This is a genomic window from Paenibacillus sp. FSL H7-0918, from assembly GCF_038007025.1.
Taxonomy (GTDB): domain Bacteria; phylum Bacillota; class Bacilli; order Paenibacillales; family Paenibacillaceae; genus Paenibacillus_AQ; species Paenibacillus_AQ odorifer.
Window position 1 is genome coordinate 1956424 of sequence record NZ_JBBOWJ010000001.1, and the last position, 57671, is coordinate 2014094.

51 protein-coding genes and 2 riboswitches (2 of these 53 only partly in view) are annotated in these 57671 nt (G+C 45.8%); of the genes, 14 read left to right on the forward strand and 37 right to left on the reverse strand.

Annotated features, from left to right (window positions below):
• On the reverse strand, window positions 1–1021 hold the 5' portion of the coding sequence (gene pdxR / locus MHI15_RS08885) for a MocR-like pyridoxine biosynthesis transcription factor PdxR (RefSeq protein WP_341164345.1). 485 nt of this gene lie to the left of the window's left edge; only the first 1021 of its 1506 coding nucleotides appear in the window; the start codon lies at window positions 1019–1021; its stop codon lies beyond the left edge, outside the window.
• Between the two features lie 143 nt (window positions 1022–1164).
• Between pdxR and MHI15_RS08890 the strand changes: the two genes are divergently transcribed.
• The 3 genes from MHI15_RS08890 to MHI15_RS08900 all read left to right on the forward strand — a co-directional run bounded on the left by MHI15_RS08890 (window position 1165) and on the right by MHI15_RS08900 (window position 3465).
• On the forward strand, window positions 1165–1782 hold the full coding sequence (locus MHI15_RS08890) for a pyridoxamine 5'-phosphate oxidase family protein (RefSeq protein WP_341164346.1): 618 nt from the start codon (window positions 1165–1167) through the stop codon (window positions 1780–1782).
• 111 nt (window positions 1783–1893) lie between these two features.
• Window positions 1894–3195 carry an aminotransferase class I/II-fold pyridoxal phosphate-dependent enzyme gene (locus MHI15_RS08895; protein ID WP_036679816.1) on the forward strand — a complete coding sequence of 434 codons (1302 nt, stop codon included), beginning with the start codon at window positions 1894–1896 and terminating at the stop codon, window positions 3193–3195.
• A gap of 150 nt (window positions 3196–3345) precedes the next feature.
• On the forward strand, window positions 3346–3465 hold the full coding sequence (locus tag MHI15_RS08900) for a YjcZ family sporulation protein (protein ID WP_212592220.1): 120 nt from the start codon (window positions 3346–3348) through the stop codon (window positions 3463–3465).
• A 529-nt stretch (window positions 3466–3994) separates the two neighbouring features.
• Here the strand turns inward: MHI15_RS08900 and MHI15_RS08905 are convergent.
• The 6 genes from MHI15_RS08905 to MHI15_RS08930 all read right to left on the reverse strand — a co-directional run bounded on the left by MHI15_RS08905 (window position 3995) and on the right by MHI15_RS08930 (window position 16932).
• Window positions 3995–11956 carry a glycoside hydrolase family 3 N-terminal domain-containing protein gene (locus tag MHI15_RS08905; protein WP_341164347.1) on the reverse strand — a complete coding sequence of 2654 codons (7962 nt, stop codon included), beginning with the start codon at window positions 11954–11956 and terminating at the stop codon, window positions 3995–3997.
• Between the two features lie 144 nt (window positions 11957–12100).
• The gene (locus MHI15_RS08910) at window positions 12101–13321 is read right to left on the reverse strand and encodes an ABC transporter permease (RefSeq protein WP_076141980.1); all 1221 of its coding nucleotides are present in this window, start codon (window positions 13319–13321) and stop codon (window positions 12101–12103) included.
• Between the two features lies 1 nt (window position 13322).
• Window positions 13323–14069, reverse strand: a complete 747-nt coding sequence (locus MHI15_RS08915) for an ABC transporter ATP-binding protein (protein WP_036679788.1) — start codon at window positions 14067–14069, stop codon at window positions 13323–13325.
• Window positions 14066–15574: a DEAD/DEAH box helicase gene (locus MHI15_RS08920; protein WP_076127920.1), complete on the reverse strand. Its 1509-nt coding sequence runs from the start codon at window positions 15572–15574 to the stop codon at window positions 14066–14068. The genes MHI15_RS08915 and MHI15_RS08920 overlap by 4 nt, the downstream gene beginning before the upstream one ends.
• Window positions 15575–15671: 97 nt before the next feature.
• Entirely contained in the window at window positions 15672–16448 is a 777-nt protein-coding gene (locus MHI15_RS08925; RefSeq protein WP_076127922.1) for an SDR family NAD(P)-dependent oxidoreductase, read from the reverse strand.
• 28 nt (window positions 16449–16476) lie between these two features.
• Entirely contained in the window at window positions 16477–16932 is a 456-nt protein-coding gene (locus MHI15_RS08930; protein WP_036679793.1) for a chemotaxis protein CheX, read from the reverse strand.
• A 254-nt stretch (window positions 16933–17186) separates the two neighbouring features.
• On the opposite strand from MHI15_RS08930, the gene MHI15_RS08935 reads away from it, so the two are divergent.
• Entirely contained in the window at window positions 17187–18089 is a 903-nt protein-coding gene (locus MHI15_RS08935; RefSeq protein ID WP_038573173.1) for a LysR family transcriptional regulator, read from the forward strand.
• Between the two features lie 71 nt (window positions 18090–18160).
• A complete protein-coding gene (locus tag MHI15_RS08940) occupies window positions 18161–18970 on the forward strand; it encodes a histidinol-phosphatase (RefSeq protein WP_076193295.1) in 810 nt (269 codons plus the stop codon).
• A gap of 143 nt (window positions 18971–19113) precedes the next feature.
• On the opposite strand, the gene MHI15_RS08945 is transcribed toward MHI15_RS08940, so the two are convergent.
• From MHI15_RS08945 to MHI15_RS08975, 7 genes are all read right to left on the reverse strand, one after another.
• A complete protein-coding gene (locus MHI15_RS08945; protein ID WP_254847707.1) occupies window positions 19114–19845 on the reverse strand; it encodes an NADPH-dependent oxidoreductase in 732 nt (243 codons plus the stop codon).
• A 210-nt stretch (window positions 19846–20055) separates the two neighbouring features.
• The gene (locus MHI15_RS08950) at window positions 20056–20598 is read right to left on the reverse strand and encodes a GNAT family N-acetyltransferase (protein WP_076184756.1); all 543 of its coding nucleotides are present in this window, start codon (window positions 20596–20598) and stop codon (window positions 20056–20058) included.
• Between the two features lie 38 nt (window positions 20599–20636).
• Window positions 20637–21566, reverse strand: a complete 930-nt coding sequence (locus MHI15_RS08955) for a metallophosphoesterase (RefSeq protein WP_341164348.1) — start codon at window positions 21564–21566, stop codon at window positions 20637–20639.
• Window positions 21567–21623: 57 nt separating this feature from the next.
• Entirely contained in the window at window positions 21624–22415 is a 792-nt protein-coding gene (locus tag MHI15_RS08960; RefSeq protein ID WP_076127959.1) for a DUF3891 family protein, read from the reverse strand.
• A 211-nt stretch (window positions 22416–22626) separates the two neighbouring features.
• Window positions 22627–23391 (reverse strand): succinate dehydrogenase iron-sulfur subunit, encoded by a 765-nt coding sequence (gene sdhB, locus MHI15_RS08965; protein WP_341164349.1) that lies wholly within the window; start codon window positions 23389–23391, stop codon window positions 22627–22629.
• A gap of 75 nt (window positions 23392–23466) precedes the next feature.
• On the reverse strand, window positions 23467–25209 hold the full coding sequence (gene sdhA / locus MHI15_RS08970; protein ID WP_076127961.1) for a succinate dehydrogenase flavoprotein subunit: 1743 nt from the start codon (window positions 25207–25209) through the stop codon (window positions 23467–23469).
• Between the two features lie 45 nt (window positions 25210–25254).
• Entirely contained in the window at window positions 25255–25920 is a 666-nt protein-coding gene (locus tag MHI15_RS08975; RefSeq protein WP_036679804.1) for a succinate dehydrogenase cytochrome b558 subunit, read from the reverse strand.
• Window positions 25921–26323: 403 nt separating this feature from the next.
• Here MHI15_RS08975 and MHI15_RS08980 point away from each other — a divergent pair, with 403 nt between their 5' ends.
• Window positions 26324–27226, forward strand: coding sequence for a LysR family transcriptional regulator (locus MHI15_RS08980; protein ID WP_036679806.1), 903 nt, complete (start codon window positions 26324–26326; stop codon window positions 27224–27226).
• Window positions 27227–27763: 537 nt separating this feature from the next.
• On the opposite strand, the gene MHI15_RS08985 is transcribed toward MHI15_RS08980, so the two are convergent.
• Both MHI15_RS08985 and MHI15_RS08990 read right to left on the reverse strand, forming a co-directional pair.
• Entirely contained in the window at window positions 27764–28435 is a 672-nt protein-coding gene (locus tag MHI15_RS08985) for a potassium channel family protein (protein WP_036679808.1), read from the reverse strand.
• 13 nt (window positions 28436–28448) lie between these two features.
• On the reverse strand, window positions 28449–29807 hold the full coding sequence (locus MHI15_RS08990; protein WP_249267754.1) for a TrkH family potassium uptake protein: 1359 nt from the start codon (window positions 29805–29807) through the stop codon (window positions 28449–28451).
• A 62-nt stretch (window positions 29808–29869) separates the two neighbouring features.
• Window positions 29870–30047: riboswitch (cyclic di-AMP (ydaO/yuaA leader) on the reverse strand.
• A 322-nt stretch (window positions 30048–30369) separates the two neighbouring features.
• Between MHI15_RS08990 and MHI15_RS08995 the strand changes: the two genes are divergently transcribed.
• A complete protein-coding gene (locus tag MHI15_RS08995) occupies window positions 30370–32046 on the forward strand; it encodes a CPBP family intramembrane glutamic endopeptidase (protein WP_076127962.1) in 1677 nt (558 codons plus the stop codon).
• A gap of 88 nt (window positions 32047–32134) precedes the next feature.
• Here the strand turns inward: MHI15_RS08995 and uvrC are convergent, their stop codons facing one another.
• Window positions 32135–34087, reverse strand: coding sequence for an excinuclease ABC subunit UvrC (gene uvrC, locus MHI15_RS09000; RefSeq protein WP_282580007.1), 1953 nt, complete (start codon window positions 34085–34087; stop codon window positions 32135–32137).
• A 121-nt stretch (window positions 34088–34208) separates the two neighbouring features.
• A complete protein-coding gene (trxA, locus tag MHI15_RS09005) occupies window positions 34209–34526 on the reverse strand; it encodes a thioredoxin (RefSeq protein WP_036679814.1) in 318 nt (105 codons plus the stop codon).
• Window positions 34527–34879: 353 nt separating this feature from the next.
• On the opposite strand from trxA, the gene MHI15_RS09010 reads away from it, so the two are divergent.
• A complete protein-coding gene (locus MHI15_RS09010) occupies window positions 34880–35038 on the forward strand; it encodes a YqzM family protein (RefSeq protein ID WP_094902239.1) in 159 nt (52 codons plus the stop codon).
• A gap of 424 nt (window positions 35039–35462) precedes the next feature.
• On the opposite strand, the gene dnaI is transcribed toward MHI15_RS09010, so the two are convergent.
• The 3 genes from dnaI to MHI15_RS09025 all read right to left on the reverse strand — a co-directional run bounded on the left by dnaI (window position 35463) and on the right by MHI15_RS09025 (window position 38513).
• Window positions 35463–36419 (reverse strand): primosomal protein DnaI, encoded by a 957-nt coding sequence (gene dnaI / locus MHI15_RS09015; protein WP_076134190.1) that lies wholly within the window; start codon window positions 36417–36419, stop codon window positions 35463–35465.
• 18 nt (window positions 36420–36437) lie between these two features.
• Window positions 36438–37976: a helicase DnaB gene (locus tag MHI15_RS09020; protein ID WP_341164350.1), complete on the reverse strand. Its 1539-nt coding sequence runs from the start codon at window positions 37974–37976 to the stop codon at window positions 36438–36440.
• 240 nt (window positions 37977–38216) lie between these two features.
• Window positions 38217–38513 carry a YuiB family protein gene (locus MHI15_RS09025; RefSeq protein WP_036685224.1) on the reverse strand — a complete coding sequence of 99 codons (297 nt, stop codon included), beginning with the start codon at window positions 38511–38513 and terminating at the stop codon, window positions 38217–38219.
• Window positions 38514–38819: 306 nt separating this feature from the next.
• Between MHI15_RS09025 and hemQ the strand changes: the two genes are divergently transcribed.
• Window positions 38820–39578: a hydrogen peroxide-dependent heme synthase gene (hemQ, locus tag MHI15_RS09030; protein WP_036685226.1), complete on the forward strand. Its 759-nt coding sequence runs from the start codon at window positions 38820–38822 to the stop codon at window positions 39576–39578.
• Between the two features lie 67 nt (window positions 39579–39645).
• Here the strand turns inward: hemQ and MHI15_RS09035 are convergent, their stop codons facing one another.
• Window positions 39646–39924 carry a hypothetical protein gene (locus MHI15_RS09035; RefSeq protein ID WP_036685228.1) on the reverse strand — a complete coding sequence of 93 codons (279 nt, stop codon included), beginning with the start codon at window positions 39922–39924 and terminating at the stop codon, window positions 39646–39648.
• A gap of 1 nt (window position 39925) precedes the next feature.
• A complete protein-coding gene (locus MHI15_RS09040; protein ID WP_036685230.1) occupies window positions 39926–41119 on the reverse strand; it encodes an NAD(P)/FAD-dependent oxidoreductase in 1194 nt (397 codons plus the stop codon).
• Window positions 41120–41450: 331 nt separating this feature from the next.
• On the opposite strand from MHI15_RS09040, the gene MHI15_RS09045 reads away from it, so the two are divergent.
• A complete protein-coding gene (locus MHI15_RS09045) occupies window positions 41451–42425 on the forward strand; it encodes an NAD(P)/FAD-dependent oxidoreductase (protein ID WP_076128050.1) in 975 nt (324 codons plus the stop codon).
• 133 nt (window positions 42426–42558) lie between these two features.
• Here MHI15_RS09045 and MHI15_RS09050 read toward each other — a convergent pair whose 3' ends face one another.
• Entirely contained in the window at window positions 42559–42702 is a 144-nt protein-coding gene (locus tag MHI15_RS09050) for a sporulation histidine kinase inhibitor Sda (RefSeq protein ID WP_036685584.1), read from the reverse strand.
• Window positions 42703–43017: 315 nt separating this feature from the next.
• Window positions 43018–43680: a YheC/YheD family protein gene (locus MHI15_RS09055; protein WP_076127972.1), complete on the reverse strand. Its 663-nt coding sequence runs from the start codon at window positions 43678–43680 to the stop codon at window positions 43018–43020.
• A 333-nt stretch (window positions 43681–44013) separates the two neighbouring features.
• Here MHI15_RS09055 and MHI15_RS09060 point away from each other — a divergent pair, with 333 nt between their 5' ends.
• On the forward strand, window positions 44014–44223 hold the full coding sequence (locus MHI15_RS09060; RefSeq protein ID WP_036685233.1) for a hypothetical protein: 210 nt from the start codon (window positions 44014–44016) through the stop codon (window positions 44221–44223).
• Window positions 44224–44674: 451 nt separating this feature from the next.
• Here MHI15_RS09060 and MHI15_RS09065 read toward each other — a convergent pair whose 3' ends face one another.
• Window positions 44675–45127: a GNAT family N-acetyltransferase gene (locus MHI15_RS09065; protein WP_076128052.1), complete on the reverse strand. Its 453-nt coding sequence runs from the start codon at window positions 45125–45127 to the stop codon at window positions 44675–44677.
• Between the two features lie 106 nt (window positions 45128–45233).
• Entirely contained in the window at window positions 45234–45593 is a 360-nt protein-coding gene (locus MHI15_RS09070) for a HesB/IscA family protein (RefSeq protein ID WP_076184761.1), read from the reverse strand.
• Between the two features lie 458 nt (window positions 45594–46051).
• Here MHI15_RS09070 and mqnE point away from each other — a divergent pair, with 458 nt between their 5' ends.
• Both mqnE and MHI15_RS09080 read left to right on the forward strand, forming a co-directional pair.
• Entirely contained in the window at window positions 46052–47158 is a 1107-nt protein-coding gene (mqnE, locus tag MHI15_RS09075) for an aminofutalosine synthase MqnE (protein ID WP_036685236.1), read from the forward strand.
• A gap of 51 nt (window positions 47159–47209) precedes the next feature.
• A complete protein-coding gene (locus MHI15_RS09080) occupies window positions 47210–48271 on the forward strand; it encodes an NAD(P)/FAD-dependent oxidoreductase (RefSeq protein ID WP_076306975.1) in 1062 nt (353 codons plus the stop codon).
• A 410-nt stretch (window positions 48272–48681) separates the two neighbouring features.
• On the opposite strand, the gene MHI15_RS09085 is transcribed toward MHI15_RS09080, so the two are convergent.
• Window positions 48682–48936, reverse strand: coding sequence for a YuzB family protein (locus MHI15_RS09085; RefSeq protein ID WP_036685247.1), 255 nt, complete (start codon window positions 48934–48936; stop codon window positions 48682–48684).
• Window positions 48937–49017: 81 nt separating this feature from the next.
• Between MHI15_RS09085 and MHI15_RS09090 the strand changes: the two genes are divergently transcribed.
• Window positions 49018–49266: a NifU family protein gene (locus MHI15_RS09090; protein WP_036685249.1), complete on the forward strand. Its 249-nt coding sequence runs from the start codon at window positions 49018–49020 to the stop codon at window positions 49264–49266.
• Window positions 49267–49424: 158 nt separating this feature from the next.
• Here MHI15_RS09090 and MHI15_RS09095 read toward each other — a convergent pair whose 3' ends face one another.
• From MHI15_RS09095 to MHI15_RS09135, 9 genes are all read right to left on the reverse strand, one after another.
• On the reverse strand, window positions 49425–50291 hold the full coding sequence (locus MHI15_RS09095; RefSeq protein ID WP_036685252.1) for a MetQ/NlpA family ABC transporter substrate-binding protein: 867 nt from the start codon (window positions 50289–50291) through the stop codon (window positions 49425–49427).
• 57 nt (window positions 50292–50348) lie between these two features.
• Window positions 50349–50978, reverse strand: a complete 630-nt coding sequence (locus MHI15_RS09100) for a methionine ABC transporter permease (protein WP_370510697.1) — start codon at window positions 50976–50978, stop codon at window positions 50349–50351.
• 29 nt (window positions 50979–51007) lie between these two features.
• Complete coding sequence (locus tag MHI15_RS09105; RefSeq protein ID WP_076178961.1) at window positions 51008–52024, reverse strand: methionine ABC transporter ATP-binding protein; 1017 nt, start codon at window positions 52022–52024, stop codon at window positions 51008–51010.
• Between the two features lie 102 nt (window positions 52025–52126).
• Window positions 52127–52262, reverse strand: a riboswitch (SAM riboswitch).
• Window positions 52263–52364: 102 nt separating this feature from the next.
• On the reverse strand, window positions 52365–53099 hold the full coding sequence (locus MHI15_RS09110) for a Cthe_2314 family HEPN domain-containing protein (protein ID WP_076178960.1): 735 nt from the start codon (window positions 53097–53099) through the stop codon (window positions 52365–52367).
• Between the two features lie 155 nt (window positions 53100–53254).
• Window positions 53255–54223 (reverse strand): COX15/CtaA family protein, encoded by a 969-nt coding sequence (locus tag MHI15_RS09115; protein WP_445667999.1) that lies wholly within the window; start codon window positions 54221–54223, stop codon window positions 53255–53257.
• Window positions 54224–54340: 117 nt separating this feature from the next.
• The gene (locus MHI15_RS09120; RefSeq protein WP_076127982.1) at window positions 54341–54685 is read right to left on the reverse strand and encodes a thioredoxin family protein; all 345 of its coding nucleotides are present in this window, start codon (window positions 54683–54685) and stop codon (window positions 54341–54343) included.
• 78 nt (window positions 54686–54763) lie between these two features.
• The gene (locus MHI15_RS09125) at window positions 54764–56389 is read right to left on the reverse strand and encodes a putative polysaccharide biosynthesis protein (protein ID WP_076277561.1); all 1626 of its coding nucleotides are present in this window, start codon (window positions 56387–56389) and stop codon (window positions 54764–54766) included.
• Window positions 56390–56415: 26 nt separating this feature from the next.
• Entirely contained in the window at window positions 56416–56901 is a 486-nt protein-coding gene (locus MHI15_RS09130; protein ID WP_038573189.1) for a DUF456 domain-containing protein, read from the reverse strand.
• Window positions 56902–56959: 58 nt separating this feature from the next.
• Window positions 56960–57671: the 3' portion of a Cof-type HAD-IIB family hydrolase gene (locus tag MHI15_RS09135; protein WP_076302418.1), read on the reverse strand. 56 nt of this gene lie beyond the right edge of the window; 712 of the gene's 768 nt are visible here — the last part of the coding sequence; its start codon lies off the right edge, out of view; it ends in the stop codon at window positions 56960–56962.

Consider the following 57671-nt stretch of genomic DNA (forward strand, 5'->3'; position numbering starts at 1 on the left):
TGTTTGAAAAGGAGCCCACATATACGACCCGCTCTTCACGATCCAGTGCTTTTAAGGGCTCGATAGGACGCCCAGCCCAACGGAACTCACTGTCATAATCATCTTCAATGATTACTGCATGATGCCGCTGCGCCCATTCCAACAAGGTTCGGCGTCGTTCCAAAGGCAGTACCACACCCGTAGGAAATTGACGGCTCGGCGTAACAAACAACAGCCGGGCATCCCAATCCTCCGGAATAAGACCGTTGCCATCCAGCTCCCCTGCCAGCAATCGGCCTCCGGTGATCTCTACGGCTCGGCGAATCCCGTGAAAGCCCGGGTTCTCAACGACCGCTGAGCCTTCTGCATCCAGCAGCAGCTGCGTCAAAATAACGATGCCTTGCATCGAGCCGCTGAACAATACGATATGCTCTGCATCCGCGCGAATCCCGCGGGTAATCCGCAGATGTGCAGCGATAGCTTTCCGAAGTCCTTCATCGCCTTGAGGTGGACAAGTGCTTTGCAGCAATCCACCTTCCTTCCCTCCGGCATAAGAGAGCGCACTACGCCATTCGGAGTAAGGAAAATGTTCCATCCGCATACCACTACTCTGGAAGCTCACTACTTTCTTGTTACTCTTTCCATAGAAGGGTATCGGGCGCGCAAGCAGCCGCTTTCCCCATGCCGAGATTGGAATCGTAGTCTCGCTTGCACAATCTCCTCCAGCAGCATCTGCGTCTTCACCCAAAGCCCGGTTCTCACCGTCACTGCGACTGGCAGCTGAAGCAAAGCTATCTTCCGATACGAATGTCCCCCGCCCCGTTTCAGTCCTTACATAACCATCAGCGAGCAACATTTCATACACCTGCGAGACCGATCCGCGCGACAGCTCATAGTGCTTAGCAAGACTTCGTGTAGACGGCAGCGGAGTGCCTCCCGGAAGTGTTCCTTCCAATATTCCTGCGCGGAGCGCGTGATATAACGCTAAATATTTGTAGCGGTGTATCGCCAGATATTGATCGTATGCCAGCGTGATATTCATCGTTATCCTCCTTGACCAGCAAGTGGTCCATTAAAAACTATCTTAATTGGTCCTTTTTAATTGTCAACCACTCTACTATTCTTTAAAGAACATTTACATTGGAGCAGACGCTCTAGACTAAAAAGAAAGAGGACGTGATCCCTATGCGCAGAAAAGAATTTAAAGTAGATCAGGAGGAAGAATTGGTCTCTTTTCTAAACGGAATGAGTTTTGGTTTTCTCGGAACAAGCGATGAGCAGGGGCAACCGCGGGTGACACCGTTGAATTTTGTATATACAGATGGTTGTTTCTATTTCCATGGCAGTCATGCTGGTGGCAAAATGAAGTCGATCCGCAATCAGCAGAAGGTCTGCTTTACGGTAGCGGATGAGTATGCCCTTATCCCGTCTTATTTTAGCGATCCCGAGCTGGCCTGCCCAGCAACCGCCTATTTTAAAAGTGTGACCGCCTACGGCACAGCCGAACCTGTTGAAGACATTAGTGAAAAAGCCAGTGTACTCTCCTTATTTATGAAAAAGCTCCAGCCCGAGGGGGGTTATGATTCCATCGATGCAGAGGACCCTAAATATCGTCCCCGTCTAAAGGGAGTTGCCGTTGTGCGCATTACCCCCGAGGAGATCACTGCGAAGTTTAAGTTTGGGCAAAACCTAAAAGAAGAAGAGCGCTCCGGCATCATTTCCGGCCTGTCTGAAAGAAATAATCCGCGTGATGAAGAAACGATAGAAATGATGAAAAAATACTGCCCTTTCCACGCTGAATGATATTTTTTAAAAATCGTATCTTTCCAAGTGACGGTTGCAATTGGCGGTGATATAATGTTAGGCAATGTTAACAGTATGTTATCCCCAAAGAACCCTGGAAGGATGAAACTGATGAATCCACTAGCTGGACAATTAAACGAAAGTATCAAAGCAGGAAATGAACATGTGTATGATATGCTCTCTACGCTTGGCAAAGAGATTTACTTCCCAAAAGAGGGCATCCTTAGCCAATCCGCTGAAGCAGGAGCTCACGCCAAGAAATACAACGCAACCATCGGTATTGCTACTGAAGGTGGCGTACCTATGCACCTCGGCGTCATTCAGGATAAACTCTCCGCTTACAGTCCTAAGGATCTTTATAGTTACGCCCCTCCGGCAGGTAAACCAGAGCTGCGTACTGTATGGCGTGAAAAGATGCTGCGCGAAAATCCATCGCTAGAAGGTAAAACCATCAGCAATCCCGTTGTAACCAATGCCCTGACTCACGGGCTTAGTATTGTCGCTGACCTCTTCGCAGAGCCAGGTGACGCGATTATCTACCCGGACAAGAACTGGGAGAACTACGAATTAACCTTCGGAATCCGCCGCCATGGGGAGACCGTTAACTATCCGCTGTTCACAGAAGAAATGACGTTTAACAGTGCAGGTCTGGAAGACGCGCTGCTTGCTCAAAAAGAACGCGGCAAAGCGATTGTGCTGCTGAACTTCCCTAACAATCCTACCGGATATACTCCAGGGATTAAGGAAGGCGATGAGATCGTTGCAGCTATCCTTCGTGCGGCTGAGGAAGGCATCAACGTTGTTGTTGTAAGTGATGATGCATACTTCGGGTTATTCTTTGAGGATTCACTTAAAGAATCGCTGTTTGGCAAACTGGCTCATCTGCATCCTCGTGTGCTTCCAATCAAGATTGACGGTGCGACCAAAGAAGAATTTGTCTGGGGCTTCCGTGTGGGTTTCATCACTTATGCCTCGGAGGACAAAGACCTGCTGGCAGCATTGGAGCAAAAAACACTAGGCATCATCCGTGCCACCATTTCCAGCGGTGCGCATCCTTCGCAGACCTTCGTACTAGACGCCTTGAAATCTCCGGAATTCGAAGCACAGAAGGAAGAGAAGTTCCAGATCATGAAAGGCCGTGCGAATAAAGTAAAAGCACTGCTGGATAGCGGCAAATACGGCGAGGATGTGTGGACGTATTATCCTTTTAACTCCGGTTACTTTATGTGTCTGAAGCTGCACACAGTTGCGGCTGAAGATCTCCGGCTTCACCTGATTCATAATTACGGACTAGGCACTATTGCTTTGGGTGAAACTGACCTACGTATTGCTTTCTCATGTATCGAAGAGGAACAGCTCGAAGATCTTTTCGATCTTGTATACGCAGGTGTTCGCGATTTAGAAAAAGCCTAACTGAACTTTATATAGCTTACAATCAGCTCCGTTTTCACGGAGCTGATTTTTTTTGTACACGAATCCGACATTGGCCTATACACGCCCCACTCTCCGCACATACAATACGATGTACTCAAGTACAACACACACACCGAAAGGGGAATGAACATGAGCGAAGAAGTTAGAGGCGGATATGGATGTTGTGGAGGTGGCCCATTCACTAGCACTGGCGCCATCCTGGTTCTCTTTATCTTGCTGGTTATCATCAGCCGTTCACTTTTTGTCTAACCATTAATGACAGTCTCGGGAGAGAGCTCTAAGCTCTTTCCTATTTTCAATCCCTTTTTTTCACAATAGACGTGGGTGTCCAGTAGGTCATGATAATGGCTGCTGTGACGTCTGCGTCTTTTTTTAAAAATTCCACCTTGTTCTTAGCACCAACCGCACCAACCTTTGTTACCTCAGATCACATTTGCCCGCACAAAAGCAGCTATCGGACACCGCAGACCCTAAAGGCAGTATAATCCCATATTTTACTCACTTACGGACCCCAAAGCCGTTATTGGCATGCCAAACCCCAAATATGAACCTCTTCATAGGGAATAACGCCACTGGTGTCCGAACTTCCCCGATAAAGGTTGTAGATTTGCAAATAACGTCAACTGGGTCCGTAAGCCTCAGGGGATAATTATGATCGGCGGCGGAGGTGCGGGCTTAATGTAGATCCAACAACCACACCTAAAAAAGGCTGTCGCAAACGTAGAAAATCTACGGCTGCGACAGCCCAAAAGCTTAAAGTATCTTTACAACTGATGTATTACAGATTGTACAAGTTGTAGATCAAAACCGCTGCCTCTGCACGGGTGGTAACACCTTGTGGATGAATCCGCAAGCCGTCTCCCTTGATCAGGCCAGCACGTATTAGTGCTGCCACACTGTCACGTGCAAACGCTGATACTTGCTGGCTATCCGTGAAACGGGTCATTGAAGCTCCGTTGCCGGCTGGAAGCTGTCTGCCGGCTGCTGCAATCGCTTTTGCAGCCAATGTCATCATTTCCTGCCGCGTAACAGAAGCGTTAGGATCAAAGCTTCCATCTGGACGACCAGTGGCGATCCCCAACTGCTTCGCTATAGCCAACGCTTCATATCTGTAATCGCCAGGCTGCACATCTGTGAAGCTTTCTGCACTAACGCCTTCCAAGCCAAGCGCTTTTATAAGCAGGAGCACAAAATCTCCCCGCTTCACTTCCGCTTGAGGCACAAATTGATCCTCTGTCATTCCGTTGATGATGCCTTTGGAGCCAAGCACCTCAATCGCATTGCGGGCCCACTCAAATTTACCGATATCCCGGAATGTCTTCTCCGTAAAGGTGATACTGTACGTACCAGAGAGAATTCCTGTAAAGGAAACCATCCCTGTAGCAGCGATATATCTGCCACTTGGAACAACCGTTGGAATCCCCAACGGATTCAGACTATGAATCGTTATATGTCCTTCTTTACCACGTTCTTCTGATCGTGGAATATACGGTAGGGACACCTTAACCCGCATGTCAGGACTGTTCCATACGGCTTCCTGGCCATTGATAGTTACGCTCAGTTTAAATTCTGGACGAGAATCTGAATCCACCTTGGTTATCGTAATTACCCAAGGGGTTCCTGCCTCTTTTGCCGCTTGTTTCAGCAGACTACCTGGCAGCTCCAGCACACCAAATTCAGTATGAACGACCAATGAAGTCTTATCATCTGCAAAGATTATACCGTTTGGCAATTGCAGCTCATAACCCTTAGCTTTAGCTACTGCCGGTATATCAACAGTAACGGCTGAAGTTGCTCCACTTAAGCCTGCTGTAGCAGCCTTTTTCAAGCTCTCCAGGTCTACACTTGCTCTCGCCGCACCGGTATTACTGTTCAGCACAGGTGTTGCTGTAAGGATCTTGCTGCCGGTTACACTGCCTGCATTTCCGCTTGAATTCCCCCCTGTTGTTCCGCTGTTGCCACCCCCTATGGTACCCCCGCTTCCGGAAGTTGGTGCTGTCGTTGGCTGAGAAGTCGGTTCAGTGGTTGGACTTGGGGTTGGTTCAGGCGTTGCTGTTGGTGTTGGTGTTGGATCAGGTTTATCCGCAGAAACAATATATTCAAAACTGGAAATATCACTTGGCTTCCAGCCCTCTTTTATAGCAATCGCCTTAATCGTCTTGCTCTTGCCTACATAAATCACTCCACTATACAGTTCGCTGGCTGCTGTAGGTACAGTGCCATCCAACGTGTAGTGAATAGACGCTCCAGCTGTAGCTGTAGTTAACTTCACGGCAACCTGCCCTGTATAAGTTCCCCCGGCAGGATCAGCCTGCGGTGCAGACACCGTTTTCATATCAACCACTCCGCTGATCACATACGTGAATGGAGCTACAAAACTGTTCTCCATGCCCTCTTTTACCGCTATCGTACGAAGAACTGTGACTCCTGCTGCGTCAATAGTTCCGGTAAAAAGTGGACTGTCTGCTGTAGGCAATGACCCATCGGTTGTGTAATGAATCTCTGCTCCTGATGTCGCTGTAGTAAGGCTGATCGTTTGTAATCCGCTGTAAGCTCCCGGCTTCAAAGAAGAAACGGGTAAGGAAACCTTTGAATGAATCGGCTGCTCTCCTTCTTCCGTCCGTTCCAGCGTAAACCAATCTAGATTGGCACCGTCATTATTGAAGCTCATCCGTACTACCTGTTTTCCTTGCGCAAGTTGTACGACACCACTCGCCAGCGTGTAATTCGACCATCCACCTGTAGTAGGCATAGGCACTGTTGAGAGTTTTGTACCCTTTACAGATAACGTAGTGCTTACCCCGCCTTGTGCTGTAGCATACCGATATACGATTTTATAAAATCCGGCTTCAGTAATATCAAGGACATAATCCATGGAACCCCCTGCAACGGTAAACCCTACATTTCTAAAGTCCAGCACACCGCCAGTCATGGTACTCTGAATTCCATTGGGTGTAGCATCGTAATAATTCTCGGCTTCCACCTTTAAAGAACCAGCGCCATCCATGATTTCTTCAGTATAAGGTTCTATTTGAATACCACTGAGCTCGTATCCTGCTGATCCAGCTTGCAGGCGCAGCTTCTGTTCACCCGCCTTCAATTGAAGAACGGTGCGTATGCCAACGGTTTGCGAGTAAAGATTCGGCACATCAACGGTTCTTAATGTCTTCCCATCCTCCGTTTTATAAATAATGCCCTTAGGAGCACCATTCGCGGAAGTCGCGGTAAGCGTAAAAGCATAGTTTCCATCCTGCGGCACATTTACCCAGTAATCGATGCTGTCTCCAGCATCAATGCCGGTCAGCTTCGCTCCGCTGCCTTGACCGCTGACTGTGATCCCTTGCAGCTGGTAGAATTGATCCAGTGCGTTCAAGCTTGTGACTTCTATAGGTGCTGTAGCACTAGTTGTTCCTAAGAGCTTAACCTCCGCACGCAGCACGCCGCCACCACTTGAATCGGCATAAGCATTTGCTGGCACATTTACGGTAAGCTGCAAATCACTATAATACGGGGTATGATCATTCCATGCCAGCGTCAGCTTCACATGGGTAGGGTCAAGTAAGGCAGCTGCCCCAATACTTACATGCCCCTGATCCTTACCTGGGCCCGAGACAGAAATGCTCTGAATGGCATCAGGATTAAATGTCCCTCCTGAAAGGCTGACTACCAATTCATTCCCGTTCACTTGATAAGGCAGAGTACTCGGAGAAAGACTGATGCTCTCTTCGTCGTTGATTGCTGTAACTATAAGAGGCAATTTCAGAACACGTACGCTGCCAAAAGACTGATTTGATTCTGTCTGATACACATCAGCGGTAACCGTAAGAATACGATCCGTGTCGAAATCAATAATTCGCGTACCCGCTAATACGACCTTCGCTGTATAATCATCCACCCGGTATACGCTATCGACAACTGTACCTTCGTAACCTTCAATAGACCAATAAGCGGTGTCCAGTTCAGGTGCATATTTGTCATTTACTAGCTTGACGATAACTTCTGCACCCTCCTCATTTCCTTCTACCAGAGCAGTCTCCGATTGAAGCGCGGGGCCGATCGTAAGCGACTGCAGATGAAATCCTGCTCCATTTACTTTCATGGTCAGCGTCTGCTCCCCGGCAGGCAAGGTTACCGTTCCATTAGCTATTTGCCAATTGGACCATCCCCCCGTCTTCGTCAAAGCATAAGTAGCTGCCGTTACCGTTACTCCATCCTCTCCCGTCAGCAGTTCCAGCTCTGCATCATCCTGATTAGTAGCATAGGAGATCAGGAGTGGGTAGGTACCGCTGGCAGGTACATTAATCTTGTACTTCACCCAATCGCCGGGGTCAGTATAACCCACTGCACCACCCGTTACTAATACACCTGAAGCTGTCGTGTAGTCTTGCCCTTGAAGCACAGCAGGAAGCTCATGTGATCCGGAAGGCGCTTGGCGTAAAGCTAATGAACGGATATTATAACCGTTCCCGTTCGTCTTCAAGGTGAGCTTGTGAATGCCCTTGTTCAGAGAGATCACGGATTGATAATCTGCAAAATCGGTCAGACTCTCCGTCTGCTGCACAATTGGAAGCGTAGCAATGACCTTACCATCTTCACTAATCTCCACCGATTTTCCGGCGCCATCGCTGAATTGAGCGGCATGCTTAAATTGAAGTGAATATTCACCGCTCTCTTTAACATCAATCACATAGTCGAAGGTGGACGATGCGTCTGGCGAGAACCCGCCAATATAACCCTGCTCATTCACAGTGTAAACCCCTTGCGCTTCTTCAAAATCAACAGCATTCACTACACCCGGCACCGCCTGTATACCATTCAGACGTTCCCAGCTATAAGTGCCCACTGATTTCGCCGGCAGCACAGCACTAATTTGCGCACCGTCCACTAGCAATTTAAACGGCTGTGGATCCGACGTCTGGTTGATTACTACCGTCACAATCTCTTTTCCATCTGGACTAGCAAAAGCTACGTTCGTTACAGTACTGCTTAAGCCGTAGTCACTATCAATCCGCACGTACCCCGGTTTAACGAATTTTGTATATTGGCCCATCAGATAATATTCTGGCAGCAGCCAGTAATGGTTACGGTCTCCCGAATCCTGCACAATCGGGGTTGGGTCTGGCGTTCCGGTCCACTGATGGGAGGCAATATCACTGTCCAGCATCGCTACCCAGGAGTTATAGCTGCGGGCCCAATTACGGAAATATTGAGCAATGCGGTCTGCGCCTGAGGTACCCCAGACTGCGCGTTCGGTCAAATATACATTTTTGTCAGGATAGAGATTATGGAGTTGGGTCATCAGACCAAGGTCACCGCCATAATCATGAAAAGCAGTTCCGTCCACCGCATCGTAGGCACCTAATTCAGGATTGCCTAGGATTTGTGCTGGATAGGCCATCGTGTCACCAGGATTATGATCAAATGTCCACAGCTTCACGTCTTTGAAACCATGTTCATCTAATTCCTTCCGCAGCAGTTTAGCCAGCTGGGCTTCTTGCTCCCACGGCATTTTGGTGCTTGGATATTCAATTTCCAGCAAAGGTTCATTCTGCAAGGTCAGACCTTCAAAGGTAATTCCCAGCTTCTCGTACTCCTGTACGAATTTAAGATAATATTTGGCCAGTACAGGCAGATATTCATCCTTCACTTGGCCTTTGATCATACTGTCTGTAGTCTTCATCCAACCGGGCGGGCTCCAAGGTGAGGCGAAAAACTTAATATCCGGATTGATGTTTTGAATTTTTTTAACCGTGCTGATGATATGGTAGTCAATGTCCTTTTGGATGGAGAAATTCTCCAAATTAATGTCAGTTTGTCCTGGAGGCATATCATCGTAGGTATAAAATTGTTTATCTGTAAAGTCAGCCGTCCCAATCGTCAACCTGAGCATACTCATTCCGATCCCCGATACAGGATCAATCATTTTCCGCAGCAATTCCTCCTGCTTCGCCGCAGACATCTTCGCCAGATTATTAACCGTCGATTCCTCCATAGAGGTACCGATCCCTAGAATAGATTGATATTTCCGGTCAGGATCAATATGGATCTCTGTACCTGCCTTCACGTCGGGAACCACAATATCCAGCTTCGCCTGCTCTTCCAGCTTCAAATCACCCTCTTGATAACGGTCAGCATAATACCACTTCCGATCGGAAGGATCTCGCTCACTCGATACCCAAGAGCTAACTACATCTGACTTAATAACATGTTTAGTGCTTTCCCCGCCATCTCCGGGATTCGATGGATCTACAGGCACATCACCTGTTCGAGTGAAGCTTACCCAGTTCAGGTTGATATCCCCACCGGTAAATTCCAGACGGATCTTTTGCAACCCTGCCTTCTTAAACACAACATTTTCTACAGCTTTCGTCTGCCAATTCTGCCAGCCACCTGTTGAGGTCACGCTTAATGTTCCTAGCTTAGTTCCCTCTGCTGATTTGATGTTGACGCCTGTAGTGCCACTATTAACGGAATAGCGGAAATCGGCTTGATACGTACCTGCTTGCGCCACATTCACGTTATATTCGAGCCACTGGCCAGCCGAGGTATAGCCGACATTGAGACCGCCACCTATATCCTGCGTATTTTCAGTCTGCAGTCCTGCGCTTTTGTTCAAAAAATCCTCTGCTTCAATTTTGCCGGGAATCGGCAGAGAAGGAATCTCTGGAGCTTCCGGATCGACAGGAGCGGTTGGAAGCTTTGGTGTTTTCTCATTTTTGGTCAAGCCATATCCCGTTTTGAATAACACATTTGTACTGTTATTGTCTGCCGGATAATTGTTCAAAGTGAATGGCCAACGAATCGGATTTTTGCCTACAAAATCCTTAGTACCAAATAACACATCAGCTACTCCAGCACCCTCTGTGCCTGGTAGCCAGGCTGCCACAAGCCCATCCCAATCTTCCAATTGGCTGGCTATCGTCATTGGACGTCCAGACACCAGTACAACGATAAGCGGAATATTAGGATCAGCAGCACGTATATTCGCAAGTGTCGCCAGATCCTGCTCATCCAGATTCAAGCTGGTCCGGTCGCCATCGGTCTCGGCGTAAGGTGTCTCACCGATAACAGCGATCGCCGCATCATAACCCGCAGCCCCACGCCCATTAAGGTTATATGTGACCGTTGTAGAAGCAGGAACAGCCTCCTTTATCCCTTCGAGGATCGTCGTGCCTTCAGTTATATTGCCCGACTTCCCTTGCCAAGTGATCGACCAACCACCGGCTTGGTTACCGATATTATTAGCGTTTTTACCCGCTACGAATATTTTATCCATCCCGCTTAATTGCGATAGAATTGGACTTCCATTTACCTCATCGTTCTTCAAAAGAACAAGCGACTCCGCCACAGCTTGGCGGGCTAATTTGCGGCTTTCTGCTGAGCCAAAAGCACTCAACAGCTCCGGTTCGCTTTTGGGATGCTCGAACAATCCTGAAGCGATTTTGACCTGCAGGATACGTTCTGCCGCATCATCTATGCGCTCAGTAGAGATTTTACCTTCGCCTACAAGTTCTGTGATGTACTTAATCGTATCCTTCCAAACGGTCGGCATCATGAACATATCGACTCCGGCGTTTACGGACACATTCAGCTGGTTCTTCAACCCGCTAACAGCTTTGCCCTCGCTATCCACTGTGATTTGCTGCACAGCGTTATAATCCGAGATAACGAAACCGGTAAAGCCAAGTCCGCCATTTTTCTTGTCACCCTTCAAAACATCGGTCAGCAAATGTTTATGGGCATGCATTTTAAGACCTTGGATGCTGTGATAGGAGGCCATAACCGTCTGCACCCCTGCGTCTACAGCTGCTTTATAAATTTTCAAATCCTTATCCATGATCTCTTGCTCGGTATATTTAGTGATGTTGCCTTGATTTACACCATTATCCGTATAACCTTCACCTAGATAATGTTTTGCAGTTGCCGTGATTGTATCTGTCCCTGCCAATGCAGCAGCAGTCCGTCCTTGCAGACCAAACACATAAGCCGCACCTAGTTCTGCTGAAATATCCTGATTATCACTAAAACCTTCATAGGTTCTACCCCATCTTGCATTATGAGGGGAGGCTATCGTTGGGGCAAACGTCCAGTTCGCTCCTGTTGCGGCTACTTCCTTAGCAGCAGCTGCACCAATAAGCTCAGTCAATGCGGGATCATTAGCAGCCCCTAGGCCAATATTATGCGGAAAAAGCGTCGCGCCTTTGACATTGTTATGTCCATGCACCGCATCCACCCCATAGAGCAGCGGAATGCCTAATCTGGTAGACAATGCACCATCCTGATAGCTATCAATCAAACTTCTCCAGTTATCGCGAGTGCTGTCACTTTCTTTTCCGTTAGGGAATGAGCCTCCCCCGCTGAGTACAGAGCCAAGAGCATATTTCTGTACCTCCTCAGGTGTGACGGCAGCTCTTTCTGCTTGAACCATCTGCCCAATCTTCTCTTCCAGCGTCATTCGGGATAATAGATCCGCAGTGCGCTCCTCCACACTTTTTGTGGGATCATAGTACACTGGAACTCCTGAGGCATCCGCTGCGGCCCGAGGTATACCCGCCTCAAGCACATTCAAGAATAAGGATGATAGTAAAAGCGCCACCATGAATATTGATAATCTTCTTTTCACGCCTGAATCCTCCCCCAATACTGTTTTGTTGGTACGGATGACTACGCCTATAAATGGAAGCGTATACATGATGTAAGATACAGGCTTATTATGCTGGAGCCATCTGGTAAAAGACATACAGCATTTTTTAAATACTCTGTTCCGTTTTTGCAAATTTAAGGACTTGCCCGCTCAAATTATGCTTCCAGCAAAAAAAGGCTCTCTCATTCGTAGAATTTCTCTACTGTGAGACAGCCTTTTTATTGTGAATATGAAATTGCCTTACAGATCGTCGTCATCCAATCGTGCCGCTTTGCGGGACAAGTATCCTTTAAACAGAAAGACTACCACAATACCTGCCGCTAAGGTAAAGATCACTGGCATCAGACGGTCACCTATGGAAGCTAAGAAAGGTAATCCAAGAACCAATGCCACAACCAGATGCGCACGGAATACAAATTGTGTTGTGTTGTCCGCCTTACTGCCTTCAGGAAAAGGATACACTGTCAGCCAAAAAGACTCGCTATGCAATTTGCGGAGTGCCGACAATTGAACACCAATGATAAACAGGAAGAACAAATAAATTCCGGTGCCAAAGTAACTATCACGGTTCCACCAATTCAGCAGCAGAGCCAGCACCGATATCCGCATAATGATTCCAAAGATATCGCCCCGGGCAAAGCTTTTGGTCAGCAGATACCGATAAGCAGTATCCTTGCGCCAAGGCAGCTTAGCGCCCCATTTGGAAAGATAACGGCGGGAATACACCCGTTGCTCACGGCCCGGCACATCCACGAACCAGCCCAGAACCATCAGCGCACGTGCACCTTGATTGTTTTCCATGGCGATCAGTCTTTCCCATGGCACAGCGTGACGTCCGGGCACAGACAGTGCAGCAAGATAGGCTGCTGCCAATAACACCATAAATATCAGGCTCGGGCCGGCAGGCTGCCACAACCAAGCGGCAATAATCAAACCTCCAACTGCCCAGCGCAAGAAAGCATACACACCTGCCATCGGACGTGACAGCATAGCTATCTCTTTCCATAATCCATAACTCGCGATCAGCTTCACAGCAATCAGGATCAACACTGTAAATAAAAGTCGCTTGGGAGAATCATCTGTACGTATGTACAACGGCCAAAGGGTGATCAGTACAAATAACAAGCGAATGATCTTCCACACGTTTCCACTGACCCAGGATGGTGCAAAATATTCCTTCATGCGGTGACCCTGAGGCAGCAGAAAGATCGTATCCGGGGTCTGCAAATAGGTTCGGAAGCCGCTATGCACTGTCGCAGGCAACAGTAATGCTAACATAATCCAGCGAATGGGAATGCCTTCAGGTACATTTTGTAGCAGCGATGTATACCAAGCAGAGAAGACAATCAACACGAACAGGAAGACCATGGCTACGCCGCTTTGAATGATATATCCCACATAAGGAAGCATACTTCCCATGAATCTACCGCGCCGCGTGCGCCGCAGCTCTTTCAAATCCATATTATTTCCCTCCCTGAACCAGCTCGTAGAACAGCTGCTCCAAAGTCAGCCCCTGATGCCCGGCAGTTGCCGCTATTTCCGCCAACGTGCCCTGTGCAATCACCTTACCTTTATGCAATACAATAAAACGGTCGCAATAATTCTCTATTGTGGAAAGAATATGAGAGCTTAACAGAATCGACGATCCAGAGTTCTTCAGATCCATCATGAAATCAAGCAAGGAGCGGATCCCTAGCGGATCCAATCCTAAAAAGGGCTCGTCGATGACATATAAAGCAGGTCGTGCAACGAAAGCGCACATGATCATAACCTTCTGTTTCATCCCTTTGGATAGATGGGTCGACAGGGTGTCCATCTTATCCTCCATATGGAACAGCTTGGCAAGATGCGAGGTGCGGGATTCATAATCCTTTTGATCTACCCCATAAGCTCTGGCAGTAAATTCAACATGCTCACGAACCGTCATTTCGTCATACAGCAGCGGCGATTCCGGTACAAAAGACAACGCATTATTGTATCCAACGGGATCTTCAGCACGCGTCTTGCCCTGTACGGTGATATCGCCCTTATGGGGCGACATCAATCCTAGAATATGCTTCATCGTCGTACTTTTTCCTGCTCCGTTTAAACCAATCAATCCAACCATTTCGCCAGGCTGCACCTGAAGTGCAATATCATGCAGCACTGGCTTATTCAGGCTGTACCCACCACTGAGACCCGTAATTTGCAATACGGGAGCATTATTCATTGACCGTCACCTCTCGGAGTTTTGTCTTTCAACCACTTTGGAGCTCCTTTATTTTTACGGTTCTTCTCACGTTCCGCATTGCTGCTGCGTTTGCTCCGTGCAGGAGTCGCATCTCCGCGTGCTCCCGCAGAAGGATTCGCGCTGCGCTGTGAATCGCGTTGTTGTTCTCCGCTTGTTGTTTCACTTGTGTTAATCGTAGCCATTCTTTTGGCAGGCGGTGTACCTGCTCCAACGGATGGCGACTGAACATTGGAGGCTCCAGATGTGCTAACAGGCGGCTTGCCGCTGCGTGGAGCGGATCCATCACGGCGTTGCCCACTGCCTTCATTACTCCGTCCCCGTCCATTGTGCAAAGCGCTGCGTGCTTCATCTGCTGCAAGCACCTTACCACCGACCATCTCCCGCTCCTCAAGCGCAATATCCAATTCGCGGGCGAATTTCCGCATGATAAAGGTCTGTTGCTCTGTAACTATTGTTACAGATAAGCCGCGGCGTCCCATCCGTCCGGTACGGCCTGCACGGTGTACATAATGTTCAGAATCAAAAGCCGGATCGTAGCTAACTACCAAAGAAAGATTCTCAATATCCAGTCCTCTGGCAGCTACGTCACTGGCAACAAGCACACGAAATTTGCCTTCCCGGAAACCTTTTAATACATTGCTGCGCGTTACCTTATCGGCATCTCCGTAAAGTGCTGCCGCAGTAAGCCCAAGATGATTCAGCTTAGCCTCAACCTCGGCAATATCATCTGTAGCATTCACGAACACAATCGCTTTATCGGGATTGTAATGGCGAATCACCCGGCGCAGCATGTCCATTTTGTTACGCTCTTCAGCAACAACATAATGATGCTCCAAGCTTTCAGCAGTCATTACACCTGGAGCAATCCCGACCTCTGCCGGGTTCTTCATTTCACGATTAGCCAGCGCTTTCGTCTCTGGTCCGATCGTTGCCGACAGCATAACAAGCTGGCGTGAACGCAGCGCACTGCTAACAATTTTTGTGACTTCGCCGGCTCCGCTAAGCTGGAACATTTGGTCCGCCTCATCCAGAACAATAGTACTGACTTCATGCATCTTCAATTTACGAAGTCCAATCAGCTCGCGGATCCGCCCAGGTGTTCCCACAACTAGCTGTGGATGCTCACGCAGCTTGTCAATCTGGCGTTTGATTGCGGCCCCGCCAATAAGACCCATAACTCGGATTCCGCGCTGTTCACCATAACGTTCCGCCTCGCGTAAGATTTGCATCGCCAGCTCCTGTGTAGGGGCGAGCACCAGCTTTTGGACCACCTTCTGCTCCGGATTAATCGCTTGAAGCAGCGGCAATAGATAGGCCAGCGTCTTACCCGTTCCAGTCTGGGAAGCTGCAATAACATCTCTTCCCTCTAGTAGAAGCGGTATTGTCTGCTCTTGTACCGGGGATGGAGCGTTAATGCCGAATTCCGACAACCGGGCAATGAGGTCTTCCTGAATGCCGATAGCCGCAAAAGAAGCTTTATTCATAAGTGTAATTCATCCTTTTCGCTTGAGATAATATCTTCATTATATGCCAAAAAGGCCTCTCCACCAAATGGAAGGCCAATAAAGCTGACAACAGGGTCTATTTTCTGTTCATCGCATTATAAGTAAGCTTGTCCGCCAGGCGAGGAAACAGCCCGTAAAGCCGTATGCCAAACCCTGCCAGACCCGGAAGATCGAGCTCTTCTTTGCCGGTCTCCATAACCTTAACGATCTTAGAAGATACGTGCTCTGGGGTCATCATCATCCGGGCTACACTCTTCTCATAATTGCCAGAGGGGTCAGCCGTTTTGAAAAAATCGGTGGCGATCGGCCCCGGGTTCACAGCCGAGACGATAATTCCACTCTTCCGCAGCTCCTGACGGAGCGCATTTGTGAATCCGAGTACAGCATGTTTGGTAGCCGTATAGGCTACGGACTTGGCTGTGCCTATCTTCCCTGCCATGGAAGCCACATTTACAATCTGGCCGCTTCCCCGCTCCAGCATATGTGGAACAACAGCCTTCGTGCACCGGACAATCCCCATGTAGTTAACATCCATCATATCGTCAAATTCATGAGGCTCCATCTCTGTAAAAGCAGCAAATTTGCCGTACCCTGCGTTATTTAGCAAAATATCAATTCTGCCGTATGCCTCCAAAATTTGTGCGAAGGTCTTCTGAACACCCTCAGCATCTGTTACGTCACAGGTGTACAGTCCAAAAACGCCCGGGATACCGGCCGCTGTTTCTTTCAGCTTCGCTTCGGAACGTGCTACCAGGACAGGGATTGCCCCCTTTTTACTAAGCATCTGTGCCGTTAATGCACCAATGCCGCTGGACGCTCCTGTAATCACAACAACCTTATCTTTGAGTACCATGAAAAGTATTTCAGCTCCTAACTCTTGCCTAAGAGATCATCACCTGAATATCCATCTCTCCAACCCCATCCATCAACAACGGAATACTAAGCGCTTTACGAGGCATAAAAGACATGCTTTCCATCTTCATAATCTGAGGAGGACTTATATCCACCGAAACACCTTGATTATATAGAATGGTACTGGCATTCCCACTGATCATATTGCTCAGCTCTGAAATTGCACTTTGACCCATCTCATCCATCTCGGTGATCACAAAGCCACCCATCATAATCGATACCATTCGCAAGGCTACCTGCTCCGCAATACCAAATATAATATTTCCGCTCAGTTGGCCTGTCATCCCTACTTGAATCCATATATGATTATCGATCAGTTCAATTTCTTTAATGCCTAAACTCCCCGTAGAAGGCGAGACCTGAATTACTTGTTCTATAACAGTCCGTGCAGACTCTAGAAACGGATTAATTACTTCTGCTTTCATGAATGTCTAGTCTCCCCCTTTATCGTGCTTTGGTCATATACCAAAAGTCCCAAGCAATATGGATATATTATACTTTATATATCGGCACAATTCAGCAAAAATTAATGCATATGTCGAATTCAAACCCAAGATAGTTTACGCAGCAACATTGCTCTGCCGGGTATTATCTCCTATAATTTAAACAAATGCCAACGTGGAACGTAAGATATTAACGCAATTACACATCCAATTCGATGGTCCAAAGGAGGTATTCCATGAACATCAGCCAGCTGGAGACACTAATAACAATTTCCAAAACGATGAGCTTTCGCAAGGCCGGAGAACTGCTTAATCTGACCCAACCAGCGGTTTCAGCACAGATTAAGAGCCTTGAAGAAGAGTTCAAGACTCAGCTGGTTGACCGAAACCAGCCTGTTACATTAACGGATAGAGGGACTGTCTTTCTGGAGCATGCGGAACAAATAGTGAGGATTGTCGAGGAACTTAAGGAACGGCTTGCAGATCTTGATGAAAATCCCCAAGGTCATATAGTTTTAGGCACAACTACCTCAATCGCTATTCAAATTTTACCGCGTATTCTATCTTATTTTAAAGACCAGTTCCCCCATATCAAAACATCAATTTCCTCTATGTCCTCATCACAAATTTATCAGCATGTCGAAAACGGCATTGTTGATGTCGGCATCGGTTATTTAATTGGACGTAGCCCGGGCATGTCTACTTCCATTTTGTATTATGATACCTTCGAACTGGTGGTCTCTCCCAGACACCCTCTCGCTCAAGTGAAGACCGCTGGGATAGAAGCCTTAAGCAAAACCCCGCTGATTCTGCTCTCACCAGACACAGTGGGCCGTAAATTTGCGGATGAGGTTCTGAACAAACATGGCATTCAACCTCAGGTCATTATGGAGCTGACCAGCAGCGAGGAAGTGAAACGGATGGTCGAGCTCGATTTGGGCGCCGCCATTATTTCCAAGCAGTCAGTTACCGCTGAGGTTCGAGCCGGCACTCTCAAAATTGTGCCAATTATTGAGTTGGAGGTCACGCATCCTGTTGGTGTGATCACGAAATCAGGAAAATACGTAAACTCTGCTATGAGGCAGTTCCTAAGCGATCTTAAAGGCATGCCAGAAACCCAATTTATCGGGTCTGAATAAATCCCACCCACAAAGTGGAACCGATTACTTCTGAGCTGATTGCATAACCTTGTTTAAAGGAGATGTTCTTGATGAAATTTGATTTACACACCCATCATTTCCGCTGTGGCCATGCTGACGGAACGATTAGAGATTATATCGAAGCTGGGATTGCCGCTGGATTGGGCGTTATAGGTATTTCCGATCATACTCCCTATTTCGGAGATCCATCCGATCAGGCTTTTCCCAAAATCGCAATGGCTAAATCCGAATTTGCTAATTATGTAGATGATGTTCTCTCCCTCAAAAAAGAGTACGAAGGCGTTATCGACGTCCTGTTAGGCATCGAATCAGATTACTTCCCCGAACATGCTGAGATATACCGCAAAACATTATCCGCCTACCCTTTTGATTATGTGATTGGATCGGTACATAGTGTTGGTGGAGTCAGCATTTTTAACAAAGGGCGCTGGAAAAACCTTAGCAAAAATGAGAAGATCCGCGTGAAGTCTGAATATTACCGGTTGATTGCTGATTCCGCACGCAGTGGTATGTTCCAAATACTCGGGCATATTGATGCGATGAAGGGGAATTATCCTGCTTTTTCCGAAATTCCTGCACCTCAGCCGATTGACGATTGTCTGCGTGTAATTAGTGAATGTGACGTGGCCATCGAAATCAATACCTCAGGCGGAACTAAGCTGGTCGGCGGCTGGTATCCCTCTGAAGATATTCTGGAGCGGGCACTACATTTTGGCGTAGAGGTTAGTTTCGGTTCGGATGCACATAAGCCGTCCCGGGTCGCTGAGGATCGTGATGCGGTAGCTGCACAGCTCAAAGCAATAGGCTTTACACACTGGGTTTATTACAAGCAGCGCCAAAAAGTCAAAGTTTCTCTGTAATCAAGCCTAAACGCCTTCAACGTCCCTATAAGGACGGTAAGCGTTAAAGCGAGAAATTAAATAATGCACCAAGCGTTATTGGTTTAGGGGCAGGGTTCACCCTCCGTTAAACCAATCTCAGCTTGGTGCATTTTTTTGTTTATTTACAGATTATCACAGCTAAAACCTTGTTGTTTCAGCGTACGTTTCGCATCTCCATATTCCGGGTTGATCTCATAAAAATGAGCAATCGTACTGGTCCAATCTCTCTCCGTCATCCCCTGCTGCTGCAAGTATTCACGGTGGGTTTGATTATATGCCTCCAGGAGGCCTTGTACATCCGGATTGTATTGCTCCTCATGAAATATAGCTTCCAGCGGCAGCCGCGGCTTCTGAGAAACCTCCTCCGCTGGGTATCCCACGCAGAGACCGACGACAGGGAATACGTACTCCGGCAGCTTCAGCAGTTCAATCACACCTGCTGTGTTGCGGCGTACACCTCCAATAGGAATGATGCCCAGTCCCATGGATTCCGCCGCTGCAATCGCGTTAGACAATGAGATTCCCACATCTGTAGCTCCAACCAAAAGCGCATCCACATCTTTTACGGCTTCAAAAGACTTGCCTTCCAGCTCACTAGCTACTTTAGCTCTATAAAAATCCATGCAAAACACCAAAAAAACCGGTGCTGCCGCTACATGTTTCTGATTTCCGCACAAAACTGAAAGCTGCTGCTTACGCGCAGGATCTTTGATGGCGATTATCGATACCTGCTGTCCATGAACCCATGACGGTGCGGCTTGAGCCGATTCAATCATTGTTTGTAGCTTCTCTGGCTCCACAGGCTGGTTTGAATATTGCCGGAAAGAACGATGATTTTTTAATGTTTGTACCACTTCATTCAAAATGTTACGCCTCCTTGGTCATTCCACTCCATAGTATGTTAATCATAAACGATCGGATTCGGTACTGCCAATCACTTACGCTACTCTTTTCAAACAAAAAAAATGGACCCGAATCATCGGGTCCCAAAGCAGTATATTTTTAAAAGGGGGTCATGTACTTAGTTTAACCGCACACTGTTAGAGTTTGATAACGGCATTATTTCATTTGTGTAACAATGTGAATACTTTCATTACATCGTCCAAGGAGCCGACTTTGGGCATCACCCGCTCCAGCTTCATACCGTTCTTGAGCATCACACGTTCCGATCTAATATTATCTCCTGTGCAGCGTCCTTCGATCCTTGTTATCCCAAGGGTATGAACACTATAGTTCAAAAACAAACCCACGGCCTCCGTCGCCAGCCCGCATCCCCACCATGCCGGGTCCAGCATATATCCTAAGGTAGCTGTGCCCTCACGGCGGTTCCAATTCTGCAAAGCCACTATACCGATCAACCGCTGCTGCCCCTTTAAATAGATCCCGGCATGCAGCGCACAAGGATCGAAGGCAAATAACATCCGGTTTACCAGCTTCTCCACCTGGGCAGATACTGATCCAGGGCCGGAGCGTACTAGAATATGGCGCTGCACATCTGGATGGGAGAGCAGCTGCCGCAAAGCTAAAACATCCTCAGGCATGATCAGCCTCAGATCTACCGCTAAACCATGTTGTGTCTCTAACAACACTGCTCCATAGGTGCTCATCTTCTCTCCCCTTCCGTGCAGCTAAAATTCCAGCCTAATCAGCTCATGGACCGATGCAGCGTCAGAACCGTTAATTCTGGCCTACACAATAACCGAAAAGGCATGTATGTCTCTCCAAACCCTCTATTCACATACACAGGCATGGCTTTGTCTTCTGTATAATACAATCCATTTATGTATTTAAGAGATCCATAAGGTGTAAATGGCGCACCTATAAAGGGCAGGCGAATTTGTCCGCCATGACTGTGCCCGGAAAGCTGTAGATCAAATGAATAGGCCTGTGCGGTATCCGCATAATCCGGCTCATGCATCAAAAGGACGTTAAAGGTTCCTTCAGGAACACCAGTAATTGCTTTCGCTGGGTCGGGTTTACCGTGTAACAGATCATCCAGACCCGTAACCGCCATGACTGCCCCGCCTCTTTTTAGAAGGTAGGATTTGTTCCTTAGCACCCGGAAGCCCGCAGACTCCAGCAGCTCGGTAACCAGCTGGGTATTCTTGTAATCATGATTGCCTAATATCGCAAATTTACCCAATGGCGCACTTAACGCTGCCAGCACCGGTACGGCTTCAACAAGATCCTCAGGATCGCTGTCCACAATGTCACCCGTGAAGCAAATAAGATCCGGTTCAGATTTACTTATATGTTTAGCGAGCCGGGCCAGATCCCTGGCATCCTTATTAAATCCGAGATGCGTATCACTGAAATGAACAAGCTTCATCCCTGAAAAAGCGGAAGGAAGCTCCTTGAAGCGCAAGTCCAGCTTAGTGACCTCAATCCAGTTTGGCTCCCCCTGCCATGCATATCCGCTTGTAAGCAATCCTGCGCCGATTACAGCAGCCGCACCCCGAGTCAGGAACTGCCGGCGGGTAATTGTAGACTCGCCACCAGAATGCCCCTTAGAGGTGTCCTTGTGGATCTTATCGCCATTCTTATTGGGAGAAGCCCCAGACGATTGTATCTTCATAGGGAGATTCTCCTTTCTTTACCTTTTCCCCGAAAAACAGATGGTCCAAATAATAACTTATATATTATTTCGGGCAGTTAGAACAATCCGGCATTCTTTCTCCGGAGTTTCGCTGTAAGCGCGTGCAATCCCTTTTTTTGCGATTTCTGATTTTTGAACTCGTCTCAGCATAAATGCTACTTCCAGCGTTTTTTCAAAAGGAAACGGTTCAAGCATTAACGTTGACTTATCCTGCCACTCCGCTGTGATGACACGACCTGACGTAAAACTGAAATCTTCAGTACCTGAGAACCCTTCACGCCACCATGGATGCTCCTCTGATTTCGGACACCCTGGCTCATTTAAGGCCAAATACAAGGACAGATCATCGCAGAATTCTAAAAGGCGGGCATCATAATACAGCTCATCTTCCCCAATAGGCTTGGAAGCTTCAAGCTCCCGATGGATACGTGCTCTGCGTTCCTCTTCATGTTCTTGATATAAAGTAAGCTCTGGATAATCGAGTCCCGCAATCTTAATAAGCCGCTCAAAATGCAAGCTGCACAGCAACGCTCCGTACGGTGTGTGTTCCTCGATCTCATCTAATCCACGCTTATAAAAGGTCAACTTAGGCACTACAGGAAAATCAATAAAGGTGTAGGGTGCTTGCTCCGCATCATTCCAGAAAGGGGTCTCATCCAGATCAATCCAGCCCCTATCATGCTGTGCTACTGCCCACAGTACCTCTTCCCGGCGTCCTTCAGTTGGCACATGCTGCTCTTTGAACCCAATGGCCAGCTCTCCGGCAAGTTTCCCGTGATCATGCTGCTTAACCATTACAATTGCTCCATCTTGCTCCCGACAAATCACGATTATTCCTCCTTGTTCCACAGCTAACATTACGTTAACAATGGATATTATAGCATAAATTGGTCAATGTTCTGAACCTGCTCCAGCCCTGCAAGACTTTCCCGCCACAAGCAGATAAGAGAGTCATAACAACATAAAAAAAGCTACCCCCCAGCGAATGGAATCCACTTTGAGGATAGCTCAATAGATAAACATTTGGCGGTACTATTAATTACACACCTAACCAACGTTTGAACATATGCTTCGTTGTTTGCTTGTTAATTTCTGCAATGGATGTCGTAAGAGGTATTCCCTTTGGACAAGCGCGTACACAGTTCTGTGAGTTACCACAGCCATCGATCCCGCCATCCTCCATCAGAGCATCCAATCTTTCGTCAGCGTTCATTTCACCTGTAGGATGAGCATTGAACAGACGTACTTGAGAAATGGCTGCCGGTCCGATGAAATCCGTCTTTTCGTTGACATTCGGGCAAGCCTCCAAACATACGCCACAGGTCATACATTTGGATAATTCATAGGCCCACTGCCGTTTTTTCTCCGGCATCCGCGGTCCCGGTCCAAGATCGTACGTACCGTCAATCGGAATCCATGCTTTTACCCGTTTTAGCGCATTGAACATCCGGGTACGGTCAATGACTAAGTCACGCACCACCGGAAATGTCTTCATAGGCTCAATTCGTACAGGCTGCTCCAGATTGTCTATAAGTGCAGCGCAGGCTTGGCGGGGTTTGCCATTAATCACCATGGAGCAAGCTCCGCACACTTCTTCTAAACAGTTGGAATCCCAGCATACGGGAACTGTGCTGTCACCTTTGGCATTCACAGGTTTACGCTGAATTTCCATCAAAGCACTGATCACATTCATACCTGGACGATAAGGAAGTTCAAATTCCTCGACATACGATGAACTTTGTGGATCGTCCTGGCGGGTGATGATAAACTTTACGTTTTTGGGAGCTGCAGCTGTTTCCGCCATAATGGTTCCCTCCTAAAATTGCCTGATTTTATTTCATGAAGCTTGCCTCGCAAGCTATTCTGTTTCTGGAAAGCATTAATCCTTCGAATAATCGCGTACCCGTGGAGGAATCAGCGAGACATCCACTTCGTCGTAGGAGATTTGTGGACCCTCTGCAGTCCAGGCTGCTTTTGTGGTCTTCAAGAACTCCTCATCATTACGATTCGGGAATTCCGGTTTGTAATGTGCACCACGGCTCTCATTCCGCATAAGCGCCCCAAGTGTCATCGCTTCGGACAGCTCCAGCATATTCCAGAGCTGGCGAGTGAAGGCCACACCTTGGTTATTCCAGCGCGATGCATCATTCATATTGATCTTGCGATAACGCTCCTTAAGCTCTTTGATTTTGCCAATGGTCGCTTCCAGCTTCGGATTGTGCCGCACCACGGTCATATTAGCGGTCATCCATTCGCCCAGTTCCTTGTGGATCACATAAGCATTCTCTGTCCCTGACATTGCCAATAGAGACTCATATTTGTCCGTTTGCTTTTTGTGGAAGCTATCGAATACGGAAGAAGAGATATCCTGCGATGATTTCTTCAGGCCTTTAATGTATTCAACAGCCTTTGGTCCTGCGACCATACCGCCGTAAATAGCAGATACCAGAGAGTTGGCGCCTAGACGGTTCGCTCCGTGATATTGATATTCACATTCTCCGGCTGCAAAAAGACCCGGAACGTTCGTCATTTGATTGTAATCAACCCACATGCCGCCCATAGAATAGTGCACAGCCGGGAAGATCTTCATTGGTATTTTACGGGGATCATCCCCCATGAATTTTTCGTAAATTTCAATAATCCCGCCAAGCTTCACGTCCAGCTCTTTTGGATCCTTGTGAGAGAGGTCCAAATACACCATGTTCTCGCCATTAATGCCCAGCCCTTGATCCACACACACATTAAAAATTTCACGTGTAGCAATATCGCGCGGCACCAAGTTACCGTAGGACGGATATTTTTCTTCTAGGAAATACCACGGCTTCCCGTCTTTATAAGTCCAGATACGGCCGCCCTCGCCACGTGCCGATTCCGACATCAGGCGGAGCTTGTCATCTCCCGGAATAGCCGTTGGGTGAATCTGGATAAATTCTCCGTTGGCATAATGTACGCCCTGTTGATACACCGCACTTGCGGCTGTCCCTGTATTAATAACGGAGTTCGTTGTTTTGCCAAAAATAATACCCGGCCCGCCGCTTGCTAAAATAACAGCATCCGCAGGAAAAGTCTCAATCTCCATCGTCTTAAGATTCTGGGCACTGATGCCGCGGCATACACCTTCGTCGTCGATGATAGCTGAAAGGAACTCCCAGTTCTCGCGTTTAGTTACGAGACCTTCAGCTTCCCAGCGGCGCACCTGCTCATCCAACGCGTACAGCAGCTGTTGGCCTGTAGTCGCGCCGGCAAAAGCTGTACGGTGCCGCTTCGTTCCGCCGAAACGACGGAAGTCGAGCAGACCTTCCGGTGTGCGGTTGAACATAACGCCCATCCGGTCCATAAGGTGAATAATACCTGGCGCAGCTTCACACATCGCTTTAACCGGCGGCTGATTCGCCAAAAAGTCACCGCCATAGACGGTGTCGTCAAAATGCTCCCAAGGGGAGTCGCCCTCACCTTTGGTATTTACAGCGCCATTGATGCCGCCTTGCGCACATACGGAGTGTGATCTTTTTACAGGAACTAATGAGAATAAATGGACATGCGCACCGGCTTCCGCTGCCTTGATGGTAGCCATCAGGCCGGCCAGGCCGCCGCCCACGATAATGATATCGGATGTTGCCATGATAGTTCACTCCTTTTATCGAAAATATCAGAAAGGATTCTTAAATTAAATGAAGGTCTTTATGGACTGGGCAATGGTTGCTGCAGTTTGAAATTCACTGTCACGGAAAGTAACCAGCGAAATCAGGAACATGAAAGTTACTAATACAAATATGCCAAGACAGAGGTAAGAAGATACCCGCTGTGCACGTGGACCTACGGTGATTCCCCAGCTGATCAAGAAAGACCAGAGACCGTTCGAGAAGTGGAAGCATGCAGCAACGATACCGATAATATACAGTGTCAGCAGAAGTGGCTGAGTCACGATATCATGCATCAGACCGCCTAATTCTTCGTGCTCCACATTACCCACCGCCACCTGAACCCGTGTTTGGAACAAGTGCCAGACGATAAAGATGAAGGTAACAATACCTGTAATCCGTTGCAGGGTATAACGCCAGTTTCTTTCAATGTTGAAACGGTTCAAGTTCGGCTTGGATTGATACGCAATATAAAGTCCGTATACCCCATGGTACAGCAGAGGAAGCCATATACCGAACAATTCCAGGAAGAAGACGAGCGGCAGGCTGTTCAGCCATAACACGCTGTCAGTGAAACCGGAAGCGCCACCCTCTACAGCCGCAAAATTCGTCATCATGTGCTCAATGAAGAAGGCTCCAAGTGGGATAACGCCTAGCAAGGAATGAATCTTTCTGGAATAAAATCCTTTCATACAAAGTAACCCCTTTCCGATTAAAACAGCGTTTTCATTAATGGGTATTCACCGCCGGAACTACATTTGACACAGGATAACGTTGACAATCCAATGACAATAATTCCTTAATTTACCGTTATCCTAGAGTTTACCGGACTTAGTTTTATTTTTCACAAAATGTGAATATCTTGTGTCACTTTTCATGTTACTCTTTTTTCGCTTATAAGGGAATTGCAATCTAATTATTAAACGTTATACAATAAACGCATAAGAATAGATTTTATATGATAATAATTCTCATTTAGCAAAACTACATTTTCCGACATAACCTGATTTTCCTTATGTAATAAGAACAGTTACTCTTACGGCTATGAATTTCATCACTACTGATCGTACATCGCATTAGGAGAGGAACTCAATTATGTTTGACGATTTAGATGTTTTTGCAGCAGTTGTGGAACATTCCAGCTTAAACCGGGCCTCACGCCAGCTCAATCTATCCCAGCCCGCCTTGTCTCGCAAAATTTCTAAACTCGAGGAACGTCTGGGGGTCGCACTGTTTAATCGTTATGGCAAACGACTGGAGTTAACCGAGGTTGGGCGTCTCACTTATTCCTATGCGCTTGAACAACGGCAGCAGCGTTCGAAGTTTCTGGAGGCTCTTTCCAAATTCAAAGAGGGGGAGCCAAGGCTTGTCACCTTGGGGGCTAGTCTTACCTCCCTGCAGACCACGCTTCCGCCGCTGGTAAACGCTTATATGGACAAATATCCGACCGCAGAGCTGAAGCTGATCACAGGCCGAACGCATGAGATCGTATCCTCAGTTAGTGAGGGAAAATCAGATGTAGGTCTGATCGCTTCCTCTATTCAAGAACCCGGGTTGCGCTGCATTTCTCTATTTGAGGATCAACTGCGACTAGTCGTCTCAGAGCAGCATCCTTTAAATTTATCTTCCAAGCTAACCATGGATAATCTATCCCGGCTGCCTATGATTCTCTTCTCAAAGGGGACCTGGTACCGGCGTCTGACGGACGATCTATTCCAGCGCTGCGGGATTGATCCCGATGTGCGCATGGAGATTGACTCCTTCGAAGCCATCGTACGGCTGCTTCCGACTGTCAAAGCGGCTGCGTTGCTGCCAAAGTCTTATCTGCGTCCAGAGCTGCTGAACGGCGGCGGGCTGGTGTCCTTACATATCAAGGAGCTGGAGCAGACTCAACGGACCACCTGCCTGATCTACCGTGACGATGGAAGCATGAGCACGGCGGCTCGCAGTCTGGTGCAAGTTACCGAAGAGATGTTTCTGACAGAACGTGAGCAGTAAAGCCGGACCAAATGAATCAAGGGGCGCACCTAGTGATCTCCAAATGAGGCAATAAGTGAAGCACTTATCGACGAATTAGGGGATTTCTCCCTGAAGTTCAGAGATTTCTGTTCAGCAGACTTAAAATTAGGGAAAACTTCCCTAATTTTCGGCCGATTCAGTAACTAATTAAGGAATCCCTCTGTTTATTAGGGAGGAATTCCCTAATGTCGTTCATTTAGAGCGAATAGCGGCTATTTTCAGGGAGTTTTTCCCCAACTAGTTTAAAACCCACTCTGTACATCGCACAAACAAAGAACACATATCGCTTTTCGCCACACATATTTCACCGTCACAGATACCACAAATCATCTAATTGCAAGCCGTACGATAACCACACCTAGCAAGTCGCGCACCGACCAAACCAACATTATAGAACACTACGCATGGTCCATAGTCATATGGCATATTAAAATCCAATACGTTTCCTACTCTTTACTCCATAAAAAAGAAGCTGCCCCCAAGTAGAATTCACTACTTTTGAGTCAGCTTCTTTTCCTATGATTCTTGGTTCACAACTTCACTCTCAAAACGGTCAATACTTTCATTAGGACCAATGAGTACCATAACATCGCCTTCACTTAAATAATCATGGGCAGTTGGAGCGACGATTATTCCACTTTCCCTATTTAGGGCAACAATACTGCAGCCATATTTAGCTCTTGTATTTAAATCAGACAAGCTTCTGCCGTTCATGCAGGACGGTACGGTCAGCTCGACAATTTTATAATCCTTGGACAGTTCAATATAATCCAGCAAATTGGGCGTCACCAGCTGATGTGCCACACGAATCCCCATATCCCGCTCCGGAAAAATAACCCGATCAACCCCCAGCCGCGACAGTGCGCGGCCATGAAGGATAGAGATTGCCTTAGCCACCACTTGCTTGACTCCAATCTCCTTCAACAAAATGGCCGCCAGAATGCTTCTCTCCATATTGTCACCAATCGCAACAATCCCACAATCAAAGTTCCGTACACCAAGCGAGCGCATAATTCCCTCATCTGTAGCATCTGCTACTACCGTATGCGTCAGCTGATCGCTCATTTCCTCCACGCGTTCTTCATGGTGGTCAATGCCGAGCACCTCGTAGCCCATTTCCATCAGCTCAAGCGCCAGGCTTGAACCGAAGCGACCTAAGCCGATTACTACAAATTGCTGTGCTTTCATTTCTAATTAACTCCTATCCAATAATTATTTTACCTTCCGGATACTTATACAGTGGTTTACCCTGTTTGGGACCGAGTGCATACGCTAAGGTTAGTGGACCTAGCCGACCTGCAAACATCGTCAGACAGAGTAGAATCTTACCGATCGCTGACAGTTCCGGAGTTAGCCCCATAGTCAGTCCTACCGTAGCAAAGGCGGAGGTCGTCTCAAACAAGATTGCCAAGAAATTACTGTCTTCAGTTGTGGAGAGTATCATCGACACAGAGGCGATTAACAACAAAGCCAGCAGCGTGATCGTTAATGCCTTGTAGATGCGCTCTTGAGCCAGCCGATAACGGAACAACACAACATCTTCCCGTCCACGCAGCATAGCAATTACAGCACCAATCATCATCGTAAAGGTTGTTGTCTTAATCCCCCCGCCCGTTGAGCCCGGAGAAGCACCAATAAACATAAGAATCACTATAAAAAATTGTGTAGCCTGCCGAAGTCCAGCAATATCTACTGTGTTCGCGCCAGCCGTACGGGGAGACACGGATTGAAAGAAGGCCGATAATATTTTACCGCCGAAATTCAGTGAACCCAGGGTACGAGTGTTAGTAAACTCAAATATAAAAATAACCAAAGCTCCGATCAGAATCAGCCCTGTACTGGTGGACAGGACAACTTTACTATGTAGAGACAGCCTGCGGGTTACCCGAAACTCCACCAGATCTGACATTACAATAAAACCAATCCCGCCGGAGACAATCAGAAACATCACAATAATATTCACAAGCGGATCATATACATAATCAGTTAAACTCCGAAAATCCCCAAAAATATCGAACCCCGCATTATTAAACATAGACACCGCATGAAATATGCCATAATAAATCGCTTTTCCCAACGGCATATCAAAAGCCCAGCGAATAGACAGCAGCACAGCGGCACAGCCTTCTATGACAAGAGAATATATGAGGACTCTCCGGATCAGTCGCACAATTCCTTCCATAGAGCCTTGATTCATGGCTTCCTGTAGGATTAGCCTGTCCCGCAAAGATATTTTACGCTTTAACACCAGTGAAAATAGAGTGGCCATGGTCATAAAACCTAAGCCGCCGATCTGGATCAGAATCATAATTACGGTTTTCCCAAAAATGGTGAACGAAGTTCCGGTATCCAGCACAACAAGCCCTGTAACACAGGTTGCCGACGTTGAAGTAAATAATGCATCAATAAATTCCACGGAATTCCCGCTTGTGCTTGAGATGGGCAGCATAAGCAGCAAGGCCCCTATCAGAATGATCGATGCAAAACCAAGCACCAGTATCTGCGGCGGCGAGAGCTTCAGAAACTTAAATTCAGAAATCCTGCGAAACTGTGAAGCCACTTTGCTCACCTTCTTATCAAAAATTCCAACAAAAAAAGCACTGGAAAACCAATGCTGACTTGGTTCCTGCAGTAAATTAGCCTACGAGGTTAGCTGTCGGATTCGGACTGTGCAGGCTGCCCTATTCGTTCCCAGAAAGAAATTCACCCCTGATGAAAGTGCCATTTATCGTGTACACTCCACTTTTCATCACTTCTTATGGTTCCCCCGTTTTCACCAGAAATTCGGCTACTATACAATTGCATACAAATTATATACGTTATTTAGTGAATTCACAAAGACACAATTAATGCTCATTCACATGAAAAAATGCGGTTTAAAGAGACTGCATCAAAAGGAGTGCCTTTTCTCATCACTTTTCCGTGTTTTCCCTGCAATTACACCGATTCTCATCATTCGTGCAGAAATGAACACGATAAAATTCATGGTATAAATTCACATGACTATTCTATACTATCTCTATTACCCATAAAAAGAACATATAATGTTTTTTGTAACCAACCAGGCACTAATACTATAATGGAACATAACATTGTCACAGTACATAACAAGGAGGCGTTACATGAATCCCGTCGGCCAGCCCTTACAGCAACGTGCCCTCTCCAAGAGGCTCATCATCTCGGGCATTATCGGTCTTATTCTATTTATTATGTTTCAGATTTCCCCTTCACTGCTTAGTAGCCCTACAGGTGAAGATACCACCGTCATTAGCAAGGCAGAAGCCCGTGACCAAGCCATATTATTTGCAGAACAAAAGCTCAACTACACCGAAGCACCAAACGATCAATGGAATGTACTTTACCAGACGGACTCTTCCTTTTATGGTTATATGTCTCGCGAGAAGCTTGTGGAGGACTACACCAAGAAAAAATTGGATCAAAAATATCCTTTTGATGTCTTTCGGGCAACGCTTACTCCTTCAGCGGAGCAAGAGCCGCAAATCATCGTTGACCTCAATATGTATAACGGTAAGATTGTCGCTTTCTCAAAGGCTGCAAAAGTTACCTCCGAAGAGGGGTTAGGCATCGCTTCCGTTGGTGCAAAAGAGGACAAGGGAGCTGACCTCACTCTAGCGCAGAAGGAGAATCTTGCTCGTCCTTGGCTTCAGGAATGGGAAGTAAATCCTGCCAAGCTACAAATTGAATCGAATACAGGAAGCCATGGGCTAGTGTATACGGATAGTACTGTTCAGGTCGGCGAATCCTTATTGCACTATTATTTTGATTTCAGTGGAGAGCAGGTATCCAGCTTTAATGCCGGATTCACTGCACCGGCTTGGCATACCTCCTACGTACAAGGACAGACCTCTTTAGCGGAAAAGCTAACATTATTCGGTTACGGTATACCCACACTGATTTTAGGAATTCTGGCACTCGTCTACAGTATTCTTAGAAGAGAGCATACTTCCTTTAAACGTGGAGTATTCCTAAGCTCAGCCTATTTTGTAATCATGATGATCAGCACCTATAATATGCTGCCTGAATCAACGGGCGAAGGGCTAGAAGCACAGATTACCTCTGTCATTATGTTTATCATTTATGCTTTGTACAGCCTGCTGATGTCCTCCTTGCTCTACTTTTCTTTAGTGGGCGGCAATGGCTTATGGCGAAAAGAGGAAGACATGAACCCTTGGCCCCGCGCCAAAGAGCCCGGCTATGGACAATATGTGTTGGACAGTATCCGGGCTGGATACATCTGGGCTTTCGTTCTGCTAGGGGTGCAGACGGTTATGTTCATCATATTATCGTTTACCTTGCACAATTGGTCTACTACAGACGCCACCCAATCTCCTTATAACATGAGATATGCTTGGCTTCTGCCTATCGTCGCATGGCTCGCTGGTTTATCTGAGGAAGCCATTTATCGCTTTTTCGGAATTCCTATGCTGAAAAAGGTGTTCCGGAACACTTTTATCGCTTGCTTGATCACCACGCTGGTTTGGGCGTTTGGCCATACGTTATATCCGATCTATCCCATCAGCTCCCGTCCCATTGAGCTGACCGTAATCGGGCTGCTGTTCAGTTATATTTTCCTTCGTTACGGATTTATTGCTGTCATGTTCAGCCACGTCGTGTTTGACAGCATCCTGATGGGCGCTACGCTGATCTTTATGAAGGAGAGCGTAAATGTAGGCGCGGGTATCTTCGCGATTATTATGCCGTTCATAGTCGCTTACATCGTCTATCGATTTAATCCACCACAGAAGCCTAAGCCGGTGGAGCCTTCTTCTTTGATTTAAACTAATGTGAAGACGTAATGAAATTAAAAAAGGGCATCAAAGCAGCTTTAGTCGCTGCTTTGATACCCTTTTTCTTTTGTCACCATTGCTATGAGGTTGGCTCTTCATCCTTGAGCGCATCAAGAATTTGTTTTGCCAGCTTTTCTCCAATAGAAAGTGTACGGAAATCATCCACGGAGGCTTCTTTAATTTTCTTAAGCGACCCGAAATGCTTTAGCAGCGCTTTACGGCGCTTCTCACCTATACCAGGTATAGAGTCCAGCTTGGAGGTAACCATGGACTTCCCGCGCTGTTCACGGTGGAAGGTGATCGCGAACCTATGGACCTCATCCTGAATCCGCTGCAAAAGGTAAAATTCCTGACTGTCCCGGGCTAGCGCGACAGGCTCTGGCGGATCTCCAACCAAAAGCTGAGCCGTCTTATGCTTATCATCCTTAACAAGGCCGCAGACCGGAATGAATAATCCCAGCTCATTCTCCAGAATATCAATAGCAGAGGAGATTTGCCCTTTCCCTCCATCGACCACGATAAGATCCGGTATCGGAAGATTCTCCTTCAATACCCGCTCATATCGCCGCCGAATGACCTCGCGCATCGTTCCATAATCATCCGCACCCACCACCGTACGAACCTTATATTTACGGTACTCTTTTCGTGCAGGCTTACCATCAATGAAGACAACCATCGCTGAGACCGGATTAGTCCCCTGAATGTTCGAGTTATCGAACGCCTCAATACGGCTCAAGCGTTCAAGCCCCAAGCTCTCGCCTAAGCTGATCGCTGCTCCAGAGGTACGCTCTTCATCCCGTTCAATCAGCCGGAATTTCTCGTCGATAGCCACTCTTGCATTTTGGCAAGCCATGCCAACCATCTGCTTCTTAAGACCGCGTTGTGGCACAAGCACCTTAATGCCCAGCCACTCCTGCAGAATGGAGGCGCCGCCAGCGGCATCCACGATCCCAGCTGCCGCAGCTTCCTCCGCCGCCGTCGCACGTGCCTCAGCCTCTTCAGCCGATTCAGGAGTATCTTCACCCTGTTGTAAATCCGCTTCTGCTGGAGCAGCTATGGCGATCTCGGGTTTAGTCTCTTTATTAGCCAGAGATTCCTCATCGAGCACATCCGGCAGCAGGATCTCCTGCGGCAAAGCGGGATTATCACTATAATACTGCGTCACATAAGACATAAAGTCACTGTAGGCTTCACCATAGAACGGGAACACGGAGGAATGGCGCTGAATCATCTTCCCTTGTCTCATGTACAGAATCTGTACACACATCCATCCCTTGTCTACAGCATAACCAAATACATCCCGGTCCTTAGTATCTGTAGTGTTGATCTTCTGCTTCTCCATCAATGCATCGATATGGATAATCTGATCCCGCAGTTCCTTCGCCCGCTCAAAATATAATTCCTCAGCTGCTTCCTGCATTTTTTGCTGTAAATCCTTTTTAACCGCCTCATGACCTCCGCCTAGAAAAGCAGCGATGTCCTGCGTAATCTGCTCATACTCGGATTTCTGAACCTCCTTCTCACACGGTGCCAAACACTGGCCCATGTGATAGTAAAGACAGACCTCCTTTGGCATCACGCCGCATTTACGAAGCGGGTACATACGATCTAGGAGCTTTTTTGTCTGCTGAGCAGCATAAGCATTAGGATAAGGGCCAAAATATTTTGCTTTATCTTTAATCACCCGGCGTGTAACCTCAAGGCGCGGGTGAGTTTCATTCGTTATTTTTATATAAGGAAACGTCTTGTCGTCTTTCAAAAGCACATTATAACGCGGCATATGTTTCTTAATCAGATTACACTCTAGAATGAGCGCTTCCATGTTACTGGACGTAACGATGTATTCGAAATCAGCAATATTAGCGACAAGCCGCTGCGTTTTACCATTATGACTGCCTGTAAAATAAGAGCGTACCCGATTCTTAAGTACCTTCGCTTTGCCCACATAAATAATAGTGCCTTCCTGATTCTTCATCAGATAGCAGCCAGGCAGATCGGGTAGTAGTGCCAGTTTATTGCGGATATTGTCCAAAATGATCCCCTCCAGCTAAATTGGACCCATGATTAGTTGGCATTCAGCACACAAAACGCCTCCGGAATGAACCGAAGGCGCTGAGTGGCAGGGCCGAGGCCCGAACAGTAGCATCTATCAATTATTGATGTTTTGCTACGATATTTTTCAGGGATTCTTTGGAGTTCAGTCCCACAACTTTATCTACCGGTTGACCATCTTTGAAGAAGATCAGAGTTGGGATACTCATAACACCAAAACGGGAAGCCGTTTCCGGATTCTCATCCACATTCAATTTTGCAATTTTCACGTCGTCTCCGAGCTCTGTGGACAATTCATCCAAGATTGGAGCGAGCATTTTACAAGGACCACACCAAGGAGCCCAGAAGTCTACTACTACAGTACCTTGACCTTCCACTTCGTTACTGAAGGATTGGTCAGACACGTTCACGATAGCCATGATATTGTTCCTCCTTTAAGTTTTGCGAAGCATTACGCACATCTTAAGCCAAAGCTTAGTTCATGGAAGCTGCTCCGAAATATGAGTTAATAAATTGTTTCATGTAATATGATAACCAAATTACCACTTACCGACACATTACAAGTATAACATATCTTTATGGGATATGTGAAATATCACTCGCAATTATATTGCCTTCAATGTATTTTTTTTGCGTACTCTTTTCTTTACAACCTCCCCAGCATTTCGGTATACTTAAAGAAAGCGCATTAATTGTCAATGACTTATTTCATAAACTAATGTCAATTTGCATCTAATAATATGGGGCTTGTCCCTGTAAGGAGGCAGAAACTATGGATGTTAACGCGCAAGTACGGGACCCACGAGAACATATCAACGAAGAACCCCGCAATGATCTTGGGGATTTGATGACCGGATTTTTCGGAATGACCACGTTTATGACGGTTGTCTTTTTCGGAATGGTCATCCTTAAGTTCATTCTCTCGGAGTAAAGGAATCTTCGCACAATAAAAAGAAGCTGTCTCAAAAGTAGTGAATGCTACTTATGGGGCGGCTTCTTTTTTTAGAATAATGAGGGAAAACCTCCCTGATTATAACCGATATTTGCTATAAATGAACGAAATCAGGGAATTCCTCCCTAATAATCGGGAGAATATCTGTTTTCGCTGACGAATCAGTTCATTTTTAGGGAGATATTCCCTAATTATCGATCAGATTCAGTATGCCCGCCAGATGCTGCAACCCGAAAGTGTGTTTGAACAAGTGAAAAACAATCAGGACTTAAGGCGATCCTGCTTCGTAGCAGGGAAAAAGCGGCGTTTGAGTTCGAATAACCAAAAAAAACGAAGAGCAGCGATCCTCCAATAAAAGAGGAATCACTGCTCTTTTGAATTTTACATTATGAATATTCCAGGCTTATCTATTGGCCCCTCTTTGATTTTCCCCATGCAGTGGAAGAACATCCACAAAAGGAGCAATGCGATCCATTAGTCGTTGGCCTTTATAGACCTCTTCACCATCTTTGCTCGTAAAGCTAAGATGTTTCTCCAAGCCATCCAACGGATAATTCGAGGTGTAGAAGGTTGGTTTGCGGTTCATCCGATAATTCAAGATCGCCCCAAGTACATGATCACGAGCCCAAGGATTCAAATTTTCCGCACCAATGTCATCAAAAATAAGTAAATCGCAGTTTTTCATCGTATCAACAGTTTCCTTCATCTTCTGGCCATCCATCATGATCGATTTCAAGTCCTCTATAAAGTCTGGCATGTATACGATCACTCCGGTATATCCAGCAACAGCAAGCTCATGCAGTAAATAACACATCAAAAAAGTTTTGCCTGTTCCGAAAGAGCCATGTAAATAAATGCCGCGTGAAGTCAGGCCTTCCTCTTTAACATTCGTGATATAATCAAATATTTTATTCACAGCCGAGACCCGGCGCGGGTCTTTGCCCATAATATCTATCTCATCATAACCGCCGTTAAGTACACGCTCGTCCACATAAAAGCTACGAATACGTTTGCGGATGTTATCCTGATTATCTTGTGCCACTTTAAGCCGGCATGCCGTCTTGCGTTCATATAGATCCACTGAACCATTCACAGTTTCTACCGTTAGTTTACTATAATGGCCAGGAAAATCATTTGGACACTTCTCTAGTCCTGGGCAGTTCGCACAGTTTCGGCTTTCCTCTACATATTGATACAGGCGACTCATATGAAGCCGCAGTCGTGATTCGTCCAGTTCAGGATGTTCGGACTGTAATGCCTTCACAAGTGGATGATTGAATAACCCCTGTTCAAGATCGCGTTGACGCTGCCGTAGAGTTGGATTGTTGATCGAACGAAGTACATCGCCCATAGACTCCATTGTTCCACCTCTCTTTCATTAAGGCGTTTGCGATACGCCTTTTTTCTTACTAGCCTTAATTTCTGCTGCTTTCTTCATCATCGCCGCGAATTCCTCTTCCGATACTGTTCCAGCACTTCCATCATCCAGCACAATCGGAATTTGCGGTTTATTGGAGCGGCCTGTATTTTTGGCATAAGAACGTGATCGTGTTCCTCCAGCAGCATTAGCCGTTGTCCCCTTGCCCTTCACTTTGGACTGATCTCTAATATATCTTACAGCCTTCTCGTAGGTGTTCACTTGTTTAACCAGCATATTGGAGGCGATAGCCTCTACAAAATTGCGGTTCATCCGCTGTTCTCCACCCGAGGCTACCATAGTCATTAAATAATGAATGAGTACATTAATTACTTCACCGCTCAGCTTATAGTTCAGATCTATTTTCTCGAACATATCCATCAGATGGCTGGGCACTGCACCCGGGAAAAAGGTTTGTAGCAGTCTCGTATAAGGTTCGTTCCGCAGCATCATATTATATTGGTGAATGTCACATTTGGACAAAAATTGTGGCGGTACTTCTACATAATACTCCATCTCAACAGATTGCTCTGGTGGTGCTATAGAATCATCATTCTCTTCGGTCGCACTGGACCGGATAGAAACAACTTTCGCAGCTGCAATTTCACGTTTTTCCTGTCGTTTCATATCTTGCCTGAAATGTTGGCTCGCTTTATATTGCAACGCATCCAGCATGACCTCGCCCTCCGGTGAGAACACTCCATCCTCATCCAGCAAACGACATAAATCCTGCGGACTCAGTTCGTATTTATGAGCAACATAGTTAATTACACCCATTTGAGTATGGTCAAAGCGCAGTTTTTCTACATGAGCCCGATTCACAGACTCCCGTGGAAAACGCAAAATAATGTCACTGTATCCAATTGCCTGCTCTCCGGATTCAAGCGTGCCGGGCTGTCGAACAGAGGCTACCTCTGCCAAAGCTTGCTCCAGCTCATAATCAATGACATGTGTATTAAGTTGAAAAATATCATAAAAAGGCACGGAAATATTCTCTTTGCCTATAGATCTGCGACTCCACTCTTCCGGCTCGCGATTCCAGAACTGTTCCCGTAAGGACAGCACAGCAAATTTGCCAATCTTATCACGTAACAGCAAGGTTAAATGCTGAGTGGCAAAAAAGTCGGCTGGCGATAGCGGCGGCATTAGCTCATATTCATATAAATAATCATCTGTTTCCGGCACATAGATTCGACAGGTCTGCAATAGACCCACTGCTTCTAACCGGGAAGCCTGATCAATTAAATATTTGCGGCCTTTCTCATTGGGTTCAACACCCAAAGTCATAAATAGCCTGCGCTGTTGCTCCACTCCAGAATAGCCAATGCTATCTGCTGGCACATGTTCAACCAGCAAGCGATAGAAGCTGATTGCAAAGGCTCCTACCATAGGTTGATATACAGAGCTAAGCATACGTCCATCTATAACACTAAGACCAAATTCGCGGGAAACGCAGTACCGATGATGTTCGGTGAAATGATGTAAGTTACTCATCCGCATCTACGGATACCCCCTTGTTTACACGAATTCATACAGGATTCTATTCTATCACAAATTAACATAGCGAAAATGTAAATAAAATCCCAATTTCGACTCTTTTCGCAATATAATCAACTTCTTCTTACGAATATCTACCTCTATTAAACAAGAAGAAACGGCTTCGCCGTCCTCTAAAGAGGAAGGTATCCCGTTTCTCGCAGAAATATAAGACTGATTCATAACATAGGCTCTTTCAAATCTTTAAAACATCTTGTAACCGCCAAAGCGCAGCTTTTGAATGGTCCATCCACTAAGTATAGCACCTGCAAGACCAGCGACACCTGTAAGATAATCAACAAAGTGGAAACTGGAGAGATGCTCCCAGAGCGACATCGCGTTTCTATCCCAAATAGAATAGATTACGACGGGTAGAATAATAAGTACGAATAGATAAGCGGGAAACCAGGTTGTCTTCATTAACATGTTAAGAATAAAGCCGATACCAAACATCATCACAAAGAATAAAACGGCTAGGATAAACACTGGAATAAATCCCATCTTACCGTCTCCACCCCTTTCTATAAAGAAGCGCACATCTTTTACAAGCTAGTAGTAAGTTTACTAGAAAAAATGTCACGAAGCAATGAACTTTATTCAAATTCACGCACTAATTCGCACACTTAGAGGATGCCTCCGTTTGCTCTTGGCGGCTTGATTGCGATACAATGCAAGTAGATTAATCAGATCATACATAGCCTATGAAGCAGATGCTTCGTAAGACTAAGTTTATGCTTTAATTGCGAGTTTTACGCGATGTTATTTCAGCGAGGCTTATGCTTCGTAAAACTTTTAAGGAGTGAGATCATGATCGAAGCCGCTTTGACACTGGAAGGCTGGTATGCACTGCATGACTTCCGCTCTCTGAACTGGACCGCTTGGACGGCAGCAGATGATGAAGAACGTGCCGTTGCCCTGGAAGAACTACATGCTTTTATGCAGGAATGGAGCCCTGTTGAGGAAGCTAAAGAAGGCAGCACCGCAGTATACTCCATAGTGGGCCAAAAGGCTGATTTTGTAATGATGTTTTTGCGCGAAAGCCTAGAAGCTTTGAACCAACTTGAGACCGCCTTTAACAAAATCGCTTTTGCTCAATATACAACCAAAGCTTATTCATATGTAAGTATTGTTGAATTAAGCAACTACGCTGCTGGTGGCAGTGGCAGCGACGGCAGCGACCCTATGCAGAATCCGCATGTTGCCGCACGTCTAAAGCCTATTTTACCGCAAGCGAAACACATTTGTTTCTATCCTATGAACAAAAAACGCGAGCTTGCCGATAACTGGTACATGCTTGATATGGACAAACGCCGGGAGCTCATGGCTTCACACGGGTTAATTGGACGTTCATATGCAGGTAAAGTGAAGCAAATTATTACCGGCTCCGTCGGTTTTGATGACTGGGAATGGGGCGTGACTCTGTTCGCTGAAGATGCACTGCAATTCAAAAAGCTGGTATACGAAATGCGTTTTGACGAAGTAAGTGCCCGCTACGGCGAATTCGGACCTTTTTATGTCGGCAATCTGCTGACTGAAGAATCTTTTGAAGAAATGCTCAAGCTGTAACAACAAAAAAAAGGGTGTGTCTCCAGTTCGCATGGAGACACACCTTTTTTACTGCCATATTATTAGATTAAGACACCGAAGTTCCTGAATCCTCATCTTCGTTATCCTCATCATCTTCACGTAAACTTTCCAGATATTCAGCCGTGGCCCGATCCCGAGCGCGCCCTTTATCCTTCAGGCGTTCGATACCAGGGAGAATGAGCAGATCAATTTCCTTCTGAACGATATAAGCCAGATCATACTGGTTCTGATCCTCCAGATAAGATCCAACCTCTATCAGTCCGTTATAACGGTCCAATTCTTCCCGAGTCAGCAGTCCGCGTACCTGTACGCTGCAATGGCGCATCTTATAAGAATCTTCCTTTTTTCAGAACCAGCGGAATTCCGCCGATAATGAACAAGTAGCGCATATCTACAACTTTTTTCAACTGAGCTGCAGTCCAGCCCTTGTAAGTTTTGCTGCCTACTACAGCGATTCCTTGGCCTTTGCCTAGGGAAGCTACGGTTCCTTTATTGCTGAATGCGAATTTCTTCGGCTGTTGATTGCGGATTGCTGCCACCAAATTATGCGCACAACATTCACCCTGCTGCATAGCAATTTGAGCGGTTGGCGGGTAAGGGCGTCCTTCCGGATTAATCATAAGGGAGCCATCACCAATAATGAAGATATTCTCTTGGCCCGGTGCACGTAGATATTCATCTACCTTCACGCGCCCACGCATAGCTTCAAATCCGGCAGCCTCAATAAGACGATTGCCACGGATTCCGCCTGTCCAAATAATTGTGGAGGCTTTGATTTCTTCGCCTGATGCCAGAATTACCCCGTTTGGCAGACACTCCTTGATCGCAACACCCATCTTGAAGGTAACTCCCTTTTTGGTGAGCAAGTCCATCGCATACTCCACAAGCTCAGGAGCAAAACCAGGCAGTGCTGTCGGAGCAGCCTCTACGTTATATATATTAACCATACTTGGATCTACGTCATATTCTTTACACAGTCCAGGGATACGGTCAGCTAATTCAGCTACAAATTCGATACCGCTAAAGCCGGCACCACCGACAACAAAATTAATATGCTCCTGAGCATTGTTCTCGTTCTTGTACTTAGCGAATTGATATTCAATATGCTCGCGAATTAAACGAACGGAATTGATGCTCCGGATTGTCAGTGCGTATTTATCAAGTCCAGGAATACCAAATGTTTCAGGCTCTCCACCTAAAGCAATGACAAGATAATCGTACGATAGGGTACCATCCTCCAAAATAATCTTTTTCTGCTGAGTACGAATTTCCTGAACAGATGACTTCACGAGGTCGATCTTGAATTCATCGATTAGTTTCGAAATGGACACCCGGGTGTGTTCAATACTGTCCGTACCCGCCGCAGGCATATGTAGATGGGTAGTAAAATAGTGGTACTCGTGACGGTTTACAAGCGTGACATCCGCTTCATTATAATTCAAAGCCTTCTGCAAGCGCTGTGCGGTCAAAATACCCCCATAGCCCGCGCCTAAGATAACGATTTTGGGAATACTACTCATGTTCCGGCTCCTTCCAAGAGGTAAATCTGTCTTTGTATTTTTTATTGAAACAATGTACGGTCCTTTTTGTGAATTTATACACTTATATTTAGAAGAAATTCCAATCAAACTTGAAGTATTTCTAAATTGACCATATCCATTGTAAACCTTAGTGTAGCATTAATCAAACATTAAAATACTAAAAAACGTCACACTTTTATTGACTTCTAAAGTCTTTCTTTGCAGGTATGTGTCACAATGATTATAATAAGTAGGTACACAAGTATGGCAAAATGAATATATCAACTCGGAGGTGTAATATCCCGTGACCCAAGAGCAATCCAGCGTTCCTATGAGCGACCTTTTAATCATAGGTGGCGGGCCAGCTGGCATGTTTGCCGCATTTTACGGCGGAATGCGTCAGGCATCAGTAACCCTTATTGAAAGTATGCCCCAATTGGGGGGACAACTTGCTGCCCTTTATCCAGAAAAATACATTTATGATGTGGCAGGTTTTCCAAAAGTAACAGCACAAGAATTGGTCGACAACCTGTCTCGGCAAATGGATATGTTCCAATCCAATATCCGGCTGGAGGAGAAAGTGATTTCTGTTCAAAAACGGGACGAACGTCATTTTGTGGTTACAACCGATGTAGCCGAATACCACAGTAAGGCGATCATCATTACAGCTGGTGTAGGTGCATTTGAACCTCGTCGTTTGGAATTACCCAACGCTGGACGTTTTGAAAAAGCAAACCTCCATTATTTTGTAAATGATCTAAATGCCTTTAAAGATAAAAAAGTTCTGATCAGCGGTGGCGGTGACTCTGCAGTTGACTGGGCGCTCATGCTGGAACCCATCGCTGAACAGGTAACCCTGATTCACCGCCGGGATAAATTCCGTGCGCATGAACATAGCGTTGAGAACCTGATGGCTTCCAAGGTTAACGTAGTTACCCCTACTGAAATTACAGAGCTGCATGGTGATGAGTTCATTACCAAGGTTACATTGTCAAATATCAAGACCAAAGAAACTCAAGAAATTGAAGTGGACAGCGTTATTGTTAACTTCGGATTCATCTCTTCCCTAGGTCCTATTGCCGAATGGGGTATTGATATTGAAGGGAACTCCATTGTTGTTGACTCGCGTATGGAAACAAGCATTCCAGGCATATTTGCTGCCGGCGATATCACAACTTACCCTGGTAAGCTGAAGCTGATTGCTGTAGGATTTGGCGAAGCTCCAACGGCTGTGAATAATGCTAAGGTGTACATTGATCCAGAAGCGAAGCTATCACCGGGTCACAGCAGTAATATGAAACTCTAAATCTATTAACACAATAAAAAAGGGTATTCTTACAGGCCTGTTGATAACAGCCTGTGAGGATACCCTTTTATGTTTGTTTGTGCCTCGCGGTTTTATATATGTAGCCTGCTACAAAGTTATCCTTTGCGCTTTTTTAATGAAGAACCGCATGTACTGGAGAGTGTAAGTTTCGTTTGCGAATTTCAACGAGTAGAAGAGCGATGAAATCATGCTCTAGTTGCAGCTCTATTGCTCTATGGTAAGAGTCAAGCAGCATCTCATCCGACAATTCAACCATAAACTTCATCTACCTTTCCTTTATTTGGATCTGAATCTATCATATCAAACTATCATTTTTCGAACAAGCGTTCGCGTTATCCACAAGTACATGTGGAAATCCTGTGTATAAAATGTGTGTAAGCGTTATAAAGGTACTAGCTACACAGTGGACTATGGGGATAATAGTTATACACAGGATTGAACCACTTGTATAAAGCAAAAAATATATTTTTATTGTAAATAAATTACAATGTTATTTACCCCAAAAGAACGCAACTAAACGCAATTTTATCTTACTACTCTATTATCGTCAATTCTTAAAATAATTGTTAATTTATTGAGGTCTTGTATTAACCTCCAAAATCCATATTTTCCCCGAATAATCTACAGCATAATCAAAGCCCAGCTCACCTATTCCCGGAAAATGCCGTTCCATAATTCCGATACATACATGGGTTAGTCTCCGCATTTCTGCTTTCTTCGCTGAAGCTTTAATCCGCGGCAACGATCTACGAAGTCCTTCACGACATGATAGCATCGTTCCCCCTTTACAAAGATTGGTTACGAACAGACCTGGCCGAGCCAATCTCCCTACCATGGAGCGAAATTCCCAAACCTCACCATTCTTAACTACTTTGACCCGATAATCAATAGGCCGTCCACCGATTCTCGCAAGGGAAATCCCTTGTTGAATCAAATATCTGCGTCTTGCCTTCACAGTATTAAGCGCACGTCTCATGGATCCAAAATCCTTGTAAATTCGAGTTCTGTCCATATAGGTGAATCCATAACCGCGACTATCCCGAAAAACTTTGATTACACCGTAACCTCCGCCACCCACAATAGGTTTAATGACAACATTTCCATATCTACGAAGCATTGCCAGGAGCGTTTCTGCCCTGTACCCCCTCGTCATTGGGATATAGGGTGCAACCCGAGCGTCGGTCAGCAACGCCTCTGTCTTCAGCCACTTACTGGCCAATTGTCTTCCTGCCATCGTCCTTTCCCTCCCTTCACAATCCAGCCTACCCTATACATTACTCAGAGAAGGTCTCGCCCTCTTGTATGATTGTCCGTGTAAGATGCCGCTCTTAGCAAAAAGGGCTTAGTGTTTAGCACAGCATCAGTCGACAGCGACAGGGTACAACCGCGGATTTTGTAGATTCAGTTCTCAAGAAATTCGACATCAATATCTTAATGGATGAGTTCACTATAACTAGAATAATCTTCAAAATCGTTGTATTATTAATAGCGGTTACATTTTCAATTTCTACTATTATAGTGAGTACTAACAGAATCACTAAAAAGCACAGCGCGGGGAGGGCTCAGAATGGCACAGTTTTTTGAGGTTTTATATTGGGTGGCTATGCTTGGGATGTCCATTGTATTGGCTGGAACGACTATACTGATCTGCGCCATTGGCTTTAAATTTATTAAAGACAAACGCAGAGCACTGGGTACGGGCTGTATCGCCTTCTCCCTTGGAGCTGCAGCACTCATCGTATTTATGATTAATTACAAGTTTATTATTCCAGCCTAATGTACGCAGGGACTGCCTATAAACAGCTTATTTCTATGCACAGACGGTCCGACCATCGCAAAAAACAACAGAGCAGCCATTCTCCAGTTATGTGGAGAATCGCTGCTCTGTGTTTTTAAACAATAGCTATCTGCTTCAACAGTGTCGTTAACCCATGAGCATTTCGGACCCAGATGACGTTATTTGCAGATTTTCAACCTTTGAGGCGTGGTTTCGGACTCCAGTGACACTATCGCTTAGAAAGAGCTTCATATTTACTGATTTTCATAGCAATAGCGGCAATGCGGTCCGTTGGCACCACAAATATGGGAAAATGCGGCGTTTAGGGTCCTCTGTGTCCGATACCTGGCTTGCGATACATGATTAGCGATATATCGTTTGCTTCCTATGTAAAAGAATAAAGAGCTACCCCAGCGCCCATTAAATGGCTTCTGAGAAACTCCCCTATTACTCATAAATCCAGCGACAGGCGTATCATATCTATGACTTGAATCCCATTTTCAAAGATTTCTTCACTGTAATGCCTAATAAAAAAATCTCTGTCAATGCCGGTGATTCTGAATCCACATTTCTGATAAAGTGCCAATTGTCCAACGCTCGAATTTCCTGTGCCAATTTCAATGGTTTTGGCTCCAAGCAGCTTGGCATTCTGAATCGCATGGTTCAGCAGCTGCTTACCTATTCCTTGCCCGTGTTTATTTTCGTCGACGGCGATATTTACGATCTCTACAGTCTCCGGTCTTGTCTGCAGCACAACGTAGACTCCGATGATGCTGTTATCCACCTCAGCCACACAACATAACCCTCTTTGTAAATATCCGTTAACTAAGCTCTCCGAAGGATCTGCTAATAGAAGTAATTCTAATGGAGGCTGTTCACCAGCTTTTAATTTTCTGATTTCCATTTCCATTTCCGAACTCCTTGTGATGATTTTTGTCATTGAGAATAAAAAAACTCCAAGCCTGTGTTGTTAGAATCCAACACAGGGCTTGGAGCCGTGATTGCTGTGATTAGCAAGGCTCTTCGTTAGGTTTCCCTGCATCCGTAGCTGTACGGAAGCTTGAACCGCAGCCGCAAGTTGCAGTAGCGTTAGGGTTGTTGATGGTGAAACCACCCGTCATGCCGGATTCTTCAAAGTCGATTTCAAGACCGTCCAGGTAACGAAGGTTCTCCTTCTCCACAACCACTTTCATGGCTTGAATGTCCATATATACGTCCTGATCGGTTTCATTATCATCAAAGCCCATAGCGTACGAGAATCCACTGCAACCGCCGGGCGTTACTCCAATACGGAGGAACATGTTCGGTACTTCTTGTTCAGCAAGCATCGCCTTTAATTGTTCTGCTGCCTTTTCACTAATATTAATCATGATCTCATCCTCCTACAAATTTGTCTCCCTTCATAAGCGGAAACTTATGTTTAAGGGACCTTCCGGCCAAAAGTTATTTTTTAAAAATATAAGAAAGTATAAGTGTTGCACCTATTCTTTATGTCTTATATTTCTCGCTTAAACGCTTATCAACTTTATAAGGATGCCAATGACGTTTATGCTTGATAAATTCAGTATAACCGACTATTCCGTTACCCTCAAGTCACAACTGCCTTAGGCATGACCCTTCACAGCAAAAAACACCATCAATATCAAGCTGTTGATACCCTTAGGAGAGTAGGTTTATAATAGGGAAGGCACTCTAAGTAAAAATTCGGAAATTTGTCACGGAGGCAAGCTCGCCTCTTTCTTTTTTAGAATGAACAGCTACCACTTGGGTACGTCTGGAATTTATCTTCGAGCAATCTGCTCGTAAACTTTCAGGAGGAAATCATAATATGTCTACTCTTTTTACCCCCCACACGGATGCCCGAATGGCGAACATTATTGATAAGGTTCGCAGCGGCGAAAGATTGAATTTGGAAGATGGCGTTTATTTATATCAAAGCAACGATTTACTTACCATTGGCCAGCTAGCGAATGAAGTCAATATCGCCAAGAATCACAACCGGGTATATTTTATCGAAAACATGAGTCTATATTTCACCAATGTTTGCGAATCGCACTGTGCATTCTGCAATTTCCGCAAAGATGATGGAGAAGAGGGAGCCTATACCCTTTCCGGTCAGGAAATGGTGCAATATGTCGAACAGCATATCCACCCAGGCGTACGCGAATTCCATATTGTTGGTGGCCATAACGACAAGGTTCCCTTCCAATATTATGTGGATTCTTTAAAAGCTTTGAACGAACGTTTCCCTGAGGTTACCTTAAAAGCCTACACTGCCGCTGAAATTGATTTTTTCACCCGTATTAGCGGTTTGAGTATTCGTGAGGTACTGGAACAATTGCGTGCTGCTGGACTTAAAACACTCACCGGTGGTGGCGCAGAGATATTATCCGACCAATATCGTAAAAAAATGCGTGTAGACAAAGCTAATGTGGAAGAATATCTGGAAGTCCATCGGACAGCACATCAGCTTGGGATGAAGACCCATACCACTATGCTGTACGGCTCCATTGAATCTCATGAAGACCGTATCCGCCATATGATGCAAATCCGTGATTTGCAGGACGAAACCAATGGCTTTATGGTATTCATTCCATTGTCCATGCAGCCTAAGAATAAAAACGCTGGCATCATGCGCCGCAACTCTGCTTATGAGGATCTGAAGACCATTGCGATCAGCAGATTGATGTTGGACAATTTCGATCACATCAAAGCGTACTTCATTAACATTGGCCCTCAGCTTACTCAAGTTGCGCTGAACTTCGGTGCATCAGATGTGCATGGCACAATTCTAAAAGAACGTATCAGCCACGCGGCTGGCGCCTTAACACCGGAAGGTCTGACTCGCGACGAATTGATCTGGCTAGTGAAAGGTGCTGGACGAATTCCTGTCGAACGTGACACTTTCTATAATGAAGTTAAGGTATACGAATAAGAAGACTACCTGAGATTTGTTATCCCATATTGGAAAGGAAGTTCGGTCAGCATGAGAACAATACTCGTTCTTGGCGGTGGCTACGGCGGCCTAGCCTTAATTCAAGAATTACTCAATAATCATCTTCCTCATGATGTTGAAATTATCTTAATTGACCGAATGCCATATCAAGGAATCAAAACGGAATATTATGCGCTCGCCGCAGGTACCGTAACTGATTATCACCTGCGCATTCATTTTCCGGTTCACCCCCGGCTTACTGTCCGGTACGGTGAAGTGAGTTCCATTGATTTGGAGAGCAAAATAGTCAGTATGGAATCCGGTGAGATTGTATCTTATGATCTCCTAGCCATTGCTCTTGGCTGTACCGACAATTACCACAACATCCCTGGTGCTGATCAATATACCTGCAGCATCCAGACCTTTGCTGGTACTCGGGAAACCTACCGCCGTTTAAATGATGTGAAGCCTTACGGAACGATAAACATCGTAGGTGGAGGATTAAGCGGTGTTGAATTAGCTGCAGAGCTTCGGGAGAGCCGTCCAGACCTTAACATTGCTATTCTGGATCGCGGTGAACGTGTTTTGTCTGCCTTTCCGGCAAAGCTGTCACAGTACGTAGAGGAATGGTTTCATCACCATCAGGTGCAAACGCTAGGACGAATCTCTGTATCTCATGTAGAGAAGGATTCGATTTTTAACGGTACCGAGGAAATCCTTTCAGATGTGACAGTATGGACCGCAGGGATTCAACCTGTAAAAGTAGTTCAAGATTTGAATGTGTCGAAGGACCGCGGTGGACGGATTATGCTGGATGAGTATTATCGTATACCGGATTATCCGGAGGTATATGTGATTGGTGACTGTGCCAGTCTGCCATTCGCACCAAGCGCACAAGCCGCTGGAGCACAGGGTGAGCAGGTAGCTCAGGTTATTCAATCCACTTGGCGCGGTGAGACTCCTAAGCTTCATCCTATTCGCCTGAAGGGTACTTTAGGGTCACTAGGCAAAAAAGCAGGATTCGGACTTATGGGACAACGCTCCGTCAAAGGACGGGTTCCCCGCATCCTCAAGAGCGGAGTGCTCTGGATGTCGAAACGCACTTTAGGATAAGCCTATGATTGGTTCATAAGTATTAAAGGAAGCTACTCTCAGATAAACACGAGAGTAGCTTTCTTACGTTATTGGTGCGTATACCCTTCGGACTCAGATGACCTTATTCGCAAATTTTCAGCCTATGAAGGAGAGTTTCGGACTCTAGTGAAGTTATTGCTAATAATAAGGTTCATTTATGCTGTTTTTCAGGTGAATAGTGACTATGGGGTCCGATAGCAATCCAAATGTAGGAAAACACTCAATATAAGGTCGCCTGAGTCCAGTGGCACCTTCACGGTAGCCCCTGCACTCTCCAATATGTTGCCTAATCGATCAAATTGGTGGATTTTGTTCAAGTAAGGTTCCAAAAAGAGGGAGCACTCCATAATTTAGATTATGGAGTGCTCCCTCTTTTTTTCTCGAGAAATTTAGTCAAGATCTATATTAAACCAAGCCTCAAGCTCTTTGATCTTGGCCTCAATTTTCTCTTCTAGCTCTGCAACAGTGTCTGCTGCAATAATGTCACCTTCAACCATGGCGAAAGGCATTAAATAACACTCTCCACAATTGTTCAGACATCCGTATTCAATAACATCATAATCTGGATTTTCCTCCAGCTTATGCATTAGCTTGTCTGTTCCGTGACCCATGTTGCTGGAACAAAATTCAATAATTGGTCTCATGATGATCTCCCTATTCCGCCTAACCATTTTATTTTTTAACTTTTTGTACTATAATGAACTTACGAAAGGAGTGATTGAGAAATGAGTGAGAATGCACAAAGCACCGAAATGTATGATGAAGTACTAGAAGTGCTGGATAAGCTTCGTCCGTTCCTGCAGCGCGATGGCGGTGACGTAGAACTGGTCGATGTGGAAGACGGCATCGTTAAGTTGAAACTTATGGGTGCCTGCGGCAGCTGCCCAAGCTCCACGATCACCTTGAAAGCCGGGATTGAACGCGCCCTCCTTGAAGAAGTAGAAGGCGTTGAAGAAGTAGTTCAAGTATTCTAAATCCCGTTCAATAACCCTCCCGATTCTCCTGTATAGGAGATCGGGATTTTCTTATTATAGAGGATTTAACATTCTCTCACAACCTTAGAACATAAAACCCGCAAGCCAACTTGGCTGCGGGTTCTTGTTATGACTATAGACGAATTTAGCTTCATTCCTTAAAACGCTGGAATGATCGCACCTTCGTACTTTTCTTCAATGAAAGCTTTAGCTTCTGGAGAATTCAGGGCAGCAACCAGCTTTTTGATGGCTTCGGAATCTTTATTGTCTTGACGGGTTACCAAAATGTTAGCATAAGGGGAATCTACACCCTCGATGAACAATGCATCTTTAGTTGGCACAAGACCAGCGTCTAGTGCAAAGTTCGTGTTGATCAAAGCAAGGTCTACCTCATCCAGTTGACGTGGGAGCATAGCTGCTTCCAACTCAATGATGTCGAGATTTTTCTTGTTTTCAGTGATATCTGCTTTTGTTGCAGCAATGTTTGTATCATCTTTCAAGGTAATCAGACCATTTTTTGCAAGTAGGATTAGTGCACGGCCACCGTTAGTAGCATCGTTCGGAATGGCAACTTTTGCACCATCAGCCAACTCATCGATCGATTTGATTTTTTTGGAATAAGCCCCAAAAGGTTCAACGTGAACGGATGCAACAGAGACCAGGTCGGTTTTATTATTTTTGTTTTGGTCATCCAGATACGGTTGGTGTTGGAAAAAGTTAGCATCTAACTCCTTCTCATCAAGCTGCACGTTAGGTTGAATATAGTCAGTGAATTCTTTGATTTCAAGTGTAATTCCATCTTTTTCAAGCAATGGAGCAATAGCCTTCAAAATTTCAGCATGAGGAACAGGTGAGGCACCAATAACCAATTTCACTGGATCTTTAGTAGGTTCACTTGTTGCTTCTGCGTTTGGTGCTGTTGTAGCAGCCGAGCTCCCAGCATTATTAGATGCATTGTTGTTACCGCAAGCCGCAAGCACCGCAACCAGTGTCAGGCTAAAAAATGTAAGTAGTACTTTTTTCATTGTAAATCCCCCTCTAATCTATATTTTGTATTGAATAAGGATATATATGGATGTACCTTATTTCCGTGTGTAATGTTTTACGAGTCGGTCACCGGCCATTTGTAGCAATTGCACCAGTACGACAATAAATACTATAGAAACAATCATAATCTCCGTCTCATAGCGGTGGTAGCCGTAACGAATCGCCAAGTCACCTAATCCGCCGCCCCCAACCATACCAGCCATTGCTGTATAGGAGACCAGTGTAACCAGTGTGATCGTAACTCCAGCGAGCAGACCTGGACGAGCTTCTGGCAAAAGAACACGCATAACGATTTGGTTCGTCGATGCTCCCATACCTTGTGCGGCTTCGATGACTCCGCGGTCTACCTCTCTTAACGACGTCTCTACCAAGCGGGCAAAAAACGGAGCTGCACCAATCACCAGAGGTGGAATCGTACCGAGTACACCAATGGAGGTTCCAACAACGGCTTTGCTGAAAGGAATTAGAGCCACCATCAAAATGATAAAGGGTACGGAACGTAGAATATTTACAAGTAATGATAAGACCGAGTAAGTTACTCTGATTACTATACTATTCGATTTCCCCCATAAATACAATAGAATTCCGAGTGGTAAACCAAGAATAATTGTGAACAATCCGGAAAAAAATATCATTTTTATAGTAGCAACCGTAGCATCCATCATTTCTTGCCAATTTAGATCTGCAAAATTCATTACGAAATCACCTCCACATCAAGGCCTTGAGCAATTAGCCTGGAGATCGTTACAGCAATCGCCTCAGCTGGCCCTTCGAACCGCACAATCATCTGTCCATAAGGCACATCTTTAATCGTTGAAATGGTACCATGTAAGATTGCAAAGCTTACACCCGTATCACGCACGACATCGGATAGTGCCGAGCCGTAAGTTTTTTCTCCGAAAAAAGTAATTTTGACAGCTTGAGAGTTATCCCCGGCAGCAGCATCAAGCGCCACTCGAAGAGGTCCTTCATTCTGTGTCTCACTGCGGATGAAATCGCGTGTAACCTCATGCTGCGGCTTGAGAAATACCTCTGTAACTTTGCCTTGCTCAACAATCCCACCACCATGAATGACCGCGACACGGTCGCAGATGCTCTGGATTACATGCATTTCATGTGTGATCAGCACAATGGTCAAATGGAATCTTTTATTAATATCGAGCAGCAGCTTAAGAATGGAGTCCGTTGTCTGGGGATCAAGCGCAGAAGTGGCCTCGTCACACAGCAGTACATCAGGGTCACTGGCTAGTGCCCGGGCGATGCCGACCCGCTGCTTTTGTCCTCCAGATAACTGAGAAGGATACTTACCTTTATGTTCTTCGAGCCCAACTAAAGCGAGCAAGTCTTTCACTTTTGTATCAATAGCTGTTCTAGATGTACCTGCAAGGCGCAGTGGAAAGGCAATATTATCGTATACGGTCGCCGAAGACAGCAAATTGAAATGTTGAAAAATCATCCCAATCTTGCGCCGCTGTTCCTGCAGCTGACCTTGGTTAAGACTGGTTAGCTCAACACCGTCTACCCAGACCTCTCCTTCTGTCGGACGTTCCAACAGATTAATGCAACGGATCAATGTACTTTTCCCGGCTCCAGAGTGGCCGATGACTCCGAATATTTCACCTTTCTCGATGGACAGATTCAATCCAGAAAGTGCTGTTGCCGCATTACTCCCTTTTCCATAAACCTTTGTTATCCCTTTTAGATTAATCAACTCTCGTCGCCCCCCCTTTATACTTCACTTATTCTATACAAAAAAACCTCCAACGATCGATGCAGATCGCAAGAGGCTCTGTGGGTTTATTAAGACAATGCCTTCTCATCTGCCAACGACCGCAACCTGCGCCATTGTAGGAATTAGCACCATGACATTTGTACAACGCTTCCCGCGCTGGATACAAATCGGTTGCCGGGCTTCATCGGGCCTATCCCTCCGCCGCTCTCGATAAGATAAAGTTATGAAATTATATTTTTTCTGAAATCGTACATACTTTAATGCAAGCATAAGTATAGTGAGTTTATCTATTTTTGTCAAAAGGAAATATATTGAACAATTACGATTTTATGCTCTTTGCCTTGCTTATTTCCTTACGCAGCTGTTCATTGCTGTAGCTGAATGCCGCGATTAATGTCTTACAGTTCATTTCGAGCGATTGTTTTAAATCCTCAAGATGGCTATCCAGATCCTCGAGCTGAATTTTGTCATGCAGACCTTGGTGCCGCTGCCACAAATCATCCTGCATTTCGGAATTCATATAATGAATTTCAGCATTTCTGCGCTTGCGTAAATTCTCCAATGGATCGCGGTAGGAGTTCTTAATCTCTTCCAGTTGATCCGCTAATGCAGGATGCACATTCAATAATTGAAGCTGACGCAGCACTGTAAAGTAAGAAAAGTGCGTTTTTAATTTGGATGTTTTGAGATCATAAAAATGATTCAGTACCGTCCCAAGCTTGTCCAGAAGAGAGAAAACCCGGATAAAGCCATCTTTATAAAAATAAACATAACGTGCATAATCGCCCTGTTCCACCGGTGTCATATCATCCATATAACCCGCAATCACTAATTTCCGGTAAAAAGCGGCCGCGAACCAACTTTGCTCCAGTTCATCCAGAGAGGAAATCAGCCCACGTGTCCAAATCTCCAGCTTGCGGTATTCATGGTCATTATCCTCATGGGCACTCATTTCCTTGCGCAGCAATGCTGCAAAAGTGGCCATATTCTCCATCGCATCAGCCAACACACCGCTGTTCTTTCGAGGCGGCTCTCCAAGTAATACCCGCAGCATATCCCAGTCCTCCTAAAGTTTTGTTCAGCGTCTGCTTCCATGGACTGCTTCGTACAAAACTCGCGACGTAAGCATCGGCCAATCAGCTCCACGATATACCGATTTCCACTTTATTATTCCGCGGGTGAAGCGCCTCTATCCACGGAGGGAATGTTCTACCAAGGCGGTGGAATCATTGGGTTCGTTACATTTTTTCCAGACACGACACTACTCGCGCGATTTAGCTGCCAGACTCTTACACTCATATAACATAAGACACCAAACAAACTGGCAATCAGCAAAATATGAGCCAAAGCGGCAAATATGTACAGCCTTTCATTATCTAGAGTGTAAACCACAGCCGCCCCACTAAATACCTGCATCAAGCATAACAGCACTGCAGCTATACCTAGCGCTCTAAGCTCTGGATAATCCTTATGTTTCCAAAATGCTAAATGCCCGAGCAGCGCAGTAAGCATGAATAAGATTAAAGCCGCAATCCGATGCGTAAAAACAACACCTACTCCTCCGGAAAGCTCCGGAACCCATTCTCCATTACAAAGCGGCCAACCCGAACACCCGCCTTGTGAATCCGTATGACTTACAAAGGCTCCAATATACACGACAATATAAGAATAGATGGCAGTAAAACAGGTTAAATTGCGAAATACCTTACTTACGGGCTTCTTTTGAGCCTCCAGCTTATGATCATACTCGCGCGCTTCATGCCATCTCTTGGTTCCAAGAGCCAACATCATAGCGCTTGAAAAGGCGATCAAAGAAAAACCCATATGCAGCGCCATTACAGCGGCGGATTGGGATTTAATTACTGCAAGCGCTCCCATACCACCTTGAACGATGACGAATAATAAAGTCATAAATGCATATCCCAGCAAATCGCGCCGAGTACGGGCATAACGCCAAAAAGCAAACATCGAGGCAAGTGAGAATAACCCTGCCAAACCGCTAAACAAGCGATGGGTGTATTCAATCATCGAACCTATAGTATAAGCCGGAATTAATTTTCCATGACAGAGCGGCCATTCATTTCCGCATTCCAAGCCCGATCCAGTCTTCGTCACTACCGCTCCTCCGAGTACAGCGAGGAACATGATAAGGCAAGTAAGATAACTAAGCCATTTCAACTGATTTGTCGTCAAAAATATCACCCGCAGTTTTTAGTAATGAAGAAGCAGCCAGACTTATATTTCAAAAAAACCACCGCTTTGCACAAACAGGCGAAAGCGGTGGTTCCTTAGGAATTACTTTTGAAGGCTTTGATGCACTTGGACCGCTTTATCAAGGAAATTCTCAATCTCTTCACGGGATTTGCGCAATTTATTAACGAATCTAACCAATTCCCGTCCATCCGAATATGCGACGAAGCTTGGAATACCCATAATATTTTGTTCTTGGCTAACATCGCCCACGGCATCAACATCTACCTCAACCAGTGTAAGGCGGTCTGCATAAGACTGCTCTACCTCTGGGATAAAAGGATCGATAAATTTGCAATCCGAGCACCAGTCAGCCTTGAAGATGGCCACTGTTAATCGAGGTGATTGAATGGCTACCTGAAATTCAGCAGGAGAACTAATTTTGTCCATGATTTACTCAGTCCCTTCTTCAATATCTGTCTATTTTCTACTCTTTAAGTGAAGCAAAATGCAGTGTAGAAGTCAAACCTATTCTCTCATACGAACACGTGCAGGCTGTAACTTCATCAGCGGATTCAATAATTTTTGCAGCGCCCGCGGATAACTGGAGATTTCCTGTTTAGTCAGCACACCCAGCACAATAAGCAGTACTAGATAAATAACAACAACGGCTGCCCCTACAACAAGACAAGTGATCAGAAACGCCAAACGTGCCGGCATCAGATCCGTTAACAAAATTCCAGCTTCATTCAAGCCATAACCAATCCCGCCGGACACAAGTACCGCAATCGCGAAACCGCCCCAACGTTTGCCCATAATTTCAAATGGCACAATCGATTTCAGCATCCGTAAGTTAAGCAAAGTAATGACCACGAAACAAAGTGCTGTTGCACCGATAATTCCGTAGATGCCAAATACCTTACTAAGTAATAAGCTTGCCACTAATTTTACAATAATACCCGCTAACACATAATACATGGAAATTCGCGATTTGCCCATACCTAACAAAATAGAGTTCGTTGTCATCATCGTAATCTGAAAGATCGTTCCTAAAGTAAGCATGGCTACGATACCACTGCCATCTAAACTACTGAATAAGAGACCATTAACTGAATATGCAGCAACTACGAGTGATAGAACAATCGGTGCTCCTGTTAAAATAGAGATACGAAGCGCTAACGTCACTTGCCCTTTTAGATGTTTCTCATCCCGACGGGCATATGCAGCTGAAATAATTGGTATTAGTGAAGTGCTCAGTGCTATAGAAAGAACCGGCGGAATCCCGGCGACACTCTGTGCCCGACTCCCGAAAATACCCAAAGCACGTGTGGCATCAGCTACACCAACTTGTCCACTCAGTAACGGTACAATTAAAGATGTATCAATAAAGTTCACTACTGGAACCGTAACTGAAGATAGAACGATAGGAATGGATAATTTAAATATATCCTTATAAATTCCAAATAGAGGAAGCTTCGCTTCATTCGTTTCGTATAACGCAGTTTGCCCCTCACTACGCCGTAATTTCATAGCGTAATAGAGCATTACACCAAAAGCACCAACACTACCAAATACACTACCGAATGATGCTCCAGCAGCCATCCAAGTGTTGTCGTACCCTTTTTGTAACAATACAAATGCCAGAAGAACAGCTGTAGATACCCTCGCGATCTGCTCCACAATTTGAGAGATGCCACCAGCCATCATATTATTCCGCCCTTGAAAGTACCCACGCATCATTGCTATAGAAGGGAAGAGTAGGAGTGCCGGAGCTATGGCCCGGATCGCCAAAGTACTTTCAGGAACTTTTGCATATTCTGCATAATAAGGAGCACCTATGTATAACAATGCGCTCATAATTACGCCAACTACAACACCAAAGATTAATGCCGCCCGATACACCTGCTGAGCTTCATTTGGTCTATTCAGTGCATAACGCTCAGATACCATTTTACTTAATGTACTTGGAATCCCTGCTGTAGCCAGCGGTAATAACATTAAATAAACTGTGTTTGCCTGTGTAAATGAAGCATTACCAACATCATTAAATAAATGCTCCAGCGGCACACGCTGGACAAGCCCGAGTACCCTTGCCACCAAAGCTGCAGCAGCAAGGATAAGCGTGCCTTTAACAAAAGACTCTTTCTTGGACAAACTCTTTCCCCTTCTTCACTGTTAAATTAAAACCGGGCGACCCATATAAAAAAGAGGACGACCATAATTACCTGCAACACGATTTTGACCAAGGTGCTGCTAAATAAGCCGAGTATGGAGCCAACACTTACCTTAGCAGCTTTAGACGGGGAAGATCCCACGATCAGTTCTCCAATAAAAGCCCCTAGAAATGGTCCAATGATAAGACCAAAAGCGGGAATAACAAAAGGTCCCAAGATCAGCCCGATCGTGCTCCCGATAATCGATGAACGTGAACCGCCAAATTTTTTGACACCCCACGCTCCTACAACATAATCAGCAACAAAAAGAACTACAACGATCAGTGTTTGAATAATCCAGAACCAAACCCCAAAGGGCTCAAAAGAAAAGAACCAGCCGTATACAAAAAAGGCAAGATAGATCGCTAACGCACCCGGCAGTATGGGATACACAGCCCCTGCCAATCCTACAGCAAACAAAACAATAATAAGAATCCAACCCAGGATCGTCAATTCCTTAACCTCCTACTAGCATAATGCTCCATGGATTCACTTCGCAGTACTGCTTTTATTATTTGCTGCCTACAGAGGCTGCAGCTTCGGTAAAGATATACTTTTGGATGACCTCGGCAATCCCGTCTTGATTATTGGTCGCCACCACAACATCAGCCTCTTGTTTAACCGTCTTTTGCGCATTGCCCATGGCAACCCCAAGCCCAGCCTGCTGGATCGCCGCCAGATCGTTAAGGCTGTCGCCCACAGCTACAACTTGCGACATTTCTATTCCCAGCAGCTTGCAGACTTCCTTTATTCCTGCTGCCTTATTCACGCCTAGAGGATTAATCTCCAGATTGTGCGGAGAAGAGTTCGTGATCTCCAGTCCACCCATATCTTGAAGACGAAGCAACAGCTTATGACGAAGCTCATCATCTTCAGTGTGATAACCGAATTTAAGCCATTCTCTACCCGTTACATCCCCATCCCAGTTATCCTGTTTAAGAACTTCGTCCAGAGAATAAGCCCAGAACCAGATGTCATCTGCTTTTGCAAGATCATACATTTCTTGTACCAGCTTGGGATCCATTAGTGATCTCCGGTATATTTCATGTGGCGCTCTCCACACCTCACTGCCGTTCACAGTGATCATCGGTGTCTCTAAACCTAGCTGCTCTGCATAGGGTAAGGCACTTACAAATGCCCGGCCTGTCGACAGACAGACATGAACGCCTGCGTTGACCGCCTTTTGAATCCATTCCACCGTTGTGGGTGTAATTATCTGATCA

What these genes read in the sequence shown, in the direction of transcription:
- MHI15_RS09070 (WP_076184761.1), bottom strand. Translation starts at nt 45,593, where the DNA reads ATGATTAATATTAGTGAAAAGGCAGCAGAACAATTAAAGGCGATGCTT.
- MHI15_RS08925 (WP_076127922.1), bottom strand. Translation starts at nt 16,448, where the DNA reads ATGGTACTCAAAGATAAGGTTGTTGTGATTACAGGAGCGTCCAGCGGC.
- MHI15_RS09020 (WP_341164350.1), bottom strand. Translation starts at nt 37,976, where the DNA reads ATGCGGATGAGTAACTTACATCATTTCACCGAACATCATCGGTACTGC.
- trxA (WP_036679814.1), bottom strand. Translation starts at nt 34,526, where the DNA reads ATGGCTATCGTGAACGTGTCTGACCAATCCTTCAGTAACGAAGTGGAA.
- MHI15_RS08910 (WP_076141980.1), bottom strand. Translation starts at nt 13,321, where the DNA reads ATGGATTTGAAAGAGCTGCGGCGCACGCGGCGCGGTAGATTCATGGGA.
- MHI15_RS08915 (WP_036679788.1), bottom strand. Translation starts at nt 14,069, where the DNA reads ATGAATAATGCTCCCGTATTGCAAATTACGGGTCTCAGTGGTGGGTAC.
- MHI15_RS09090 (WP_036685249.1), top strand. Translation starts at nt 49,018, where the DNA reads ATGAGTGAGAATGCACAAAGCACCGAAATGTATGATGAAGTACTAGAA.
- MHI15_RS08895 (WP_036679816.1), top strand. Translation starts at nt 1,894, where the DNA reads ATGAATCCACTAGCTGGACAATTAAACGAAAGTATCAAAGCAGGAAAT.
- MHI15_RS09085 (WP_036685247.1), bottom strand. Translation starts at nt 48,936, where the DNA reads ATGAGACCAATTATTGAATTTTGTTCCAGCAACATGGGTCACGGAACA.
- sdhB (WP_341164349.1), bottom strand. Translation starts at nt 23,391, where the DNA reads ATGGCGGAAACAGCTGCAGCTCCCAAAAACGTAAAGTTTATCATCACC.
- MHI15_RS08980 (WP_036679806.1), top strand. Translation starts at nt 26,324, where the DNA reads ATGTTTGACGATTTAGATGTTTTTGCAGCAGTTGTGGAACATTCCAGC.
- MHI15_RS08985 (WP_036679808.1), bottom strand. Translation starts at nt 28,435, where the DNA reads ATGAAAGCACAGCAATTTGTAGTAATCGGCTTAGGTCGCTTCGGTTCA.
- MHI15_RS08930 (WP_036679793.1), bottom strand. Translation starts at nt 16,932, where the DNA reads ATGAAAGCAGAAGTAATTAATCCGTTTCTAGAGTCTGCACGGACTGTT.
- MHI15_RS09100 (WP_370510697.1), bottom strand. Translation starts at nt 50,978, where the DNA reads ATGATGGATGCTACGGTTGCTACTATAAAAATGATATTTTTTTCCGGA.
- sdhA (WP_076127961.1), bottom strand. Translation starts at nt 25,209, where the DNA reads ATGGCAACATCCGATATCATTATCGTGGGCGGCGGCCTGGCCGGCCTG.
- MHI15_RS09025 (WP_036685224.1), bottom strand. Translation starts at nt 38,513, where the DNA reads ATGGGATTTATTCCAGTGTTTATCCTAGCCGTTTTATTCTTTGTGATG.
- MHI15_RS08995 (WP_076127962.1), top strand. Translation starts at nt 30,370, where the DNA reads ATGAATCCCGTCGGCCAGCCCTTACAGCAACGTGCCCTCTCCAAGAGG.
- MHI15_RS09040 (WP_036685230.1), bottom strand. Translation starts at nt 41,119, where the DNA reads ATGAGTAGTATTCCCAAAATCGTTATCTTAGGCGCGGGCTATGGGGGT.
- MHI15_RS09095 (WP_036685252.1), bottom strand. Translation starts at nt 50,291, where the DNA reads ATGAAAAAAGTACTACTTACATTTTTTAGCCTGACACTGGTTGCGGTG.
- MHI15_RS09065 (WP_076128052.1), bottom strand. Translation starts at nt 45,127, where the DNA reads ATGGAAATCAGAAAATTAAAAGCTGGTGAACAGCCTCCATTAGAATTA.
- dnaI (WP_076134190.1), bottom strand. Translation starts at nt 36,419, where the DNA reads ATGGAGTCTATGGGCGATGTACTTCGTTCGATCAACAATCCAACTCTA.
- MHI15_RS09060 (WP_036685233.1), top strand. Translation starts at nt 44,014, where the DNA reads ATGGCACAGTTTTTTGAGGTTTTATATTGGGTGGCTATGCTTGGGATG.
- MHI15_RS08905 (WP_341164347.1), bottom strand. Translation starts at nt 11,956, where the DNA reads ATGTCTTTTACCAGATGGCTCCAGCATAATAAGCCTGTATCTTACATC.
- MHI15_RS09055 (WP_076127972.1), bottom strand. Translation starts at nt 43,680, where the DNA reads ATGGCAGGAAGACAATTGGCCAGTAAGTGGCTGAAGACAGAGGCGTTG.
- MHI15_RS08950 (WP_076184756.1), bottom strand. Translation starts at nt 20,598, where the DNA reads ATGAGCACCTATGGAGCAGTGTTGTTAGAGACACAACATGGTTTAGCG.
- MHI15_RS09010 (WP_094902239.1), top strand. Translation starts at nt 34,880, where the DNA reads ATGGATGTTAACGCGCAAGTACGGGACCCACGAGAACATATCAACGAA.
- MHI15_RS09110 (WP_076178960.1), bottom strand. Translation starts at nt 53,099, where the DNA reads ATGCTGCGGGTATTACTTGGAGAGCCGCCTCGAAAGAACAGCGGTGTG.
- MHI15_RS09050 (WP_036685584.1), bottom strand. Translation starts at nt 42,702, where the DNA reads ATGGTTGAATTGTCGGATGAGATGCTGCTTGACTCTTACCATAGAGCA.
- MHI15_RS08890 (WP_341164346.1), top strand. Translation starts at nt 1,165, where the DNA reads ATGCGCAGAAAAGAATTTAAAGTAGATCAGGAGGAAGAATTGGTCTCT.
- mqnE (WP_036685236.1), top strand. Translation starts at nt 46,052, where the DNA reads ATGTCTACTCTTTTTACCCCCCACACGGATGCCCGAATGGCGAACATT.
- MHI15_RS08975 (WP_036679804.1), bottom strand. Translation starts at nt 25,920, where the DNA reads ATGAAAGGATTTTATTCCAGAAAGATTCATTCCTTGCTAGGCGTTATC.
- MHI15_RS09035 (WP_036685228.1), bottom strand. Translation starts at nt 39,924, where the DNA reads ATGCGCCATTGCAGCGTACAGGTACGCGGACTGCTGACTCGGGAAGAA.
- hemQ (WP_036685226.1), top strand. Translation starts at nt 38,820, where the DNA reads ATGATCGAAGCCGCTTTGACACTGGAAGGCTGGTATGCACTGCATGAC.
- MHI15_RS08955 (WP_341164348.1), bottom strand. Translation starts at nt 21,566, where the DNA reads ATGAAGATACAATCGTCTGGGGCTTCTCCCAATAAGAATGGCGATAAG.
- MHI15_RS09080 (WP_076306975.1), top strand. Translation starts at nt 47,210, where the DNA reads ATGAGAACAATACTCGTTCTTGGCGGTGGCTACGGCGGCCTAGCCTTA.
- MHI15_RS09120 (WP_076127982.1), bottom strand. Translation starts at nt 54,685, where the DNA reads ATGGACAAAATTAGTTCTCCTGCTGAATTTCAGGTAGCCATTCAATCA.
- MHI15_RS08940 (WP_076193295.1), top strand. Translation starts at nt 18,161, where the DNA reads ATGAAATTTGATTTACACACCCATCATTTCCGCTGTGGCCATGCTGAC.
- MHI15_RS08935 (WP_038573173.1), top strand. Translation starts at nt 17,187, where the DNA reads ATGAACATCAGCCAGCTGGAGACACTAATAACAATTTCCAAAACGATG.
- MHI15_RS09045 (WP_076128050.1), top strand. Translation starts at nt 41,451, where the DNA reads ATGAGCGACCTTTTAATCATAGGTGGCGGGCCAGCTGGCATGTTTGCC.
- MHI15_RS08920 (WP_076127920.1), bottom strand. Translation starts at nt 15,574, where the DNA reads ATGAATAAAGCTTCTTTTGCGGCTATCGGCATTCAGGAAGACCTCATT.
- MHI15_RS08900 (WP_212592220.1), top strand. Translation starts at nt 3,346, where the DNA reads ATGAGCGAAGAAGTTAGAGGCGGATATGGATGTTGTGGAGGTGGCCCA.